The organism is Sphingomonas sp. GM_Shp_2 (genome assembly GCF_026540875.1).
In the GTDB taxonomy this organism is placed as follows: Bacteria; Pseudomonadota; Alphaproteobacteria; order Sphingomonadales; family Sphingomonadaceae; genus Sphingomonas; species Sphingomonas carotinifaciens.
This window is the reverse complement of the sequence record NZ_JALNUQ010000021.1, coordinates 1-55,325: the sequence shown is the minus strand read 5'-3', so window position 1 is coordinate 55,325 and position 55,325 is coordinate 1. Positions and strand designations below refer to the sequence as shown.

At 67.5% G+C, this 55,325-nt stretch carries 53 protein-coding genes and 1 tRNA gene; 28 read left to right on the top strand and 26 right to left on the bottom strand.

Annotated elements, in window-relative coordinates; translation table 11 throughout:
- The coding region (locus tag OXR08_RS09505) for a family 43 glycosylhydrolase (protein WP_267349447.1) at positions 1-986 on the bottom strand (986 nt) is incomplete at its 3' end.
- A gap of 191 nt (positions 987-1,177) precedes the next feature.
- Between OXR08_RS09505 and OXR08_RS09500 the strand changes: the two genes are divergently transcribed.
- Positions 1,178-3,871, top strand: a complete 2,694-nt coding sequence (locus OXR08_RS09500; RefSeq protein WP_267349446.1) for a DUF5695 domain-containing protein — start codon at positions 1,178-1,180, stop codon at positions 3,869-3,871.
- Between the two features lie 137 nt (positions 3,872-4,008).
- Here OXR08_RS09500 and tsf read toward each other — a convergent pair whose 3' ends face one another.
- Positions 4,009-4,944, bottom strand: a complete 936-nt coding sequence (tsf, locus tag OXR08_RS09495; RefSeq protein ID WP_112382610.1) for a translation elongation factor Ts — start codon at positions 4,942-4,944, stop codon at positions 4,009-4,011.
- Positions 4,945-5,034: 90 nt separating this feature from the next.
- On the bottom strand, positions 5,035-5,853 hold the full coding sequence (rpsB, locus tag OXR08_RS09490; protein ID WP_149681778.1) for a 30S ribosomal protein S2: 819 nt from the start codon (positions 5,851-5,853) through the stop codon (positions 5,035-5,037).
- Positions 5,854-6,029: 176 nt separating this feature from the next.
- Between rpsB and OXR08_RS09485 the strand changes: the two genes are divergently transcribed.
- Positions 6,030-6,419, top strand: a complete 390-nt coding sequence (locus OXR08_RS09485; RefSeq protein ID WP_267349445.1) for a hypothetical protein — start codon at positions 6,030-6,032, stop codon at positions 6,417-6,419.
- Here OXR08_RS09485 and OXR08_RS09480 read toward each other — a convergent pair.
- Together OXR08_RS09480 and OXR08_RS09475 are read right to left on the bottom strand one after the other, a co-directional pair.
- The gene (locus OXR08_RS09480) at positions 6,355-7,167 is read right to left on the bottom strand and encodes a phosphatidylcholine/phosphatidylserine synthase (protein WP_267349444.1); all 813 of its coding nucleotides are present in this window, start codon (positions 7,165-7,167) and stop codon (positions 6,355-6,357) included. The two genes, OXR08_RS09485 and OXR08_RS09480, sit on opposite strands and share 65 nt — an antisense overlap.
- A complete protein-coding gene (locus OXR08_RS09475) occupies positions 7,167-7,889 on the bottom strand; it encodes a phosphatidylserine decarboxylase (protein ID WP_267349443.1) in 723 nt (240 codons plus the stop codon). The genes OXR08_RS09480 and OXR08_RS09475 overlap by 1 nt, the downstream gene beginning before the upstream one ends.
- A 136-nt stretch (positions 7,890-8,025) precedes the next feature.
- Here OXR08_RS09475 and OXR08_RS09470 point away from each other — a divergent pair, with 136 nt between their 5' ends.
- Positions 8,026-9,246 carry an NADP-dependent isocitrate dehydrogenase gene (locus OXR08_RS09470; protein ID WP_267349442.1) on the top strand — a complete coding sequence of 407 codons (1,221 nt, stop codon included), beginning with the start codon at positions 8,026-8,028 and terminating at the stop codon, positions 9,244-9,246.
- 58 nt (positions 9,247-9,304) lie between these two features.
- Here the strand turns inward: OXR08_RS09470 and OXR08_RS09465 are convergent, their stop codons facing one another.
- Positions 9,305-9,745, bottom strand: coding sequence for a cytochrome C (locus tag OXR08_RS09465; protein ID WP_267349441.1), 441 nt, complete (start codon positions 9,743-9,745; stop codon positions 9,305-9,307).
- Positions 9,746-9,870: 125 nt separating this feature from the next.
- Here OXR08_RS09465 and OXR08_RS09460 point away from each other — a divergent pair, with 125 nt between their 5' ends.
- Positions 9,871-11,646 carry a cation:proton antiporter gene (locus OXR08_RS09460; RefSeq protein ID WP_112382615.1) on the top strand — a complete coding sequence of 592 codons (1,776 nt, stop codon included), beginning with the start codon at positions 9,871-9,873 and terminating at the stop codon, positions 11,644-11,646.
- 42 nt (positions 11,647-11,688) lie between these two features.
- Here the strand turns inward: OXR08_RS09460 and OXR08_RS09455 are convergent, their stop codons facing one another.
- From OXR08_RS09455 to OXR08_RS09435, 5 genes are read right to left on the bottom strand one after another with little or no spacing between them, the layout of a single operon-like run.
- A complete protein-coding gene (locus tag OXR08_RS09455; RefSeq protein WP_267349440.1) occupies positions 11,689-14,334 on the bottom strand; it encodes a valine--tRNA ligase in 2,646 nt (881 codons plus the stop codon).
- Between the two features lie 41 nt (positions 14,335-14,375).
- Positions 14,376-15,989: a histidine kinase famiy protein gene (locus OXR08_RS09450; protein ID WP_267349439.1), complete on the bottom strand. Its 1,614-nt coding sequence runs from the start codon at positions 15,987-15,989 to the stop codon at positions 14,376-14,378.
- Between the two features lie 33 nt (positions 15,990-16,022).
- A complete protein-coding gene (locus OXR08_RS09445) occupies positions 16,023-16,610 on the bottom strand; it encodes a DUF2497 domain-containing protein (protein ID WP_267349438.1) in 588 nt (195 codons plus the stop codon).
- Positions 16,611-16,635: 25 nt separating this feature from the next.
- Complete coding sequence (locus OXR08_RS09440; RefSeq protein ID WP_267349437.1) at positions 16,636-18,156, bottom strand: TolC family outer membrane protein; 1,521 nt, start codon at positions 18,154-18,156, stop codon at positions 16,636-16,638.
- Between the two features lie 8 nt (positions 18,157-18,164).
- On the bottom strand, positions 18,165-18,857 hold the full coding sequence (locus OXR08_RS09435; protein WP_267349453.1) for a protein-L-isoaspartate O-methyltransferase: 693 nt from the start codon (positions 18,855-18,857) through the stop codon (positions 18,165-18,167).
- A 192-nt stretch (positions 18,858-19,049) separates the two neighbouring features.
- Between OXR08_RS09435 and OXR08_RS09430 the strand changes: the two genes are divergently transcribed.
- From OXR08_RS09430 to paoC, 4 genes are all read left to right on the top strand, one after another.
- Positions 19,050-19,123: transfer RNA gene (locus OXR08_RS09430), tRNA-Cys, on the top strand.
- A 265-nt stretch (positions 19,124-19,388) separates the two neighbouring features.
- The gene (paoA, locus tag OXR08_RS09425) at positions 19,389-20,021 is read left to right on the top strand and encodes an aldehyde dehydrogenase iron-sulfur subunit PaoA (protein WP_267349436.1); all 633 of its coding nucleotides are present in this window, start codon (positions 19,389-19,391) and stop codon (positions 20,019-20,021) included.
- Entirely contained in the window at positions 20,018-20,977 is a 960-nt protein-coding gene (locus tag OXR08_RS09420) for a xanthine dehydrogenase family protein subunit M (RefSeq protein ID WP_267349435.1), read from the top strand. Before paoA ends, OXR08_RS09420 begins: the two co-directional genes overlap by 4 nt.
- On the top strand, positions 20,974-23,193 hold the full coding sequence (gene paoC / locus OXR08_RS09415) for an aldehyde oxidoreductase molybdenum-binding subunit PaoC (RefSeq protein WP_112384006.1): 2,220 nt from the start codon (positions 20,974-20,976) through the stop codon (positions 23,191-23,193). Before OXR08_RS09420 ends, paoC begins: the two co-directional genes overlap by 4 nt.
- On the opposite strand, the gene OXR08_RS09410 is transcribed toward paoC, so the two are convergent.
- A complete protein-coding gene (locus OXR08_RS09410; RefSeq protein ID WP_112384005.1) occupies positions 23,150-23,617 on the bottom strand; it encodes a (deoxy)nucleoside triphosphate pyrophosphohydrolase in 468 nt (155 codons plus the stop codon). The two genes, paoC and OXR08_RS09410, sit on opposite strands and share 44 nt — an antisense overlap.
- Before the next feature lie 32 nt (positions 23,618-23,649).
- On the opposite strand from OXR08_RS09410, the gene OXR08_RS09405 reads away from it, so the two are divergent.
- Positions 23,650-23,853, top strand: a complete 204-nt coding sequence (locus OXR08_RS09405) for a Flp family type IVb pilin (protein WP_267349434.1) — start codon at positions 23,650-23,652, stop codon at positions 23,851-23,853.
- 113 nt (positions 23,854-23,966) lie between these two features.
- Positions 23,967-24,137: a Flp family type IVb pilin gene (locus OXR08_RS09400; protein WP_112384023.1), complete on the top strand. Its 171-nt coding sequence runs from the start codon at positions 23,967-23,969 to the stop codon at positions 24,135-24,137.
- Positions 24,138-24,218: 81 nt separating this feature from the next.
- Here OXR08_RS09400 and OXR08_RS09395 read toward each other — a convergent pair whose 3' ends face one another.
- Genes OXR08_RS09395 through OXR08_RS09380 form a run of 4 tightly spaced genes read right to left on the bottom strand, consistent with a single transcriptional unit; the run spans position 24,219 to position 28,022 of the window.
- Positions 24,219-25,166, bottom strand: a complete 948-nt coding sequence (locus tag OXR08_RS09395; protein WP_267349433.1) for an acetyl-CoA carboxylase carboxyltransferase subunit alpha — start codon at positions 25,164-25,166, stop codon at positions 24,219-24,221.
- A gap of 51 nt (positions 25,167-25,217) precedes the next feature.
- Positions 25,218-26,123: a tyrosine recombinase gene (locus tag OXR08_RS09390; protein ID WP_267349432.1), complete on the bottom strand. Its 906-nt coding sequence runs from the start codon at positions 26,121-26,123 to the stop codon at positions 25,218-25,220.
- Positions 26,120-27,904, bottom strand: a complete 1,785-nt coding sequence (locus tag OXR08_RS09385) for a hypothetical protein (RefSeq protein ID WP_276589419.1) — start codon at positions 27,902-27,904, stop codon at positions 26,120-26,122. The genes OXR08_RS09390 and OXR08_RS09385 overlap by 4 nt, the downstream gene beginning before the upstream one ends.
- Positions 27,888-28,022 (bottom strand): hypothetical protein, encoded by a 135-nt coding sequence (locus OXR08_RS09380; protein ID WP_260173116.1) that lies wholly within the window; start codon positions 28,020-28,022, stop codon positions 27,888-27,890. Before OXR08_RS09380 ends, OXR08_RS09385 begins: the two co-directional genes overlap by 17 nt.
- Before the next feature lie 80 nt (positions 28,023-28,102).
- Here OXR08_RS09380 and OXR08_RS09375 point away from each other — a divergent pair, with 80 nt between their 5' ends.
- From OXR08_RS09375 to OXR08_RS09365, 3 genes are read left to right on the top strand one after another with little or no spacing between them, the layout of a single operon-like run.
- Complete coding sequence (locus OXR08_RS09375; RefSeq protein WP_112384000.1) at positions 28,103-28,645, top strand: shikimate kinase; 543 nt, start codon at positions 28,103-28,105, stop codon at positions 28,643-28,645.
- A complete protein-coding gene (aroB, locus tag OXR08_RS09370; protein ID WP_267349431.1) occupies positions 28,642-29,742 on the top strand; it encodes a 3-dehydroquinate synthase in 1,101 nt (366 codons plus the stop codon). The genes OXR08_RS09375 and aroB overlap by 4 nt, the downstream gene beginning before the upstream one ends.
- Complete coding sequence (locus OXR08_RS09365) at positions 29,742-29,882, top strand: DUF2256 domain-containing protein (RefSeq protein WP_267349430.1); 141 nt, start codon at positions 29,742-29,744, stop codon at positions 29,880-29,882. The genes aroB and OXR08_RS09365 overlap by 1 nt, the downstream gene beginning before the upstream one ends.
- 3 nt (positions 29,883-29,885) lie before the next feature.
- Here the strand turns inward: OXR08_RS09365 and OXR08_RS09360 are convergent, their stop codons facing one another.
- Genes OXR08_RS09360 through OXR08_RS09350 form a run of 3 tightly spaced genes read right to left on the bottom strand, consistent with a single transcriptional unit; the run spans position 29,886 to position 33,421 of the window.
- Positions 29,886-31,100 carry a cyclopropane-fatty-acyl-phospholipid synthase family protein gene (locus OXR08_RS09360; RefSeq protein ID WP_267349429.1) on the bottom strand — a complete coding sequence of 405 codons (1,215 nt, stop codon included), beginning with the start codon at positions 31,098-31,100 and terminating at the stop codon, positions 29,886-29,888.
- A gap of 39 nt (positions 31,101-31,139) precedes the next feature.
- The gene (locus tag OXR08_RS09355) at positions 31,140-32,504 is read right to left on the bottom strand and encodes a deoxyribodipyrimidine photo-lyase (protein WP_267349428.1); all 1,365 of its coding nucleotides are present in this window, start codon (positions 32,502-32,504) and stop codon (positions 31,140-31,142) included.
- Complete coding sequence (locus OXR08_RS09350) at positions 32,501-33,421, bottom strand: histone deacetylase (RefSeq protein ID WP_267349427.1); 921 nt, start codon at positions 33,419-33,421, stop codon at positions 32,501-32,503. Before OXR08_RS09350 ends, OXR08_RS09355 begins: the two co-directional genes overlap by 4 nt.
- Before the next feature lie 41 nt (positions 33,422-33,462).
- Here OXR08_RS09350 and OXR08_RS09345 point away from each other — a divergent pair, with 41 nt between their 5' ends.
- The 10 genes from OXR08_RS09345 (at position 33,463) to OXR08_RS09300 (ending at position 43,521) form a co-directional block, all read left to right on the top strand.
- A complete protein-coding gene (locus OXR08_RS09345; protein WP_267349426.1) occupies positions 33,463-34,440 on the top strand; it encodes an alpha/beta hydrolase in 978 nt (325 codons plus the stop codon).
- 5 nt (positions 34,441-34,445) lie between these two features.
- A complete protein-coding gene (locus OXR08_RS09340) occupies positions 34,446-34,961 on the top strand; it encodes an RNA pyrophosphohydrolase (protein ID WP_267349425.1) in 516 nt (171 codons plus the stop codon).
- A gap of 11 nt (positions 34,962-34,972) precedes the next feature.
- Positions 34,973-35,875, top strand: coding sequence for a DUF481 domain-containing protein (locus OXR08_RS09335; RefSeq protein WP_235903924.1), 903 nt, complete (start codon positions 34,973-34,975; stop codon positions 35,873-35,875).
- 27 nt (positions 35,876-35,902) lie between these two features.
- The gene (locus tag OXR08_RS09330) at positions 35,903-37,114 is read left to right on the top strand and encodes a hydrolase (RefSeq protein WP_267349424.1); all 1,212 of its coding nucleotides are present in this window, start codon (positions 35,903-35,905) and stop codon (positions 37,112-37,114) included.
- Positions 37,111-38,127 carry an arginine N-succinyltransferase gene (locus tag OXR08_RS09325; RefSeq protein ID WP_267349423.1) on the top strand — a complete coding sequence of 339 codons (1,017 nt, stop codon included), beginning with the start codon at positions 37,111-37,113 and terminating at the stop codon, positions 38,125-38,127. Before OXR08_RS09330 ends, OXR08_RS09325 begins: the two co-directional genes overlap by 4 nt.
- A 5-nt stretch (positions 38,128-38,132) precedes the next feature.
- Complete coding sequence (locus OXR08_RS09320; RefSeq protein WP_267349451.1) at positions 38,133-39,380, top strand: N-succinylarginine dihydrolase; 1,248 nt, start codon at positions 38,133-38,135, stop codon at positions 39,378-39,380.
- 281 nt (positions 39,381-39,661) lie between these two features.
- Positions 39,662-39,901, top strand: a complete 240-nt coding sequence (locus OXR08_RS09315; RefSeq protein ID WP_112383991.1) for a hypothetical protein — start codon at positions 39,662-39,664, stop codon at positions 39,899-39,901.
- 1 nt (position 39,902) lies between these two features.
- Entirely contained in the window at positions 39,903-40,847 is a 945-nt protein-coding gene (gene cysD, locus OXR08_RS09310) for a sulfate adenylyltransferase subunit CysD (protein ID WP_267349450.1), read from the top strand.
- 8 nt (positions 40,848-40,855) lie between these two features.
- Positions 40,856-42,787, top strand: a complete 1,932-nt coding sequence (cysN, locus tag OXR08_RS09305; protein ID WP_267349449.1) for a sulfate adenylyltransferase subunit CysN — start codon at positions 40,856-40,858, stop codon at positions 42,785-42,787.
- Complete coding sequence (locus OXR08_RS09300; protein ID WP_267349422.1) at positions 42,784-43,521, top strand: 3'(2'),5'-bisphosphate nucleotidase CysQ; 738 nt, start codon at positions 42,784-42,786, stop codon at positions 43,519-43,521. The genes cysN and OXR08_RS09300 overlap by 4 nt, the downstream gene beginning before the upstream one ends.
- Positions 43,522-43,525: 4 nt before the next feature.
- Here the strand turns inward: OXR08_RS09300 and OXR08_RS09295 are convergent, their stop codons facing one another.
- From OXR08_RS09295 to OXR08_RS09265, 7 genes are read right to left on the bottom strand one after another with little or no spacing between them, the layout of a single operon-like run.
- Positions 43,526-44,518 (bottom strand): UDP-glucuronic acid decarboxylase family protein, encoded by a 993-nt coding sequence (locus OXR08_RS09295; protein ID WP_149681804.1) that lies wholly within the window; start codon positions 44,516-44,518, stop codon positions 43,526-43,528.
- A 25-nt stretch (positions 44,519-44,543) separates the two neighbouring features.
- Entirely contained in the window at positions 44,544-45,623 is a 1,080-nt protein-coding gene (locus tag OXR08_RS09290; protein WP_267349421.1) for a glycosyltransferase, read from the bottom strand.
- Positions 45,620-46,708 carry a glycosyltransferase gene (locus OXR08_RS09285; RefSeq protein ID WP_267349420.1) on the bottom strand — a complete coding sequence of 363 codons (1,089 nt, stop codon included), beginning with the start codon at positions 46,706-46,708 and terminating at the stop codon, positions 45,620-45,622. The genes OXR08_RS09290 and OXR08_RS09285 overlap by 4 nt, the downstream gene beginning before the upstream one ends.
- Positions 46,705-47,817, bottom strand: coding sequence for a glycosyltransferase (locus tag OXR08_RS09280; RefSeq protein ID WP_267349419.1), 1,113 nt, complete (start codon positions 47,815-47,817; stop codon positions 46,705-46,707). The genes OXR08_RS09285 and OXR08_RS09280 overlap by 4 nt, the downstream gene beginning before the upstream one ends.
- The gene (locus OXR08_RS09275; RefSeq protein ID WP_267349448.1) at positions 47,814-48,914 is read right to left on the bottom strand and encodes a glycosyltransferase family 4 protein; all 1,101 of its coding nucleotides are present in this window, start codon (positions 48,912-48,914) and stop codon (positions 47,814-47,816) included. The genes OXR08_RS09280 and OXR08_RS09275 overlap by 4 nt, the downstream gene beginning before the upstream one ends.
- Before the next feature lie 2 nt (positions 48,915-48,916).
- Positions 48,917-49,984 (bottom strand): NAD-dependent epimerase/dehydratase family protein, encoded by a 1,068-nt coding sequence (locus OXR08_RS09270; RefSeq protein WP_267349418.1) that lies wholly within the window; start codon positions 49,982-49,984, stop codon positions 48,917-48,919.
- The gene (locus OXR08_RS09265; RefSeq protein WP_267349417.1) at positions 49,981-51,096 is read right to left on the bottom strand and encodes an SDR family NAD(P)-dependent oxidoreductase; all 1,116 of its coding nucleotides are present in this window, start codon (positions 51,094-51,096) and stop codon (positions 49,981-49,983) included. Before OXR08_RS09265 ends, OXR08_RS09270 begins: the two co-directional genes overlap by 4 nt.
- Before the next feature lie 210 nt (positions 51,097-51,306).
- Between OXR08_RS09265 and OXR08_RS09260 the strand changes: the two genes are divergently transcribed.
- The 5 genes from OXR08_RS09260 to OXR08_RS09240 all read left to right on the top strand — a co-directional run.
- Positions 51,307-51,903: a histidine phosphatase family protein gene (locus OXR08_RS09260; protein WP_267349416.1), complete on the top strand. Its 597-nt coding sequence runs from the start codon at positions 51,307-51,309 to the stop codon at positions 51,901-51,903.
- Positions 51,903-52,700, top strand: a complete 798-nt coding sequence (locus tag OXR08_RS09255; RefSeq protein ID WP_267349415.1) for a TIGR04290 family methyltransferase — start codon at positions 51,903-51,905, stop codon at positions 52,698-52,700. Before OXR08_RS09260 ends, OXR08_RS09255 begins: the two co-directional genes overlap by 1 nt.
- Positions 52,697-53,617, top strand: coding sequence for a glycosyl hydrolase (locus tag OXR08_RS09250; protein ID WP_112383979.1), 921 nt, complete (start codon positions 52,697-52,699; stop codon positions 53,615-53,617). The genes OXR08_RS09255 and OXR08_RS09250 overlap by 4 nt, the downstream gene beginning before the upstream one ends.
- Before the next feature lie 152 nt (positions 53,618-53,769).
- A complete protein-coding gene (locus OXR08_RS09245; RefSeq protein ID WP_267349414.1) occupies positions 53,770-55,020 on the top strand; it encodes an Nramp family divalent metal transporter in 1,251 nt (416 codons plus the stop codon).
- Positions 55,017-55,325, top strand: a 309-nt coding sequence (locus OXR08_RS09240; RefSeq protein WP_267349413.1) for an alcohol dehydrogenase catalytic domain-containing protein, incomplete at its 3' end; no start/stop codon positions are given. The genes OXR08_RS09245 and OXR08_RS09240, both read left to right, overlap by 4 nt.

The window sequence follows — 55,325 nt, the reverse complement described above, 5'->3', positions numbered from 1 at the left end:
GCCGGCGTCACGCTGTCGTCCCATTCCAGACGGTCGATCGCGACCGAGCGGCGGAAATGCCCGCCGCCCTTTGCGTCCGCGGTGTGGTAGGTGATGTACCACTTTCCCTTGAATTCGACCGCCCCCGCATGCGACGTGGTGGACGATACCGGCTTCAGCACGACCCCGCGATAGGTCCACGGGCCCAGCGGCGACGTGGCCGTGCCATAGGCCTGGCACGCATGGTATAGTGCTGGCGTGCACGGGCTGTCCGGTCCGGCGTTGTTGCCGGCGTAAAGCATATAATACACGCCCGTGCGCTTCATGATCCACGGCGCCTCGAAAAAGCCCGTCAGCCCCTCGATCACCTGCTCCGGCCCCTTGGCGCTTACCATGTCCGACGCCAGCTCCATCCCCCGCAACCGCCCGAACGTCCCCCAATAGATGAACACCCGCCCATCCTCATCCACCAGCACCGTCGGATCGATATTCTGGATGTCGTTGTTCTCCGGCACGCGCTGCGAGATGATCGGCCCCGCAGGATGCGCATCCTTCCATGGACCGCGGGGACTGTCCGATACGGCGACACCGATCGCGAACCGGTCCCGGGCGTCGCTGTTCCGCTCCTCGACGGGCGCGTAGAAGTAGAAGCGGCCGTTCCTGGCCTTCACGATCTGCCCGGCATAAGCGCGGCCCGGCGACGCCCAGGCGAACAGGCGCTCCGGCCGCGCGATGCCGGGATCATGGCGCCACCGACGCGACGCCGGATCCTGCGTGGATAAAAGCTGCCACTCGTTCATGATGAAGTCGTTCACCCCGTCGGGGGCCTCATCGCGCCCTGCCAGGATGTACAACGTATCGCCGTCGACCACAGGGGCGGGATCGGTCGTGTAATACTGTCCGTCTGCAAGGATCGGATTACCCGCAGACTGCACCGCTTGCACGCCAACCGCAGGCCCCGTCAGCAGCAATGCCGGCGCCGTCGCCAACCATCCGATCGACTTCATCACTATCTCCCGTTGCCGGTATCTTCCTCCAACTGCAATCGAATGACAATATACCGTATAACAATGATTGAAAGTTGTGCCGCGGGCCGATACGCTTCAGCGAACGGGCGCATTCCGGCGCCTTTCCGTCTCTCGCAGCTTCCTCAACGAGGTCCGTCATGCCGCTCCTTCGTCCTGCCATAGTGTTCGCCTTGACGTTGGGCACGGCTGCCTCCGCCTTGATTGCGCAGGATGGACCGAAAACGGCCGTTCACCCGGTCGCGACGACCGAATACAGCGTCGGCCCGTTCCGCCTGGCGCTGCGCCGGGACACGCAGACGCTGGCACGCCTGTCTCCTGCGGGTGAGCCGGGCTTCAGCTTCGTACCCACCTCGCGCGAAGCGGAACGAAGCGGCGATGGCTATAATCATCTCGGCGATCTCAACCTTCGCCTGCGTACCCCCGGCGGCACGTGGCGCGACTTCGCCTCCGCGCATGAACGCCGCCCGATCCGGCCCCTTCCCAGCGGCGGCACGATCATCGCCGCGGCCGACATCACCGCCAGCATGGGCGAAGGTGCCCCGGTCCGGGTCGAGCGCTATTGGCGCAACGAAGACGGGCGCCTTGCGCTCGCCTTTCGCATCACCAATACCACCGCGACACCGGTCGAGATCGGCGCGCTGGGCATGCCCATGGTGTTCGACAACATCATCACCGATCGCAACCTGGAACAGGCCCATGCGCAGGCCAGCTTCGTCGATCCCTATATCGGGCGCGATGCCGGCTATCTTCAGGTGACGCGCCTGAACGGGCTTGGTCCCGCGCTGCTCGTCCTGCCGGCCAAGAACACGCCGCTGGAAGCCTATGTCCCGCTGAAGAACCCGGGCGAAGCCGAGGACGGATCGATCTTCACCGATCGCAGCCCGCGCGGACAGACCTCGGAGGGCTTCTACGACTGGACGGTACATTCCGCCGGCTATGTCGAGCGTGAATGGAAAAAGGCGGGCGAACAGTGGAACGCCCCCACCGCCCGCACGCTTTCGCCGGGTGAAACGCTGGAAGTCGGCGTACGCTTCGCCCAGTCTCCATCGATCCGTGCGATCGAACCGACGTTGATCGCCAACAACCGCCCCGTCGCGGTCGGCCTGCCCGGCTATGTCGTTCCTACCGATCAGGATGCGGCGCTGTTCGTTCGCGCGCCGGCCGCGATCACCTCGATCGAGAGCTATCCCGCAGGCAGGGTTACGGCGAAGCCCGCCGGCACGGTGAAGGGCTGGACGCGGCTCGCGCTGCGCGGCAGCCAATGGGGGCCTGCGCGGCTGACGATCGGCTATGCCGACGGCACGAAGCAGACGGTCAGCTACTTCATCACCAAGCCGCTCGATCAGGCGATGGCGGACCTGGGGCGCTTTTCGACGAACCAGCAATGGTATGAGGGCAAGGGCGATCCCTTTGGCCGCAGCCCCGCCATCCTGACCTATGACAACGAAAGCAAGGCGATCGTGGATGTCGAACCACGCGTCTGGATCGCGGGGATGAGCGACGAGGGCGGCGGCGGCAGCTGGGTCGCGGCGACGATGAAGCAACTCGATCATCCCGACCCGCAGGAGGTCGCCAAGATCGAACGGCTGGTGGATGAAACCGTGCATGGCCGCCTGCAGGTGGTCAGCGGGCCACAGGCCGGTGGCGTGAAGAAGAGCCTCTTCTATTACGATCCGGTCAAGTTCCCCACGCTCTACACCGGCGATCCGGAGAAGTGGAAAAGCTGGACGTCGTGGAAGGAGAAGGACGCCAATGATCTTGGACGTGCCTACAACTACCCCCATGTCGCGATCGGCTATTGGGTGCTGTATCGCATCGCCCGCAATCATCCCGGCATGGTCACCCGGCACGATTGGCGCTGGTATCTGGACCGGGCGTATGAAACCTCGGTAGCGATGACGCGCGCGCATTATGCCGAGTTCGGCCTGATGGAAGGCGACGTCTTTCTCGACATCCTGAAGGACCTGAAGCGCGAAGGCATGACCGCAAAGGCCGCCGACATGGAGCGGCTGATGAAGGCGCGGGCCGATCACTGGCGCACGTTGCAATATCCGTTCGGATCGGAAATGGCCTGGGATTCGACCGGCCAGCCGGAAGTCTATGCCTGGATGCGCTATTTCGGTTTCCAGCCACAGGCGGACGTCACGCGCGAAGTGATCCTGGGATATGATCCGACGGTGCCCAGCTGGGGGTATAACGGCAATGCCCGCCGCTACTGGGATTTCCTGTATGGCGGCAAATATCCGCGTATCGAACGACAGATCCATCACTACGGATCGGCGCTGAACGCGGTACCCCTGTTCGATGCCTATCGCCAGAATCCGGCCGATCTGCACCTGTTGCGGGTCGCCTATGGCGGCATGATGGGCGGCATCACCAATATCGACCAGCAGGGCTTCTCGTCCGCCGCTTTCCATGCCTGGCCGGACATGATGAAATGGGACCCGTATAGCGGTGACTATGGCATGGGATATTATGGCCATGCCCTGACCGCGGCGACCTATCTGGTCGATCATCCGACCTTTGGCTGGGTCGGCTTCGGTGGGAGCGTGGTCGAAAACGCCGGCACGGTGACGATCGTCCCGAAGGACGGTGCACGCACCCGCTTGTTCGTCGCGCCCGTTGGTCAATGGATCACCCTGGAGGCCGGGCGGATCGCCGAGGCGCGTTACGTGCCGAACACCGGCCGGATCACCCTGACGCTGGATCCGGCGGCACCGAATACGCCAGCCGCGCGGCTATTCGTCGAAGGAACGATGGCGGGTGCCAAGACCTATGTCCTGAACAACGCCAAGATGGAGCGAGGTGGCTACACCGTGCCGCTCGGCCATGGCGCCACAAGCATCGAACTGACCCGGCCATGATCCGGTGCCCTCCCCCGGCCGGGGGAGGGCTTCGCATCACTGTTCCAAGCCCAACAGAAAAGACGCCGTGCATCGCTGCACGGCGTCTTTGTCCTGTCGCCAGGTCCCCGGACGTTCCCGCCCGGGGAAAAGCGGGTTCAGGCCTTCTGCGGAACGCCCGAAGCCGCCGCCACTTCGGCGGCGAAGTCGGATGCTTCCTTCTCGATACCTTCGCCGAGCTGGAAGCGGACATAGTCCTTCAGCACGATCTCGGCCCCGGCATCCTTGCCAGCCTTGGCAACGACGTCGCTGATCTTGGTCTTGCCGTCCATCACGAACAGCTGGCTGACCAGCGCATGCTCCTTGCGGTACTTGGCGATCGAGCCTTCCACCATCTTGGCGATGATGTCGGCGGGCTTGCCGCTCTCGCTGGCCTTTTCGGTCGCGATCGCGCGCTCGCGCTCGATCTCGGCCTCGTCCAGATCGCCTTCGTTCAGCGCCTTCGGGAAAGCGGCCGCGATGTGCATCGCAAGCTGCTTGCCCAGGCCCTGCAGCACCTCGTCGGACGCTTCGGACTCGAGCGCGACCAGCACGCCGATCTTGCCCAGGCCCGGCGATGCCGCGTTGTGGACGTAGGACACGACCGCGCCCTTCGACACTTCGAGGCGCTTGGCGCGGCGGATCGCCTGGTTCTCGCCAATCGTCGCGATGTTGTTGGTCAGCGTTTCCTCGACCGTCGTACCCGACGGCATCGCGGCGCCCTTGATCGCGTCCAGATCGTCACCGGTGTTGAGCGCGATCTGCGTCAGCTCGCGGACGAACGACTGGAACTGATCGTTCTTGGCGACGAAGTCGGTCTCGGAGTTGACCTCGATCGCGGCACCCTTGGTGCCGGCGGTCGCAACGCCGACCAAGCCCTCGGCCGCCGTGCGGCTGGACTTCTTGGCGGCCGCGGCCAGGCCCTTGGTGCGCAGCCAGTCCATTGCGGCGTCCATGTCGCCGCTGGTCTCGTTCAGCGCCTTCTTGCAGTCCATCATGCCGGCGCCGCTCTTTTCGCGCAGCTCCTTGACCATCGCTGCCGTGATCTCAGCCATGTTCCGTAATCCTCTTTGATCGTTCGATATGGTTGCGGGCGAGACGGGGCGTCGCCGCCCTATCCCGCCCGCATGACGTCTTGACGACGATTAGGCGTCGATCTGGCGCTCGGCCTCGGCGCCAGCGCCCTCGACGTTCGCCGCGGCGGGCTCTTCGACGCTCAGCGCTTCCTCGACGGGCGGCTCGGCCATGGCACCGACATCGGCGCCGCTGCGGCGCTGCTGCTCCTGGCCGCCGCGGGTCGCGGCGATCGCCACGGCCTCGCAATACAGGCGGATCGCACGGCTCGCGTCGTCATTGGCGGGCACCGGGAAGGCGATGCCGTCCGGCGACACGTTCGAATCGAGGATGGCAACGACCGGAATACCCAGCGTGTTGGCTTCCTTGATCGCCAGCTCTTCCTTGTTCGCGTCGATCACGAACATCACGTCGGGCACGCCGCCCATGTCGCGGATGCCGCCCAGCGACAGTTCCAGCTTGTCACGCTCACGGGTGAGCTGCAGAACTTCCTTCTTGGTCAGGCCCGCGGTGTTGCCCGAAAGCTGCTCTTCCAGCGACTTGAGACGCTTGATCGAGTTCGAGATCGTCTTCCAGTTGGTGAGCATGCCGCCCAGCCAGCGGTGGTTGACGAAATGCTGGTTCGAGCGGCGCGCCGCATCGGCAACCGCTTCCTGCGCCTGGCGCTTGGTGCCGACGAACAGCACCTTGCCGCCGCCGGCGACCGACGAGCTGATGAACTCCAGCGCGCGCGCGAAAAGCGGCACGGTCTGCGAGAGGTCGAGGATATGGACGCCGTTGCGGTCGCCGAAGATGTAGGGCTTCATCTTCGGGTTCCAGCGGTGGGTCTGGTGGCCGAAGTGCGCGCCGGTCTCGACGAGCTGCTGCATGGTGACGACAGGTGCCGCCATAGTGAAATTCCTTTCCGGTTTGTCCTCTGGAAAGCGGATGACGCGTCAGCCTAAGGCCTGCGCACCGGTATGTGATGCTTCCCATGCGGTGTTGAGGCGCGCGCCTTACCGCATCGGGCGGCATTCTGCAATCCGCGGAAAAACAGGTTGACCGCTGGAACGAATGTGGAACATACATGGACCACATAGAGGACACGGAGCGATTCGTCGCGTTTCACATGCGAAACGTCTTGAAATCGGTGCAACTCACCGATTCAGCCCCGGAACCTGTCCACTATGCGTCTGTTGATCGAGACGTTCGATTGAGCGTCGGACCGGAGGGCATCATGGTTACAGTGCTGAGTGTCTTGGTATTCGTGGGTGCCCTGGTCACTGCCGTGTCGGTGATCGCCATGATGGTCGCCCCCCAGTGGCGGCGCATTCTGCATCTTGCGTCCGGCCATGTCGAACCAGCGTTCACGCCGCTGAGCCAGCTGGTGGTGGCCGAACGCCGGATTGCCGTCAGGCGCTGGTCGTCGATGTCGCCGGCTTATGTTCCGGTGCGCCAGTCGCGCGCTGCCGCCTGACCCGACCGTAATTCACCATGCTGAACGGGATGCTGGCAAGATAGGCGACGCAGATCAGCGTGAGCGTGTGCCACGGCACAGACACCAGCGCCCCACCGAGCAGGACGACCAGCGCCAGCGCTTCGAAACGCACCGTACGGCGTAGGCGGAACGATCCCCACGAAAAGGTGGCGACGCTTGATACCATCAGCATCGCGATGAACGCGACCCAGGGGCCGACCAGATAGGGCGAGGCGAACAGCGTCTCGCCGGTCCAGAACCACAGATACATGGGCAGCATGGCAAGCCCCGCTCCGGCGGGTGCCGGAATGCCGGTCAGGAAGCCGGCCGACTTGTGCGGCTGCTCCACTTCGTCAATCGCGGCATTGAACCGCGCCAGTCGGAGAGCGCAGAACACCGCGAGCAGCAAGGCGCAGATCCATCCGATCCGCGGGGCGCTGGACAGCGACCAGAGGTAGAGGATCAGCGCTGGTGCGACGCCGAACGAAATGGCGTCCGACAGCGAGTCCAGCTCCGCCCCGAACCGGCTTTCACCGTGAAGCAGGCGAGCGATGCGCCCGTCCAGCCCGTCCAGAACGCCGGCGATCATGATCATCGCAACCGCGCTCTGCCATTCTCCGCCAATGGCGAAGCGGACGCCCGACAGACCGGAACAGAGGGCGAGCGCCGTTACCGCATTGGGGGCGACCGCCCGCAATGGCAGTCCGCGTGGCGCACGGCGCAGCCGGGACCGGCGCGGCAGCGCCATTACTGCGCGACGCCCGTAACGGGTCGTCCGCCGACGCGGCCGAGCACCGTTTCCCCGGCGATCGAACGCTGTCCCAGCGTCACCTGCGGCATCACGTCATCGGGCAGATACACGTCGACGCGGCTGCCGAAGCGGATCAGGCCGATGCGCTGGCCGGCCGCGACCATGTCTCCGGGCTTTACGAACCCGACGATCCGGCGCGCGACCAGCCCCGCGATCTGGGTGAAGCCGATCTTGCGACCGTCCCGGCCCTCGACCACGAAATGCTGTCGTTCGTTTTCGTCGGATGCCTTGTCAAGGTCGGCGTTGAGGAACTTGCCGGAGATATAGACGACCTGGCGGATCGTGCCTGCGACCGGGGTGCGGTTGATGTGGACATCGAACACCGACATGAAGATCGACACCCGCATCATCGGCGCGGTGCCCAGCTCCCCGGTCAGCTCGCGCGGAATGGGTACGCGCTGGATCATGGTGATGAGGCCGTCGGCAGGTGCGACGATCAGGTCGTCGCCCTGCGGCGTGGTGCGGATCGGATCGCGAAAGAACGCGGCCACCCAGATGCACAGGCCGATGAACGGCCAGAACAGGATCTTGGTGACAAGCGTGGCGAGCAGCGTAAGGCCGCCGGCGATCAGGACGTATTTGCGCCCTTCCGGATGGACGGCGGGGAAGCGCCACTTGACCGTGGTCGTGGCGACAGGGGGCTTTTCAAGCGAAGGCATCGCACCAGTCTACCGGTGGCGGACGCACGACACAATGTTTTCGGTACGCGACGGCCCGTGGTCCCTGCCCCCGGTTGATCCGGCCGCCCCCCTCCCCTAGACGCATGCCCAAACCACCCCTGCCAAGGAAGTGAAGATGGCCAAGATCAAGGTGAAAACGCCCGTCGTGGAGATCGACGGCGACGAGATGACGCGGATCATCTGGGAATGGATCCGCGAGCGCCTTATCAAGCCGTATCTGGACATCGACCTGGAATATTACGACCTGGGCATCCAGAAGCGTGACGAGACGGACGACCAGATCACCGTCCAGTCGGCCAAGGCGATCCAGAAGTACGGCGTCGGCGTGAAGTGCGCGACGATCACCCCCGACGAGCAGCGCGTCGAGGAGTTCGGCCTGAAGAAGATGTGGCGCTCGCCCAACGGCACGATCCGCAACATCCTGGGCGGCGTCGTCTTCCGCGAACCGATCGTCATCAAGAACGTACCCCGCCTGATCCCCGGCTGGACCCACCCGATCGTCGTCGGCCGCCACGCCTTTGGCGACCAGTACAAGGCCACCGACTTCAAGGTGCCCGGCAAGGGCAAGCTGACCATGAAGTGGGAAGGCGAGAATGGCGAGACGATCGAGGAGGAGGTGTTCGACTTCCCCGCGGCCGGCGTCGCGATGGGCATGTACAATCTCGACGAATCGATCCGCGACTTTGCGCGCGCATCGATGAACTACGGGCTGGGTCGCGGCTGGCCGGTGTACCTGTCGACGAAGAACACGATCCTGAAGGCCTATGACGGCCGCTTCAAGGACATCTTCGAGGAAGTGTACGCCGCCGAGTTCAAGGACCAGTTCCAGGCCGCGGGCATCGAGTATCAGCACCGCCTGATCGACGACATGGTCGCCTCCGCGCTGAAGTGGCATGGCGAGTTCGTCTGGGCGTGCAAGAACTATGACGGCGACGTGCAGTCGGATCAGGTGGCGCAGGGCTTCGGCTCGCTGGGCCTGATGACCTCGGTGCTGATGACGCCGGACGGCCAGACGATCGAGGCCGAGGCCGCGCATGGCACCGTCACCCGCCACTATCGCCAGCATCAGCAGGGCAAGGCGACGTCGACCAACCCGATCGCGTCGATCTTCGCCTGGACCGGCGGCCTGAAGTTCCGTGGCAAGTTCGACGGTACGCCGGACGTGACGCGCTTCGCCGAGACGCTGGAGCAGGTCTGCATCAAGACCGTCGAGAACGGCCATATGACCAAGGATCTGGCGATCCTTATCGGCCCGGATCAGCCCTGGATGACCACCGAACAGTTCTTCGAGCAGATCCGTTCCAACCTGGAAGCCGAGATGGGCAACTGGGCCTGAGCTGAACGACCGGAAAGCGGGCCCCGGCTATAACCGGGGTCCGTTTCCCTGAGTGAGGCTATTTCCCTTCCGCCTCCAGATACCGGATCACGTCGGCACGATCGAGCGGATCGGCAAGCCCGGCGAAGCTCATCCGCGTACCCGGCGCAAAACGCTGCGGATCGGTAAGCCAGCGATCCATCGTCACCCTGTCCCAACGCCCGCCGACACGCGACAGCGCCACCGTATAGCCGAACCGATCGCTGCCGCCCGCAACCGGCTTGCCCATGATCGCATGCAGGTTCGGCCCTGCACGGTCCAGTTGCCCCTGCCCGATCGTGTGACAGGCCAGGCATTGGCCGAACACGCGCCGGCCATTACCGGGATCGGCGACCCGCATCAGCGCATCGAGTGACGGGTTGGGCCCCGCCGATGCCAGCCGCCTGGCGTGGTCATCATCACCGCAACCCGCCAGCGCCAACAGGATCGTCACGGGCAGCGCCCACCAGCATATCGTCATGCCGCGCCAGATAGGGTCCCGCCCGCCCCCCGCGCAGTGGACAGTTCGTCCCATCGGGCGACCGGGCGCCCGGTTTGTACAAAACATACCTGACAAGGGGGACATGGGCTGGTTAAGCTGCGGCCATGGCACTTCGGCTCGACAATCACGGCTTCAGCGACGCGCTCGTCATCCTTGGTGCGGCAGGCATCGTCATCCCGGCCTTTGCCCGTTTCCGGGTCAGCCCGGTGATCGGCTTCATCCTGGTCGGCCTGCTGGTCGGCCCGGCCGGGCTCGGCTCGCTCGTGCCCGACGCCTCCTGGCTTTACTATGTGACCATTTCCGACCCGGAATCGATCGAGCCTTTCGCCGAGTTCGGCATCATCCTGCTGCTGTTCTCGATCGGACTGGAATTGTCGTTCCGGCGCTTATGGTCGATGCGGCGGCTGGTGTTCGGCACCGGCGTGACCGAACTGCTCGGCTCCGCCTTTCTGATCGGCCTGGCGCTGCATCTGCTGGGGCAAAGCTGGGGCGGCGCGATCGGACTGGGGCTGGCCTTGGCGCTCTCGTCCACCGCACTGGTGCTGCCGCTGGTGGGCACGACCAGTCCGGTCGGGCGCGGCGCGTTCGCGATGCTGTTGTTCGAGGATCTGGCGCTGGTCCCCATCATCTTCGCGCTTGGTGCGATGGCGCCGACCGCCAGCGAGGAAGGCTGGGTAGGCATCGCCGGCGTCGCCCTGCGTGGTGGCCTGACCGTGGTCGCGATGTATCTGGGTGGACGCATCGTCCTGCCGCGCCTGTTCGCACAGGCCGCGCGTACCAAAAGCCCGGAGCTGTTCCTGGCCGCGTCGCTGCTGGTGGTGATCGTCGCCAGCGTCGCGACCACCGCGGCCGGATTGTCGCCGATTGTCGGTGCGCTGCTCGCCGGCCTGCTGATCGCGGAAACCGAGTATCATTCCGAGGTTGAGGTGATGACCGCCCCGTTCAAGGGGCTGGCGCTCGGCGTCTTCCTTATCACCGTGGGCATGAGCCTGGACCTGCGCCTGATCGCCAAGAACTGGCCGTCGCTGCTCGCCGCCGTCGTCGGCGTCGTCGCGGTGAAGGCGATCGTCACCTATCTGCTGCTGCGCGTCGCCCATGCCCGGCGCGGCACCGCGGCGGAAACCGGCCTGCTGATGGGCAGCCCGTCGGAGACCACGTTGATCGTGCTGGGAACGGCGGCACAGGCGCAGTTGATCCAGCCGTCGACCGCCGCCTTCTGGCAGACCGTCACCGCGATCGGCCTGACGCTGACCCCGCTCCTCGCCAAGGCCGGGCGTATCGCCTCGCGCCGGATCGAGCAGGCCGGAGAAGGCCCGCCGATCCCCGAGGTGGAGACGGAAGGTCCCGGCGCGGTCGTCATCGGTTTCGGCCGGGTCGGCAAGCTGGTGTCGGACATGCTGACCGCGCACGGCCAGCGTTATCTGGCGGTTGAGGCGAACATCGACGCCGTGACCGAGGCGCGGCGGGCCGGCTATCCGGTGCTGTTCGGCGATGTCGCGCGGCCGGAACTGGTCGACCGGCTGAACCTGGCGCAGGCGCGCGCGCTGATCCTGACCATGGACGATCCGGTGCTGACCGTCCGGCTGGCGCGGCGTATCCGGCAGGCGGTGCCGGCCCTGCCGATCATCGCGCGGGCGCGCGATGCCAGCCATGCCGCCGAACTCTACCGTGCGGGCGTTACCGATGCGGTGCCCGAAACGCTGGAAAGCTCGCTACAACTCTCGGAGGCGGTGCTGGTTGATCTGGGCGTCGCGATGGGCCCGGTGATCGCCTCGATCCACGAAAAACGCGACGAACTTCGCCAGACGATCCGGCGCGAGGCGCAATTGACCCGCGAACCGCGCATCCGCCGGATCAAGCGGCTGAGCGAAACCGGCTGATCGCGGGCGGGGACGGCGCCAGGTGCCGCCCCGCTCCCCGCCTTACCCCAACCGGCCTAGCGCCGCGTGCAGCCGGGCCGCTTCCGCCATCTTGTCGGCATGATCGGCCCGCGCCTTTTCCACCGCCTCGGGCTTGGCGCGCTCGACGAAGCTGGCATTGCCCAGCCGCGCGCCCAGTGCATCGCGCTCCTTCTCGGCCGCGGCGATCGCCTTGGTCAGACGGGCGCGCTCCGCATCCAGATCGATCACGCCTTTCAGCGGCAGGATGAACGTCGCCTCGTCCACCACCACCTGGGCGGCCCCGCCGCTGGCGGCGTCACCCTCGGCGCGGTCGACGCGGGCCAGCCGCGCCAGCACCGATGCCTGCCGGTCGAGGCGTGCCAGCGTATCGTCATGCGCATCGCGGACGTGCAGCGGCAGGCGTGCGCCGGGCGGCACGTTCAGTTCGGTGCGCGCGGCGCGAATGTCGCCGACCAGCCGGATCAGCCAGTCGATCTCGCGCTCCGCCTCCGGATCGAGCGCGCGGGCATCCGCCATCGGCCATTGGGCGACGATCAGGTCATGATCGCGCGGCCCCATTGCGTGCCACAATTCCTCGGTGATGAACGGCATGAACGGGTGGAGCAGCACCAGGATCTGGTCGAGTACCCAGCCGGCGACTGCGCGAGTTTCTTCGCCACCGGCCTCGCCGCCTTGCAGCACCGGCTTGATCAGTTCCAGATACCAGTCGCAGAAACGGCTCCAGACGAACTGGTAGATCGCGTTGGCCGCGCCGTCGAACCGGTAATCGGCCAGCGCCAGGTCCACCGCCTGCACCGTCTTCACCGTCTCGGCGATGATCCACTTGTTCACCGCCAGCGTGGCGGCCGGCGCATCCAGCGTCGCGGAGGCACCGATGCCATTGGCCTGTGCGAAGCGGGCCGCGTTCCACAGCTTGGTCGCGAAGTTGCGATACCCCTCGACGCGGCGCTCATCCATCTTGATGTCGCGGCCCTGGCTTTCCATCGCCGCCATGAAGAAGCGCAGCGCATCGGCGCCATATTGGTCGATCAGGCCGAGCGGATCGACCGTGTTGCCCTTCGACTTCGACATCTTCGAGCCGTCGGCGGCGCGGACCAGCCCGTGCAGGTAGAGCGTGCGGAACGGCACGTCCTTCATGAACTGCATGCCCTGCATCATCATCCGGGCATCCCAGAAGAACAGGATGTCGAAGCCGGAGACGAGGACGTCATTGGGATAGCGACCACCCAGCGTCGGATCCGCCGCGTCGGGCCAGCCGAGCGTCGCGAACGGCCACAATGCGGAGGAGAACCAGGTGTCCAGCACGTCCGGATCGCGGGTCAGCACCACGCCGGCGCCGGCCTGTGCCTGCGCCTCTTGCTCGGTTTCGGCGACGAAGGCGCGGCCATCCTCGGCGAACCATGCGGGGATCTGGTGGCCCCACCAAAGCTGGCGGCTGACGCACCAGGGCTGGATATTCTCCATCCAGTTGAAGAAGGTCTTCTCCCAGCTTGCCGGCACCAGCTTGATCGCGCCCGATCGCACCGCCTCGATCGCCGGCTGGGCCAGCGTCTTGGCATCGACATACCATTGGTCGGTCAGCCACGGCTCGATCACCACGCCCGATCGGTCGCCATAGGGCGTCTGGATAACCCGGTCCTCGACCCGCTCCAGCACGACCGCCTCTTCCAGCAGCGCGATCACCGCCTGGCGCGCCTCGAACCGATCGAGCCCGATCAGCGCTTCGGGCACCAGCCCGTCCGCGGTCTGGCAGATGCGCGCCTTCGCATCGAGCATGTTGAGCATGTCGCGCGCCTCGATCCCGGCGCGGCGGCCGACCTCGAAATCGTTGAAGTCGTGGCCCGGCGTGATCTTCACCGCGCCCGAGCCCAGTTCGGGGTCGGCATGCTCGTCGGCGACGATCGGGATCAGGCGGCCGGTGATCGGCAGGCGCACTTGCGCACCGATCAGCGCGGTGTAGCGCGGATCGTCCGGATTTACCGCCACCGCCATGTCGGCCAGCATCGTCTCCGGCCGCGTCGTCGCCACCGAGATCGTGCCGCTGCCATCGGCCAGCGGATAGGTCAGGTGCCAGAACTTGCCCTGCACCTCGCGCGTCTCGACCTCCAGGTCGCTGATCGCGGTGCCAAGTCCGGCATCCCAGTTCACCAGCCGCTTGTCGCGGTAGAGCAGTCCCTGACGGTGCAGTTCGACGAACACCTTCAGCACGGCCCTGGAGAAGCCCTCGTCCATGGTGAAGCGCTCGTTCGCCCAGTCCATCGAGCAGCCCAGCCGGCGAAGCTGGCGCGTGATCTGGCCGCCCGACTCCGCCTTCCAGTCCCAGATCCGGGCGACGAAATCATCGCGACCAAGGTCGGTGCGCTTCACGCCCTGCTGCGCCAGGTTGCGCTCGACCACCATCTGGGTCGCAATGCCGGCATGATCGGTACCGACCACCCACAGCGCGTCCTTGCCCTTCAACCGGGCGTGGCGCGTCAGGATGTCCTGCAGCGTATTGTCCAGCGCGTGGCCGATATGCAGGCTGCCCGTGACGTTGGGCGGCGGGTTGACGATCGTCCACGGCTCGGCATGCGGGCGCTCGGGACGGAACAGCCCCTCCTGCTCCCAATGGGCATACCAGCGGGCCTCGATGGCGGCGGGGTCGAAGGTCTTGGGCAGTTCGGTCATGCCCCTGCCCTTAATCGGCGTCGCGGCCGGGCGCTAGACCATCAGGTACGCGCGCCCGGCTTGTCGAGGACGGCGCGGATGCGCTCGTTCAATTCCCCGCGACGATAGGGCTTGCGGATCAGCTCGTAGGAGCGCGAACCCTCGTCGATCGCCTCATCGGCAAAACCCGTGGTCAGCAGGATCGCAGTGCGCGGGTAATCGCGCTTCACCGCCTGCGCCAGACCGACGCCGTTCATGCCGCCGGGCATCAATATGTCGGTGAACAGCAACTGGAAATTGGCGTCGCGCGCCAGCACGTCCAGCGCCTCGCGCGCGTTGTGGGCAAGGACCACGTCATAGCCCAGGTCCTGAAGCATGGCACGGCCCAGCTCGCCCACCTCCTCCTGGTCCTCCACCATCAACACGCGCTCCACGCCGTGGGCGGCGGGCTTGGACAGGGCCGGGTTCGGTCGCCGCTCGGTCGCACCGCTGGCGCGGGGAAAATAGAGCGAGAACAGCGCACCGCCATCGTCGCTGGTCCCCACCGTCGCCAGCCCGCCGGACTGGCGCATGAAGCCATAGACCATCGCCAGGCCAAGGCCGGTGCCCTTGCCCATGTCCTTGGTGGTGAAGAACGGGTCGAAGATCTTGTCCGCGATCGCCGGATCGACGCCGGGGCCGTTGTCCGCGACGGTTACCTGTACATATTCGCCGGCATCCAGCTTCAGCGCGGCGCCCCCCTCGCCATCGGCATCTTCCGGCAGGAGGACGTTGCGCGTGGCGATGGTGATGCGCCCGCCGTCGTCGTCCACCGCGTCGCGCGCGTTGCCGACGATGTTGAGCAGCGCCATCTCGGCCTGCACCGGATCGATCCGGCAATTCCACAGATTGTCCGCCAGCTGCCGCCGCAGCGCGACCGCATCCCCCACCGTCCGGTCCAGGATCGGGCGGAAATCGGTGACCAGCGAGTTGAAGTTGAGCAATCGGTCGCGCAGTTCCTGCTTGCGCGCAAAGGCCAGCAATTGCTGGGTCAGCGTCGCACCGCGACTGGCCGCCCCCGAAATTGCCTCGACGGCACGCCGCGACGCCCGGTCACCATCGGCAACCCGCGCTTCCAATATGTCGACATAGCCCAGGATGACCTGGAGCAGGTTGTTGAAGTCGTGCGCGATGCCGCCGGTCAGCTTGCCGACCGCCTCCATCTTCTGCGCCTCGTGCAGCGCATCCTCCGCTTCGCGCCGCCGCGAAATGTCGAGCTGGCTGCCGAAGAAATAGACGAGTTCCCCGTCATCGTCATAGACCGGCGACACGAACAGCGCATTCCAGAAGGTCGATCCGTTCTTCCGGTAGTTCAGGATCTCGACCGCGACTTCCTCGCGCGTGTGGATCGCGGTGCGCACCTGATCGACGACGCTGCGGTCGGTTTCCGGTCCCTGGAGAAAGCGGCAGTTGCTCCCGACGATTTCCGCCTGGGTATAGCCGGTCATGAAGGTGAAAGCGTCGTTGCAGAAGATGATCGGATTGTCCGGCTGATGCGGATCGGTGACGATCATCGGCATCCGCGTCGCCTTCACGGCCGCAAAGAAGATGTCGCTGCTGCCCTCCTGCTGGGCTTCGGCCTTGCGGTCACGCGGTGGCGGCGTGTGCGGCGTCTCGCCACCCTCGTGGTCAGGCATCGATAGTATCCGACGGAACCGATAGTTGCCGGATCAATGCCCTTCGCCGGTAATGCGGGCGATCTCCCGCGCCACCATGCTTTCTACCATGTTCGGCAGATTGGCATCCAGCCACTCGCGCAGCATGGGACGCAGCATCTCGCGCACCAGTCCCTCCAGCGTTCCGTCGCTCCCGGCCTCCGGCTTGACCATCAGACGGGTCAGCGCCTCCAGCGAGCCACGGCTCGCCTCGGCGACACGGGGGGATACGATCGGATCGGCGGCCGGTTCGGGCTGGGGTGCAGGTGCAGGTGCAGGTGCAGGTGCAGGTGCAGGTGCAGGTGCAGGTGCAGGTGCAGGCGCGGCGGCACGCGGCGCGGGCTTGCTGAGCAGTGGCGAAGCGGCAGGGGGCGCGGCGGGCACAGGCGGCGGAACCGGCATGGGGTCGCTCAACTCCAGCACCTCGCCTGCATCGTCCTCATCCTCGTCATCGGCATCGTCCAGTGAGGGATGCAGCATCGGCGGCGGCATGGTGCGCGCAGGGCGGCGCGGGCGGCCCGGTGCATCCCCTTCTTCCGCGATGATCCGCTTAATGGAAGACAGGATCTCCTCCATCGACGGTTCCGCGCTGATATCCCCCATGACAGCAATCACCCCGGTTGACGTCCTATTGTCTGTTCGGCGATTCCGCACCTGTGGTTAAAGCCGGGCTTCTGTCAACCGGTCGATCGACCGTGCTGTCCAGAGGACGGGTGACGACCGCGGTCTGCGCCGGCGTATTCGCGGTGGAGACGGCGACCGGCATAGGCTCGCCGTCCCCGCCCCAGTCGTTGATCCGGTTGCGGACGCGGCGGTAATTGACCACCGGATCGTACAGCACGCCACCGTCGAGCCCCAGGTCGCGGGCCTCGGCATTGCCCATCGCCGCCAAGAGCGCGAAGCCCGCGACATAGGCGTCGCGCCGGGCGGTGACGAGCTGCACCTGGCTGTTGAGCAGTTCCTGCTCGGCGTTCAGGATTTCGATCACGGTGCGGGTGCCGACGCTGTTCTCGGCACGAACACCCTCCAGCGACAGTGTGTTCGCACTGACCGCGGCCTCCGACGAAGCGATCACCTGACGCGAGGCCTGCCACTGGGCATAGGCGGACCGCGCCTGCGCGATCACCTGCCGCTCGGTCGCGGTGACATTCTCGATGGCCTGGGCGCGCAGCGCCTCCGCCTGGCGGACCTGCGCGGCCGGGCGCCCGCCCTGGAACAGCGGCACGTTCAACTGCAGGCCGGCGTTCACATTCTTGCCCGATCCCGGAATGCCGGCGCGAACCGCCTGATCGGTCAGCGAATCGAGATAGTTGAAGTAGGACCCGCTGGTCACCGCATTCAGCCGCGGCAGGCGGTTGGCCCGCGCTACGCCGATATCGAACCGCGTCGCATCGGCATTGCGACGCGCGGCCAGCAGTTGCGGATTGCTTTCCAGCGCGACCGACACGGCCGTGGACGGTGCATCGGGCAAGTTTGGCAGCGACGGCGGCTGTTCCAGCCGGTCGGGCGGCGAGCCGACGACGTTGATATAATCCTCTCGGCTGGCGATGAGCTGCGCCTCCGCCGATTGCAGCTGCGCGCGCGCCTGAGCCAGTCGTGCCTCCGACTGGGCGACGTCGGTGCGGGTCAGGTCGCCCACCTCGAACCGGTCGCGACTCGCGCGCAGGTTCGTCTCCAGCACCCGGACATTCTGGGTGTTCAGCCCGACCACTGCCTCGTCGCGAATCACGTTCATGTACGCGCTGACGACGGAGGTGAAGATCTGCGCCTCGGTGCCGCGCAGGGTCGCCCTACCGGCATCGACGCGGGTTTCCGCCGCGCGCAGCCCGTTCTTGACCGCGCCACCCTGATAGATCGGCACGGAAAGCTGGACGTTGGCCACGCCCTGTCGGGTCGGATTTACGAAATTGTTGTTCGCCTGGACCACGAACTCGGTCAACTGCCCCGTCGCATTCACCGTCGGCAGCGCCCCCGCCCGAGCGATCGGGACATTCTCGTCCGTGGCACGCTGTTGCGCCCGCTGCCCCGTGATCGTGGGATTGCCCTGATAGGCCTTCAGCAGTGCCTCCCGCAGCGTATCGGCCGACGCCGGCACGCACGGAACGATGGCTGCGCCGATCAGCAGCAGGCGGACGGGGCGGAGGCGCATGGTTTCGCCTAGAACCGGAAGGAGCGCGGACGCTCGAAACCGGGCAGCACGGTGCAGTCCACATCGGCAAAGGGCTGCAACCCGAAACCGCCTTCGGTGCGTCGGCCGGTAGCCAGGCGGCTGACGCCGTTTTCGATCAGCCCGGTCGCGATCCGCCCACCGACGCGTACCTGCCCGATCAATGCGGCCGGCACCTCTTCGACGGCGCCGTCGATCAGCAGCACGTCATAGGGCGCGTCCGCGGCATGACCCTCGGGCAGCGGCCCCTCGACCACGCGGACGTTGCCATATCCGGCAAGAGCCGCGCGGGCATCCTGTGCCAGCGCCGGATGGCTTTCGACCGCCACCACTTCGGCGACGATTCCGGACAGCAGGGCCGCGGTATAGCCGCCAGCCGCACCGATCAGCAGCACGCGGTCGCCGCGCTCCAGATAGGCCTCGGTCAGCAATCGGCCGGTGGCCATCGGCAGGTTGATGCTGCGGCCATGGCCGATGTTGATCAGGCTGTCGCGATAGGCGAGCGAGCGCGCGTCGGCAGGCAGGAACGCCTCACGCGGGACCTGCGTCATCGCGGCGACGACACGGGTGTCGTTCACCGCATTGGTGCGCAGCTGGCTGGCCACCATCGCGTGGCGCATCGCCTCGTAAGTCGTGGAGCCAGCGGCGTTTCCGGCCGCGCTGGTGATCCCGGATTCCGTCATCGTGGTCGTCATGGCCATCCCTGTCGCACAACTGTTGTAGCTGCGCAATACACTAGTTCAACTGATGCGGCTTGTATCGCGCCCGCAGGACGAGGCCAAGCGGACCGTGACGATGCCATGGCATCCCCGACATGCAGAAATCATCGGCTGCGGCTTGACCCGTTTCAAAAAACCTACCAAAGGCCCGCCTCCGGCCCGATGGCGGAGTGGTGACGCAGAGGACTGCAAATCCTTGCACCCGGGTTCGATTCCCGGTCGGGCCTCCACTTCCATGATGATCTGCCCGCGCGGCGCGCGGGCGCTGTATCCCGGCAGATACAATGCGCAGCACCGTGTGATCCAACGGGCTGCTGGCATCGCCGGTTTCATGAAGAAAATTGTTGGTGCGTTTCTGGACGGTTGGCAGGGCCGACGGCTCCCGATACGCATTTTCGCAGGTTATGCTTGCGATCCGGCGTGCACGCCCTTCCCGCCTGATATCACGGGCGATCCATCACCGGCCCGCCTCGATGGGCCAAGGAGCTAGATGACATGGACACTTCCGGCGAACGCGCGATTTCACGGCGCGGGATGCTGGTCGGCAGTGCCGCCTCGGCCGCGTTGACCGCGGTGCCGGCGGACGCGCAGACCCCGCCCCCCGCGGCCCAGCCCAGCATGATGACCGTGGCGATGGAGGTGAACGGCAAGCGCCGCGAGTTGCAGGTCGATACCCGCACGACGTTGCTCGACGCACTGCGCGAGCATTGGCGCCTGACCGGCACCAAGAAGGGGTGCGACCATGGCCAGTGCGGCGCCTGCACGGTGATCGCGGACGGCAAACGGATCAACGCCTGCCTGTCGCTGGCGGTGCAGCATCAGGGCGACCGCATCACCACCATCGAGGGGCTGGGCCAGCCCGGCGACCTGCACCCGATGCAGGCGGCCTTCGTCAAGCATGACGGCTATCAATGCGGCTATTGCACGCCGGGCCAGATCTGTTCGGCGGTGGCGGTGCTGGACGAGATCAGGGCCGGCGTCCCCAGCCATGTGACCGGCGACATCACGGCCGCCTCGCCGATGACGACGACCGAGATGCGCGAACGGATGAGCGGCAATCTGTGCCGCTGCGGCGCCTATTCCAACATCGCCGAGGCGATGGCCGAAGTCGCGGGAGCGAACGCATGAAGCCCTTCAGCTATGAACGCGCCCGTACGCCCGCAGAGGCGGCGGCCGCGGTGGCGCAGCGGCCGGGCGCCAAGTTCCTGGCAGGCGGCACCAACCTCCTCGACCTGATGAAGCTGGAGATCGAGGCGCCGACCCATCTGGTCGACGTGCAGGACCTGAAGCTGGACCGGATCGAGGAAACGCCGGAGGGCGGCCTGCGCATCGGCGCCTTCGTGTCGAACACCGCGCTGGCCGCCGACATGCACGTGCGCCGCGATTACGCCGTGCTGTCCCGCGCGATCGTGGCGGGCGCAAGCGGCCAGTTGCGCAACAAGGCGACCACCGCGGGCAATCTGCTCCAGCGCACCCGATGCCCCTATTTCTACGACACCAACCAGGCCTGCAACAAGCGTCGGCCGGGTTCGGGATGCGCGGCGATCGGTGGCTATTCGCGGCAATTGGCGGTGGTGGGCAGCAGCGATGCCTGCATCGCGACCTATCCCGGCGACATGGCGGTCGCGATGCGCGTGCTGGACGCACAGGTGGAGACGGTGAACGCCGCCGGTGCGACGCGGACGATCCCGATCGACGCGTTCCACCGCCTGCCCGGCAACACCCCGCATGTCGAAAACGCGCTGCAACCCGGCGAGCTGATCACCGCGGTCACCCTGCCCCGTCCGCTGGGCGGCTACCATGCCTATCAGAAGGTGCGCGACCGCGCCTCCTATGCCTTTGCGCTCGTCTCGGTGGCAGCGGTCATCCAGAAGGACGGCACCGGGCGCGTCGCGATCGGCGGCGTGGCGCACAAGCCGTGGCGGGTGGAGGCGGCCGAGGCGGCGATGCCGCAAGGTTCGCGGGCGGTGTCCGCCCGCCTGATGGCCGGGGCCCGCCCGACCCGCGACAATGCCTTCAAGGTTCCCCTAGTGGAACGCACGCTGGCCCTTGTCCTCGACGAAGCCAAGGAGGCGCGCGCATGAAGTACGAACAGCCAGCCGGCACCAACGTGCTCGACCGGATGACGATCGTCGGGAAACCGACCGACCGGATCGACGGCCCGCGCAAGACCACCGGCACCGCACCCTATGCCTATGAACGCCACGATGTCGCGCCCGGCGCGGCCTATGGCTATGTCGTCGGTGCAGGCATCGCCAAGGGGCGCGTGACCGCGATCGACACCGCCGCTGCCAAGGCCGCCCCCGGCGTCATTGCCGTGATCAGCACGCTCGACATGCCCAAGCTGCCGCTCAGCCGGATGAACACCGCGTCGCTGTTCGGCGGGCCGGTGGTGGAGCATTATCATCAGGCGATCGCGCTGGTGGTGGCCGACACGTTCGAGCAGGCGCGCGCCGCCGCGGGCCTGCTGCGCATCGACTATGCACGCACCAAAGGTCGGTTCGACCTGAAGGAAGCCGCGCCGACCGCCCCCTATACGGGCGGCGACAGCGGGGAAGGATCGGGCGCGCCGCCGATCGACCGCGTCGGCAATTTCGACCGCGCCTTTGCCGCGGCACCGGTAAAGCTCGACGCCGCCTACACCACGCCCGACGAAAGCCATGCGATGATGGAGCCGCACGCCTCCATCGCGGCGTGGCAGGACGGCAAGCTGACGGTGTGGACGTCGAACCAGATGATCGCCTGGGGCAAGCGCTCGCTCGCCACCACGCTGGGTCTGGACCCGGCGGATGTGCGGATCGATTCGCCCTTCATCGGGGGCGGCTTCGGCGGCAAGCTGTTCATCCGCGCCGACATCGTGCTCGCGGCACTGGGTGCGAAGGCGGCGGGTCGCCCGGTCAAGGTCGCGCTGACCCGGCCGATCATGGCGAACAACACCACGCACCGCCCCGCCACCATCCAGCGCATCCGCCTGGGCTGCACCCGTGACGGCACGATCACGGCCATCGCGCATGAAAGCACCAGCGGCAACCTGCCCAAGGGCGATCCGGAAACCGCGGTCGCGCAGACCAAGCTGCTATATGCCGGCAAGAACCGGATGACCGCGCTGCGCCTGGCCGTGCTCGACCTGCCGGAGGGCAATGCGATGCGCGCCCCCGGCGAGGCGCCGGGCATGATGGCGCTGGAAATCGCCATGGACGAGATGGCGGAAAAGCTGGGCATGGACCCGGTCGCCTTTCGCGTGAAGAACGACACGCAGGTCGATCCCGAGGACCCGAAACGTCGCTTTTCGCAGCGCCAACTGGTCCGCTGCCTGGAAATGGGTGCGGAACGCTTTGGCTGGTCCGCGCGCAATCCGAAGCCGGCACAGGTGCGCGACGGCCGCTGGCTGGTCGGCATGGGCATGGCCGCCGGTTTCCGCAACAGCCCCACCCAGAAGTCGGCGGCACGCGTCGGCATCGATCGCAAGGGCGTGGTGACCGTCGCCACCGACATGACCGACATCGGCACCGGCAGCTACACGATCATCGCGCAAACCGCCGCGGAAGCGATGGGCGTGCCGCTGGACAAGGTGGTCGTGCTGCTCGGCGATTCGGACTTCCCCGCCTCCGCCGGTTCGGGCGGCCAGTGGGGCGCGGCGAACAGCACTTCCGGAGTCTATGCCGCATGCATGAACCTGCGCGCCAGCATCGCGCAGCGGCTGGGCTATGACGGCCCCGACGTCACCTTTGCCGATGGCGAGGTCCGCTCGGGCAATCGCCGTGCGAAGCTGGGCGACGCAGCGGGCCGCGACGGCCTCTCGGCGGATGGCCAGATCGAATATGGCGATCTCGACAAGCAGTACCAACTATCGACGTTCGCCGGACATTTCGTCGAAGCGGGGGTGGATGCCTATACCGGCGAGGTGCGGGTGCGCCGGATGCTGGCGGTGTGTGCCGCGGGCCGGATCATCAATCCCAAGTCGGCGCGCAGCCAGGTGATCGGTGCCATGACGATGGGGGTCGGCGCGGCCCTGATGGAGGAGCTGGCGGTCGACACCCGCTTCGGCTTCTTCGTGAACCACGATCTGGCCAGCTACGAGGTCCCCGTCCATGCCGACATTCCGCATCAGGAGGTGATCTTCCTGGACGAAGCGGATGCCTATGCCTCGCCGATCAAGGCCAAGGGCGTGGGCGAACTGGGCCTGTGCGGCGTCGGCGCGGCTATCGCCAACGCGGTCTACAACGCCACCGGCGTACGTATCCGCGATTATCCGATCACGCTGGAGAAGCATCTGGCAAAGCTGCCGCCGATCGCCTGATCCCGGCGGCATCCCAGGCCAGACAGGCGGCAAGCTGGCGGACCAGGGGCGGGTCCGCCGGCGGCATCGGCAGGCTGGCCATGTCGGCCGGCCGCTCCCAGCGAAGCGCGGTCGCGGCATGCGGCCGTGCCTCGCCCTGCCATTCGCGCACGACATACAGCATCAACAGCAGGTGCCGGTCGGGCAACACTTCGGTCGCAAACCCGGCCGGCGTCAGTGCGTCCGACGCGACCGATATCTCCAGCTCCTCCGCCAGTTCGCGAATCAGTGCCGCCTCGGGCGATTCGCCGCGCTCCACCTTGCCGCCCGGAAACTCCCACAACCCCGCCAGCGGCTTGCCCGCGGGGCGTTGCTGGAGCAGCACGCGACCGGCGGAATCGACCAGAGCTGCGGCAACTACCGGAAAAATCACCCGTTCGTTCATTCTTAAGCCCTTACGGATAAGCCGTTTTCTCGATGAAGCTGCGAATCGCGAAGCTGTTGCGCCCGCGGGTGCCCCTTGCCGACCTTTGGCATCAGTCGCGTGGCGCGACCGCCATCGAATACGGCCTGATCCTGGCGCTCGTCTTCCTGGTCATCATCGTCGGCGTCGGCCAGACGGCCGACAGCACCATCGGCATCTGGAATCGCGTCAGCTCCCGCATCGTCAACGCCCGCTAAATCCGGCGTGTTTACCCTTTCTTCAAAGGGATAAGGGTAAAACATCGTCGCTGCTCCGGTGTGATGTCCGGTTCAGCCGGGTGATTGACGCTTTGGAAAGCATGGAGACCGGAATGCAGACGATCCGCAAGATTCTCAAGAACAACAAGGGCGCGACGGCCATCGAATATGGCCTGATCGCAGCCCTCATCGCGGTTGCCGCGATCGCCACGATGACGACGCTGGGCAGCAACCTGAACAAGACGTTCTCGAACGTCTCGTCCAACATCAACAAGGCCGGCTAAGCCGATCTTGCTCTGACAAGCAAAGGGGCGGCGGAACGATGGTTCCGCCGCCCCTTTTTGCTTGGCCTGCGATGAACTGGGTTACAGCCGGCCCATCGCCAGGAACTTGGCGGAACGCGCCCGCTTCAACTCCGCCGCGCTCAATCCGTCAAGATCGCCCAGCGCACCCGATAGCGCATCGCCGAGCGCGCCGATCGCCGCACCCCGGTCGCGGTGCGCGCCGCCCACCGGCTCGGCGACGATCGTGTCGATGACGCCCAGCGCCTTCAGGTCCTGTGCGGTCATCTTCATCGCCTCGGCCGCCTCCGGCGCCTTGTCGGCGGTGCGCCACAGGATCGATGCGCAACCCTCCGGGCTGATCACCGAATAGACCGCATGCTCGAACATCAGCACCCGGTTGCCCGCCGCCAGCGCGACCGCGCCGCCCGAGCCGCCTTCGCCGACGATCGCCGACACCACGGGGACACCTGCCGCCAGGCATGCCTCGGTCGAACGCGCAATCGCCTCCGCCTGGCCGCGTTCCTCGGCCTGGATGCCGGGAAACGCGCCGGACGTATCGACCAAAGTCACGATCGGCAGGCCGAATCGATCGGCCAGTTCGACCAGCCGGATCGCCTTGCGATACCCTTCCGGCTTGCCCATCCCGAAATTGTGGCGAAGGCGCGTGGCGGTATCCTCGCCCTTTTCATGGCCGAGCACCATGACGCGGCGACCGCGGAATGTGGCGAAGCCGCCCAGGATCGCCTGATCGTCGGCAAAGGCGCGGTCGCCGGCCAGCGGCACGAACTCGTCGAACAGCGCCGCGACATAATGCTTGAAGTGCGGCCGTTCGGGATGGCGGGCCACCTGCGTCTTCTGCCACGGCGTCAGCTTGGCAAAGGTATCGCGCAACAGCTTGTCGGATTTGGTCTGCAAACGGGCGATCTCGGCTGCGATGTCCACCGTCCCGTCGGCAGCGGTTTCCCGCAGCTCGTCGATCCGGTTCTGCAGCTCGGCGATCGGTTTCTCGAAGTCGAGGAAGCTAGGCATTCCGCGCGCCTACGGTGCACGGGCCGGAAAATCAACGAGGGCGCACCCGCCTCAGGCGTCGCGCGCGGCCAAATCGGCCAGCGGGTGACGCGTATTCACCAGTTCGACCAGTCGCGCGGCATCGACATGGGTGTAGATTTCGGTGGTGGCGATGTCCGCATGCCCCAGCATCGCCTGCAAGGCGCGCAGGTCCGCGCCCCCCTCCAGCAGATGGGTAGCGAACGCGTGACGCAGGATGTGCGGGCTGACCCGGTCGGGTGGCACCCCCGCTTCCGCCGCCAGCGCCTTCAGCAGCTGGTACAACCGGATCCGGGTCAGATGCCCCTTGCCGCTGGGGAACAGCCAGGCGCGGTCGGTGGCGACATGCGCGCGCCACGCCGCCACCGCCGCGCGCGCCCGGTCCGATATCGGCACCATGCGCTCCCGACCGCCCTTGCCGCGCAGGATCAGGAACGGCCGGTCGGGATGAACCGCCCCGCGGGGCAGCGCGACCAGCTCGCTGGCACGCAGGCCCGATCCGTAGAGCAGCTCCACCAGCGCGGACAGGCGCAGATCATTGGCGGCGGGGTGCGCCACCGCCAGCCGCTCGGCAATGGCGGCGAACAGGCGATCGACATCGGCGTGGCTCAACACCTTGGGCAGCGCGCGCCGCGTGCCCGGCCGTGGCAACGCGGTGCCGGGATCGTCCGCCCGGTGCCCTTCCTCGTGCAGAAACGCGAAGAAACGACGCAAGGCGGAGGATTTGCGGGCCACGCTGGCATGCGACAGGTCGCGCCATTCATGGGTCAGCGTCGCGATCGCATCCGCATCGGCCCGTGCCAATCCGCCGTCCAGCACCTGCGATGCCAGAGACAGGTCGCTGCGATAGGCCGCGACGGTGTTCGCCGCCGCCCCCGTCTCCGCCGCCATCATCTCCAGGAACCGGTCGATCAGCGCGCGGTCCGCAGGGCCGGTCACGTCCGGGCGATCGCCTCGGCCGCGATCATCCGTGCCTCGCCATCGAAGCCGACGGCGCGCAGCGCACTGATGATGCGGTACAGCGCCTGTGGCGGCACCCCGCGCCAGTCGCCGGTCTGCATGCCGATCGCGGCCAGCAGCACCACCATGCCGGGCTGGTCGCGCTCCACCGCGCGGTCCAGTGCGCGGGTCCAGCTATTCTGCGCACCGATTCGCACGTCCAGCGCCTGCGCGGCACGCTCGGCATCCTCGGCGCTCATCCGGCCGAGGCCGGCAAGGCCGGCGAACAGCATCTGCTGCTTGCGGCGCGAATCGCCGCCGCTGCCGCCATAGACGGCCATGTCGTCATAGCTGATGCTGGACTGCGCATCGGGATCGGCCAGCAGGATCATCGCCCAGGCGTCGCCACCTGCCGTCACCGCACTGCGCCACCGCGCCGCGCTGCGATCCAGCCCCGCCGACAGCATCGACGCGACCAGCCGGTCGCCCTCCTCGCTCTCGGCGACCACCGGCAGACGCGCCGCCGCCCGCGCGGTCAGCACCAGCCGGTCATAGCGTGTCCGCGGCTCGCTGCCCCAGATCTGGCGCAGCGCCGCCAGCCGTCCACCCGCATCGCCGGCCGTGTAGGCGGTGCGCAGATCGTTCGCGACGGCACTGGCGGCACCGGGGGCCGAATCATCGTCCGCGACACTGCCGTACAGATCGACCAGCGCGACATTGGAGAACACGCCCTGCGCCGCGGCACGCTCCGCCAGCGGCAGTCGCTCGGCCAGCGGCACCATCGGGGATTGCGCCAGCCAGAGCCGCGCCTGCGGCCCGACACCGTCCAGCATCTCGTCCGGGATGGCCACGCCGGTCGCGTTCGCCAGGCCGAAGCGCCAGACGGTCAGGCGGTCGACGCCGCCCCATTCGATGGTCACCGCGCGCCGGCTGTTTGCGCCGGCGCCGATCACCTTTTCCGCCAGCTTGCGGTCGATATCCTCGCCCAGCCGACGTCGGCGAACGACCCGCATCGCAGCCGTCGCCTCGGCCGACTGACCCTCCAGCCCGGCGCACATCGCCTGCGCCACCGTCCAGCCGCCCTCCCGCGTCACCGCCGCGCCCCCCGCCGCCAACGGACACAGCCCCGCCGCATCCCCCGTCGCCAGCATCGCGTTCATCGCAACCTGATACAATTTGGGCGTGTAGTTCGCAGTGTCGACGCCCTGCACCACGGCGCGAGCCGGGGCCGATTCGCCCATGCGCAACAACAGCCAGGCACGCTCCGCGGCGAAATCGGCGCCGTTCACGGCATCGGGCGTGACCAGACGCGCCGCCAGCGTGCGCCGCAACAGGATCGACATCCAGCGCGACGGGAGCGGTGCGCTCAGGCGCCGCATCAACTGTTCGGCAAAGCGCCCATTGGCCGTGGCGAATGCCGCGGCGTCCACCCCGCCCTCGCGCATGCCCGCCGGCCCGATCAGATCCAGCGAGCGGCGAGCATAGCCCGGCATCTCATATTGGGCGGCAATGGCCGGATCGACGGGGCTGGGCGTGGGCGACGGCGTCGGGCTGGGGGTGTCCACCGGCAGCGGCTGCACCACCGCGCCGGGCGGATCGGGCCGCGCGACCGACGGCGGCGGAAGCGATCCTGCCGGTGCCGGTGCCGGGGTCGGGCTTGGCGCCGGATCGCCGAAGCCGGGTGGAAGCAGCGATTCGGGCCGATCCTGCGCCGAGGCGAGCGCAGCCGCGCTCACCAGCCCCAACGTCAGGAATACCGCGCGCTTACTGGAGATTGGCAAGCGAGACCGCCTTCTCGACCTGGGTCGTCGGCCGTTCGGTGGCGCGACCGCCCAGCAGCGCCATGCCACCCACGACCACGACCACGATGACGACAAGCGAGATGACCAGGCGGGACATGGGACGCAAACCTTGGCTATGAAGCAATGTTGCCCGGCGGATGTTGCCGGGCGCGGTCCCGCTGTATAGCGCAGGCGGCGATGTTGCAAAGCCACAACCCCGCCCCCGCCTCATGGGACGGCCAGCCGATCGTGCTGGTCGGGCTGATGGGCGTGGGCAAGTCCACCGTCGGCCGCCGTCTGGCCGCCCGCCTGCGCGTTCCCTTTGTCGATGCCGACCACGAGATCGAGGCGGCGGCGGGCATGACCATCGCCGACATGTTCGAAAAATTCGGCGAGGCGCATTTTCGCGACGGCGAGCGGCGGGTGATCGCGCGGCTGGTCGATGGCCGCCCGAAGGTGATCGCCACCGGCGGCGGTGCCTTCATCAACGACGAGACGCGCGCGCTGATCCTGGAACAGGCGACCGCCATCTGGCTGACCGCCAACACCGACGTGCTGGTCGAACGAGTGCGCAAGCGCGATACCCGCCCGCTGCTGCGCGGTCGCGATCCGCGCCAGGTGCTCGCCGACCTCGCCGCCAAGCGGAACCCGATCTACGCGCTCGCCCCCATCCACGTATCCAGCCACCGCGGCCCCCATGAGGCCACGGTCGCCGCCATCCTGAAGGCCATCGGACGATGAAGACCGTCACCGTCGCGCTCGGCGCGCGCAGCTATCCGATCCATATCGAGGCGGGCCTGCTGGCGCGCGCCGCGGAATATCTGGCGCCGCTGGCGCGCGGTCGCACGATGGCGATCGTCACCGACGAGAATGTGCGCCCGCACCTCGCCACCCTGCGGGCCGCCCTGACCGCGGCAGGTGTTGCCAACGAGGCGATCGTGCTGCCGCCGGGGGAGAAGACGAAGAGCTGGCCGATCCTGGAGCAGCTTTGCGACCGCCTGCTCGAACTCGGCGTCGAACGGCAGGATCATGTCGTGGCCCTTGGTGGCGGAGTGATCGGTGATCTGGTTGGCTTCGCCTGCGCGATCCTGAAGCGCGGATGCCGCTTCGTACAAATCCCGACGACGCTTTTGGCGCAGGTCGATTCGTCGGTGGGCGGCAAGACCGCGATCAACACGCGCGCGGGCAAGAACCTGATCGGCGCGTTCCACCAGCCCGCCATGGTGCTGATCGATCCGGACGTGTTGGACACGTTGGGGTTGCGCGAGGTGCGGGCCGGGTATGGGGAGGTGGTGAAGTATGGGTTGATAGACGACTTTGCGTTCTTTGAATGGTGCGAGGGGCATGCCGGGGCGCTGTTTGCGGGAGAGGCCGAGGCGCGGGTTCATGCGATCGCGCATGCGGTGGCGGCCAAGGCGCGCATCGTCGCGGCGGACGAGCATGAGACGGCGGGGATCAGGGCGCTGCTGAACCTGGGGCATACCTTCGGGCATGCGCTGGAGGCGGAGGCCGGGTTCTCCGACCGGTTGCTGCATGGTGAGGGGGTGGCGGCGGGGTGTGCGCTAGCCTTTCGCTATTCGGCGCGGCTGGGGCTGTGTTCGGGGCAGGAGGCGACGCGGGTGGCGGCGCACATGCGCGCCAGCGGCCTGCCGGACGGGCTGGCCGCAGCCGGGATCGCAGCCTCGGGAGAGGCGTTGGTCGCGCATATGCGGCACGACAAGAAGATGAATGCGGGCACCCTGCCCTTCCTGCTGGCGCGCGGGATCGGCCAGACCTTTCTCGACAAGACGGTCGATCTGGCCGACGTCGCCGCGTTTCTGGACGAAGAGCCGCGCTGATGCCGAACGGCGTCGCCAAGCGGGACCTGCCCACCAAGCTCTGTGCCGCCTGCGGGCGGCCGTTCACCTGGCGCAAGAAATGGGCGCGCGACTGGGACCAGGTCGTCTATTGCTCGGACCGCTGCCGCAAGGCGCGGTAGCGCTCAGCGCTTCACCAAGGTCACCTGCGCGACATCGATGCCGCCGCCGCGGAAACCGCCCTCGCAATACATCAGATAATAGCGCCACAGCGCGACGAACCGCGCGTCGAAACGGGCCGGCAATCGCCCCTCCGCCACCGCCACATCGAAGCGTTCGCGCCAGAGACGCAGCGTTTCGGCATAGTCGAGGCCGAAGGCATGGGGCGCGTCCCAGTGCAGCCCGCGCGCCTGTGCGAGCTGGCGGAAGCGGGATTCGGAAAGAAGCATGCCGCCGGGAAAGACGTAGCGCTGGATGAAGTCGACGCTGTCCGCATAGGCGGGAAACACGTCGTCGGCGATGGTGATATACTGGATCGCGGCGCGCCCACCGGGCTTCAGGCGCGATGCGATCATATCGAGATAGGCGGGCCAATAATCCTGGCCGACCGCCTCCACCATCTCGATGCTGGCGATGGCGTCATAGGTGCCGGTGGCGTCGCGATAGTCGGTCAGCGAGACGGAAACGCCGGGCAGGCCGCGGGCATCGACCACCGCCTTCTGCTCGGTGGACAGCGTCAGGCAATGAACGCCGACGCCGGCACCTGCCGCAAGCGCGGCGAACGAGCCCCAGCCGCAGCCGACCTCCAGGATGGTATCGCCCGGTTTCGCACCCGTGCGGTCCAGCACCGCGCGCAGCTTGGCGTCCTGCGCCGCCTCCAGCGACTGGCCAGGCGCGGTGAACAGCGCGCTGGAATAGGTGAGGCCGGGATCGAGCCATTCGCGGTAGAAGTCGTTGCCCAGATCATAATGGGCAGCGATGTTGCGGCGCGATCCGGCGCGGTCATTGCGGCGGAAACGGTGGCCGAGCCGCGCCAGCACCTTCACCACGCCGCCGGCGCGCGCCGCATCGCCCAGCGTCACGCGGTTGCGCATGAACAGGTCGAACAAGGGGACCGGATCGGGGCTGGACCAGTCGCCTGCCGCCCATCCCTCGTACCAGCCCACCGACCCGCCGGTCGCCAGCCGGACGAGCGCGCGCCAGCGGTGCACGGCGACGATCGCCACGGGGCCGGGCGCGCGGCCGCCGAGCAGACGCTGCGTGCCATCGGGCAGGCTCGCCTCGATCGCGCCCGCCGCCAGCCCGCGGTCGATGCGGTCGAGCAGCCGGTGGAAGATGGGCGCGACCATCCGACTCGACGTGCTGCCGCCCTGCCCCACCATCGCCACGGTTTCGTTCATGGCGCGCCCCATGCACGGCGAACGCGCGGGTGAAAAGGGTCAGCCGCGCATCGCCTTCGCCGCGGCCAATGCCCGTTCGCGTCCCTCGCGGTGGCCGATGATCCTGTGCGGATAGGCCCGGGGGCGCGCGGTGTCGTCGGGATCGTGGATCTGCGCGTCGGACAGGTCGGCGAGTTCGGGCACCCAGCGGCGGATATAATCGCCCGCGTCGAATTTCTCCGACTGGCCGAGCGGCGCCATGATCCGGCCGAACATGTTGGCATCGATGCCGGTCCCGGCGATCCACTGCCAGTTGACCGAATTGTTGCCGTAATCGGCATCAACCAGACAGTCCCAATACCAGCGTTCGCCCTCGCGCCAGTCGATCAGCAGGTGCTTCACCAGAAAGGATGCCGCGATCATCCGCACCCGGTTGTGCATCCAGCCGCTGGTCCAGAGCTGGCGCATGCCGGCATCGACGATCGGATAGCCGGTGCGGCCGCGCTGCCACGCCCGCAGATCACGCTGCGCCGCCGCGCCTTTGCGCCACGGCAACCGGTCAAAGGCGTCGCGGCCGTTTTCATCGGCATAGCGGGGCAGCGCCATCACCACCCCGTCGGTGAAATCGCGCCAGGCGAGTTCCTTGCGGAATTTTTCCGCGTCGCGCTGCCCCTCGATCGCATGCCACACGGCGCGCGGCGATATCTCGCCGTGATGGAGATGCGGCGACAGGCGCGAGGTGCCTTCCTCCGCCGGCAGGTTGCGGTCCCGCTCATAGCCCGCGACGCGGTCGACAAAATCGGCGAAGCGTTCGCGGGCCTGCGCCTCGCCCGGATGCCATTCCTCGCCGAAACCGGTCGACCAGTCGGGTCCGGTCGGGAGCAGCGCCCAATCGGCAAGCGCATCGCTATCCGGCCAGCGATCCGGTGCCAGGATCGCCTCGGGCGCCTCCCATGGCGCCTCCGGCGGCAGATGCGCCTGCAACGCGCGCCAGAAAGCCGAGTAGATGCGGAACGGCTTGCCCGACCCCGTCGTCACCGCCTCGGGCGGGGCGAGATGGTTGCCGTCATGCAGGCACAGCCGCTCGCCCAGATCGGCCTCGGCGGCCCGCCACCAGGGCTCGTAGTGGCGGATGGCATGGATCGCACCGGCGCCGCTTTCCTCGGCCAGTTGCGCCAGCACCTTCGCCGCGGGGCCGCGGCGCAGCAGCAGCCGCGAGCCTCGGCTCTCCAGATCGCCGGCGAGCGCATGGAGGCTGTGGTGCAGCCACCAGCGCTGCGCGCCGCCGATCCGCCAGTCGCCGGGTGCATCGTCATCCAGCACATAGACCGGGATGACCGGCCCGGCATCGGCGGCGGCGCACAAGGCGGGCTGGTCGTGCAGGCGCAGATCCTGACGAAACCAGAGGATCGAGGGCTGGGTCATGACGGGGTTCCGGTACGAATGGGGGCAAAGGCGGTGCCGAGCGTCAGGATGGCATCGACATGGCGCCGGGCGATGGCGAGCGCATCGTCGCCGTAACCGCCGCCGACCGTACTTGCGAGCGGCACGCCACGCCGGATGGCGAGGTCGGCGATCAGCCGCTCGCGCCGGGCAAGACCGTCCAGGCTGAGCGACAAGCGGCCGAGCCGGTCGCCGACAAAGGGATCGACACCGGCCTGATAGAGGATCAGGTCGGGCGCGACATCGTCGAGAAAGGGCGCAAGGGTGGTCGCCAGCGTGTCGAGATAGCCATCGTCATCGACGCCGTCGGGCAGGCCGACATCCAGCGTCGAGCGCGCCTTGCGGACGGGAAAGTTCTTTTCGGCATGGATCGAATAGGTCGCGATATCGCTTCGGCCGGCGGTGAGCGCGGCGGTGCCGTCGCCCTGATGCACGTCGCAATCGACGATCGCGATGCGCGCGACGGTACCTTCCTCCACCAGCCGGACGGCGGCGAGCGCAAGGTCGTTGAACACACAATATCCCGCCCCCGTCGCCGCCAGCGCATGGTGGCTGCCCCCCGCGGTATTGGCGGCAAAACCGTGCAACAGCGCCAGATGCGCGGCGACCCAGGTGCCGGCGGGCACCATCTGCGCGCGGAGCGCGACGGGGGGCGTGACGGGGAAGCCGATGCGACGGGTCTTTTCGGGCGGCACCCGCGCCTCCAGCACCTCCGCGACATAATCGGGGTCGTGCACCGCCTCCAGCCAGTGGCGCGGCATCGCCTCCGGCTGGTGCCAGGCAATACGTGTGCCCTCCTCCAGCAGCAGGTCGCGGATCAGGCCGTTCTTGCCCCAGCGATAGGTGGAGCGGGCGGGCGCGGGCGAGACATAGGCGGGGTGATGGACGACATGGATCATGATCTCTAGACAGCCCCTGCCACGTCGCTTCGAGGAACCGCATGTCCGATCAGCCTTTCGTCCGACCTGACGTTCGCCAGTTCCTAACCTATCTCAACGCGCTACCCGGCCCGCGGATGCACGAAATGGAAACGGCGGCGGCGCGCTCGCTGTTTCTGGCGTCGAACGACGTGGCCGAACTGCCGGTGGGCGAACTGGCGGTGATCCGCGACGTCGCGATCCCCGGCCCCGCCGGCACCATCCCGGCGCGGCTGTTCGACACGGTGGAGGCGCGCGTGCCCGGCCCGGTCATCGTCTTCTATCATGGCGGCGGCTTCGTCATCGGGGACCTCGACACGCACGCATCCTTTTGCGCGGCGCTGGCGCGGGGCACCGGGTTGCCGGTGGTGTCGGTCGGCTACCGCCTCGCGCCCGAGCATCGGTGGCCGGCGGCGCCCGACGATGCGGAGGCGGCGGCGCGCTGGGTGGCGAACAACCCCGCCGAACTGGGCATCGCCGCGACCGCGCTCATCCTGTGCGGCGACAGCGCGGGCGGCACGCTGACCATCACCACCGCGATCGCGTTGCGGGACGATCCGGCGGCGGTGCCGGTGATCGTGCAGGCACCGATCTATCCGGCAACAGATCTGACCACGCGTTATCCCTCCTTCGCGGCATTCGGCGAAGGTTATCTGTTGTCGCGCGATTCGCTGCGCTGGTTCGCGGATGCCTATGCCGCCGACATCCATCATGCCCGCGCCTCGCCGATGACCGCCGACCTGACCGGCCTGCCCCCGGCAGTGATCGTCACCGCCAGCCTGGACCCGATCCGCGATCAGGGCCGCGCCTATGCCGCGGCGCTTGCCAGGGCCGGCGTGCCGGTGGTGTTCCGCGAGGCGGTGGGCACCGTCCACGGCTTCATCACGCTGCGCCGTGCCATCCCCTCCGCCGTCGGCGATGTCGCCGGCTTCATCCTTGCGCTGAAGGCTGTCGTCACCGAAGCCGAAGCGGCGCGCGTTTCCATCCAGGCTGCCGGATGATCCCCATGACCGACCTTCCCTATCGCCCCTGTGCGGGCGTGATGCTGATGAACCGTGACGGCCGGGTGTTCGTCGGCCAGCGGCTCGATTCGACGCTGGAGGCGTGGCAGATGCCGCAGGGCGGGATCGATCCGGGCGAGGACGGCTACGCCGCGGCGGTGCGCGAACTGTTCGAGGAAACCGGCGTCGTCGCCGATCATGTCGAACTGGTCGCGGAGGCACCGGGCGAATTCTTCTACGACCTGCCCGACGAGCTGATCGGCAAGGTCTGGAAAGGCAAGTGGCGCGGGCAGCGGCAGCGCTGGTTCCTGTTCCGCTTCCTAGGGAATGACGGGGATATCGACATCCGTACCGCCCACCCGGAATTCCGCACCTGGCGCTGGGCCGATCCGGCCGACCTGCCGGCGATGATCGTGCCGTTCAAAAAGGCGCTGTACGAACAGGTGCTGGCCGCGTTCGCGCCTTATCTCGGCGCAACCCTGGGCAACGACGCCGTTTCCGCCGCGACGCAACAACCGTAAGGGCGATCGTCGTGCGTTTCCTGTTCCTCCTTGCCGCTGCTCCGTTTCTGCTCGCCAATACCGGCGATCCCGATCCGGCGCTGATCCCGCCGGCCGTGAAGGCGATGCTGGATGCTGCCGTGGCGTCGGGCAACGAGAATGATATCTCGACCATCGTCCGCTATGCGCTGAACGCCTCGCCGGAGGCGGCCGACGCGATCAATGCGGTGGTGGAGGCATGGCGCGACGAAAAGAGCGCCAGCAAGACGCGCACCGTGCGCGAGGCGGGGGTGTTCGACCTGTGGCGCGGCCGGGCCGAGCTGGGCGGCTATGCGACGACCGGCAACACCGACAATCTGGGCGTAACCGCGATCATCGACCTGACGCGCGAAGGGCTGCAATGGCGGCACAAAGTGTATCTGCAGGCCGACTATCAGGAAGCCAGCAACGTCACCAACCGCGAACATTATCTGGCGCGGTACGAGCCCAACTACAAGCTGAACGCCGACATCTACGTCTATGGCTCCGCCCTGTACGAGAGCGACAAGTTCCTGGGCTATTTCAACCGTTATTCGGGATCGGCGGGGGCCGGCTACAGCGTGATCCGCGGGCGGCGGGTGACGCTGGACCTGGAACTGGGGCCGGCGTTCCGGCACACCGAATTCACCGACGACACGATCGAAAGCAGCCTGGCGGCGCGCGGCAACGTGAATTTCGGGTGGAAGCTGACCAATGCGATCAGCCTGAACCAGACGACATCAGCCTATCTCCAGGAATTCAACAGCACGGTATCGAGCGTGACCGGGCTCAACGCGCGGCTGCTCGGGCCCTTGTCGGCGCAGATGTCGTACACGGTGCAGTATGAAAGCCAGCCGCCGGTCGGCCGGCGCACCACCGACACCACCACCCGCGCGTCGCTCGTCTATAGCTTCTGAGGGTTCGCTTGGGCTAGGCTCCCCCGCATGGAGGGGATGACCAACGACGAGCGCGCCGCGATCGACCGGATCGACGCCGGCGCGATGCTGGCCCAAGTCGAGGACTGGTCCGCGATCAACAGCGGGACGGGCAATCTGGCCGGGCTGGCGACGGTGGCGGGGCGGCTGGCGGATGCCTTTGCCGTGCTGCCGGGCGCAGTGTCGCTGATCGACCCGGCACCGGTCGAGCGGGTGGGCGCGGACGGGGTACCCGCGCCCCTGGCGCATGGCCGCCACCTGGCTCTGACCGTACGGCCCGACGCGCCGGTGCAGATGCTGTTCACCGGGCACATGGACACCGTCTATCCCGTCGACCATCCGTTCCAGGCGCTGCGCTGGATGGAGGATGGCACGCTGAACGGCCCCGGCGTGGCCGACATGAAGGGCGGGCTGGCGGTGATGCTAGCGGCGCTGCGGGCGGTGGAGGCGTCCCCTGCGGCGGCGCGGCTCGGCTATGCGGTGGTCATCAATTCGGACGAGGAAACCGGGTCGGCGTCGTCCGCGCCCCTGCTGGCGGAGGCGGCGCGCGGCAAGGTGGCGGCGCTGACCTACGAACCCGCGCTGCCCGACGGAACGCTGGCAGGCGCGCGGGGCGGCACGGGCAATTTCACGATCGTGGTGCGCGGGCGGGCCGCGCATGCCGGGCGCAACCCGCGCGACGGGCGCAACGCCGTCGTCGCGGCGGCGGCGATTGCGGTGGAACTGGCCGCGCTGATGGCGGACGACCTGAGCGTGAACCCGGCGCGGATCGCAGGCGGCGGGCCGAACAACGTGGTGCCCGATCTTGCCATGCTGCACGTCAATTTCCGCCCCGCCTCTGCCGCGGCGATCGCGCGGACGGATGCGGCGATGCGCGGGATCGCCGATGCCGTCGCGCAGGCGCATGATGTCGCCGTGTCGGTGCATGGCAGCTTCAACCGGCCGCCCAAGCCGATCGATGCGGGCGCCGCCGCGCTGTTCGAGCGGGTCCGGCGGGCGGGCGCGGACATGGGACTGTCGATCGGCTGGCGGGCGACGGGCGGGGTGTGCGACGGCAACAACATCGCGGCGGCCGGCGTGCCGGTGGTCGACACGATGGGCGTGCGCGGCGGGGCGATCCATTCGGCGGACGAGTTCCTGATTCCCGACAGCCTGGCCGAACGCGCCGCGCTGTCCGCACTCACCATCTTGCGCACCATCGGCTTGGGGGGCCGCCAATGACGTTTCGTATCCGCGCCGCGCGCGACGCCGACCTGCAACATCTTTATGAAATGGCCAAGCTGACCGGGGGCGGCTTCACCAACCTGCCGCCCGATCGCCGGGCGCTGGTCGCCAAGCTGGAGCGCAGCCACGCGGCCTTTGCACGCACCGCCGGCGCCCTGGACGACGAATTGTTCGTGCTGATGCTGGAAAACGCCGATACCGGCGAGGTGCGCGGCACCTGCCAGATCTTTACCCAGGTGGGGCAGCGGCATCCCTTCTACAGCTACCGCCTCGGCACGCTGACCCAGCACAGCCGCGAGTTGCAGCGGACCTTTCGCGCCGAAATGCTGTCGCTGACCACCGATCTGGAGGGTGCGAGCGAGGTGGGCGGGCTGTTCCTGCACCCCGGCGAGCGGGCCGGCGGCCTCGGCCTGTTGCTGGCGCGCAGCCGCTATCTGTTCGTGCGCCAGCACCGGGCACGCTTTGCCGACCGCATCCTGGCGGAGCTGCGCGGCGTGATCGACGAGGCGGGGGGATCGCCCTTCTGGGACGGGCTGGCCGGCCGCTTCTTCGGCATGAATTTTCAGGATGCCGACCAGTTCAATGCGATCAACGGCCACCAGTTCATCGCCGACCTGATGCCCAAGCATCCGATCTACACCGCGATGCTGACCGAGACCGCGCGCGCCGCGATCGGCCTGCCTCACCCCTCCGGCCGGGCCGCGATGCGGATGCTGGAGAATGAAGGGTTCGCCTATGAGAATTACGTCGACATCTTCGATGGCGGGCCGACGATGACGGCGCGAACCGACCAGGTGCGTTCGATCCGCGAGGCGGCCGACGACCGCGTCATATCGGTGGACCGCGGCGGCGGGGCGGAAGCACTGGTGGCGACCGGCGTGCTGGGCGATTTCCGCTGCGCCTTCGGCCATATCCGGCACGAGGATGGCGGGATCATCCTGTCCGAGGATTGCGCCCGCGCGCTGGATGTCGGGGCGGGCGACAACGTGGTGCATGTGGGGCGGTGGTGAGCGCGATGCTGCGAGAGATCAACTTCGACGGAATCGTCGGCCCGAGCCATAATTATGCAGGGCTCAGCCACGGCAATCTGGCCGCGACCCGCAATGCCGGCCAATCGTCGCACCCGCGCGCCGCCGCGTTGCAGGGCATCGCCAAGATGCGCGCCAATCTGGACCTGGGACTGGTGCAGGGCGTGCTGCTGCCCCACCGGCGGCCGGATCATGACTGGCTGGCACGGCTTTCGACCAGCTATGCCGAGGCACCGGCCCACCTGAAGGCGCAGGCGCTGTCCGCGTCGGCGATGTGGGCGGCGAATGCGGCGACGGTCTCGCCTGCGCCAGACACGGCGGACGGTCGCTGCCACCTGAGCGTCGCCAATCTGGTGACGATGCCGCACCGCAGTCATGAATGGTCCGAAACGCTGGCGCAGCTGCGCGTCGCCTTTGCCGACCCGGCCTTTGCGGTGCATGGCCCCGTGCCGCCCCCCTTCGGTGACGAGGGCGCGGCCAACCATATGCGGCTGTGCGCGGATCATGGCGCGCCCGGTGTCGAGGTGTTCGTCTATGGACGCAGCGGCGGGCGTTTCCCCGCGCGCCAGCACCGCGAGGCATGCGAGGCGGTGGCGCGCGCGCACGGGCTCGACCCCGCACGCACGCTGTTCGTGGAACAGTCCGAGGTCGCGATCGCGGCCGGCGCCTTTCACAACGACGTGGTGGCGGTGGCCAATGGCCGGGTGCTGTTCGCGCACGAACAGGCCTTTGCCGATCGCGACGGTTTCTACGCCGACCTCCGCCGGTTGCTGCCGGAGGTCGAGATCGTCGAGGTGCCGGCGGCGCGCGTGTCGCTGGAGGATGCCATCGCTTCCTATCTGTTCAACGCGCAGCTCGTGACGCTGCCCTCGGGCGAGCAGGCGCTGGTGCTGCCGGGCGAGGCGCGCGCGACACCCAGTGTCTGGCGTTGGCTGGAGGATCATGTCGCGGGCAACGGCCCGATCCGCCGGCTGGAGGTGGTGGATGTGCGCGAATCGATGGCGAATGGCGGCGGCCCTGCCTGCCTTCGCCTGCGCGTCGTCGCCGATCCCGCGACGGTTGATCCGCGCTTTCTGGTCGATCATGCGCGGCTCGATCGTATCGCTGCGGTGGTCGAAGCCTATTGGCCGGAGACGATCGCGCCGGGGGATATTGCCGACCCGGCGTTGATTGTAGCGATCGAAGCCGCCCGCGCGGCGCTGCTGGAAGTACTCGACCTGCCGCCGCACTGGTGATCAACGTCTAGCGAATGAAGTCTTCACCCCTACCCGTTCGTGTCGAGTAGAGATCGAGTGGCTCCGCAGGTGCGTATCGAGGGCTCGTATCGAGACATTGTTGTACGCGGCAACCTGTCTCTCGATACACCGTCTCGATACGCGGCTTTGCCGCTACTCGACGGCTACTCGAGATGAACGGGATTTCAGGGTCCGCTGACACCATCAGGCCATAGCGATTCCCATTCCGGGACGGGGTGCGCGGTTGCGCCGCTTCGGCCACGGGTGTCTAACCTTTACCCATGTGGCACCGGATCGTCAGGCTCTTCACGATCAAGAGCAAGTTCGAGGCGTTCCTCATCATCTACGGCCTGGCCGTGGGTGCGTGTCAGCGCGGCGTCGTGTATCTGGATCAATATCCCGGCTGGCCTGGCAAGATGATGTTCGCGGTCTGCCCGATCGCCGTCTTCATGGCAGGCGCGCGCATTCTCGACTCGATCGAACGCGAGCAGGCGGACGGCGACGACTTGGGCGCGTGTTAGGATAAGTTGGTCGCACCATGCGCCAGAGACATTATCTGGCGTGGAGATGACCCGTCTCACCCATCTCCAGCGCCTGGAAGCCGAAAGCATCCACATCCTGCGCGAAGTCGTCGCCGAGGCCGAGCGCCCGGTGATGCTCTATTCCGTTGGCAAGGATTCGGCGGTGATGCTGCATCTGGCCAAGAAGGCGTTCTTCCCGGCGCGTCCGCCCTTCCCGCTGCTGCATGTCGATACGACGTGGAAATTCCGCGCGATGTACGACCTGCGCGACAGGGCGGCGGCGGATGCGGGCATGGAGTTGATCGTCCATCGCAACCCGGAGGCAGAGGCGCAGGGCATCAATCCGTTCGACCATGGCAGCCGGCATACCGACATGTGGAAGACCGAGGGGCTGAAGCAGGCGCTGACGCTTCACGGCTTCGACGCGGCATTCGGCGGCGCCCGCCGCGACGAGGAGAAGAGCCGGGCCAAGGAGCGCATCTTTTCGTTCCGCTCGGCCTCGCACGGCTGGGACCCCAAGGCGCAGCGGCCCGAGCTCTGGCGGCTCTACAATACGCGCAAGCACAAGGGTGAGAGCATCCGCGTCTTCCCGCTGTCCAACTGGACCGAGCTGGACATCTGGCAATATATCCTGGCGGAGAATATCGAGATCGTGCCGCTTTACTTCGCCGCGCCCCGCCCGACCGTGGAGCGCGACGGCATGCTGCTGATGGTGGATGACGACCGCTTTCGCTTGCGCCCCGGCGAGGTGCCGGTGGACCGCTCGATCCGCTTCCGCACGCTCGGCTGTTATCCGCTGACGGGTGCCGTCGAGAGCGAGGCGGCGACGCTGCCCGCGATCATCCAGGAGATGCTGCTGACCACGACCAGCGAACGCCAGGGCCGCGCGATCGACCATGATCAGGCGGCGAGCATGGAGAAGAAGAAGCGCGAGGGGTATTTCTGATGGCCAGCATGGCAGAGCTTGCGCCCCGCGGCGTCTATGAGCCCGACGCGCTGATCGCATCCGACATCGCGGCCTATCTGGAGGGGCATGCGAACAAGTCGATGCTGCGCTTCATCACCTGCGGGTCGGTGGACGATGGCAAGTCGACGCTGATCGGGCGGCTGCTCTACGATTCCAAGACGATCTTCGAGGATCAGTTGAACCAGTTGGAGGCGGACTCGCGCCGGCTGGGGACGCAGGGGCAGAATATCGACTTCGCGCTGCTCGTCGACGGCCTTGCCGCCGAGCGCGAGCAGGGCATCACCATCGATGTCGCCTACCGCTTCTTCGCGACGGAGAAGCGCAAGTTCATCGTCGCGGATACCCCCGGCCACGAACAATATACGCGCAACATGGTGACGGGGGCCTCCACCGCCGACTGCGCGGTGATCCTGATCGATGCGCGAAAAGGCGTGCTGACCCAGACGCGGCGGCACAGTTACCTGGCGCATCTGGTCGGCATTCGCGAGATCGTGCTGGCGGTGAACAAGATGGATCTGGTCGGCAACGACCAGGCGGTGTTCGACGCGATCGTCGCGGACTATGCCGCGTTCGCGCAGGCGATCGGGATCGAGCATTTCCGCGCCATTCCGCTGTCCGGGCTGACCGGTGCGAACGTCACCAGCCGCTCGGACACCATGCCCTGGTATGACGGCCCGGCACTGCTGCCGCATCTGGAGAGCATCGACGTCGATGCCGACCGCGCGGGGCTGCGCCCCTTCCGCATGCCGGTTCAATGGGTGAACCGGCCCGATCTCGACTTTCGCGGTTTTGCCGGGCTGATCGCGGGCGGACGGATATCGGTCGGCGATCCGGTGCGGATCGTGCCGTCGGGCCGCAGTTCCAAGGTCGCGCGGATCGTCACCTTCGAGGGGGATCGGCCGAGCGCGATCGCCGGCGAGGCGGTGACACTGGTGCTGGCCGACGAGGTGGACTGCTCGCGCGGGGACGTGATCGCCGCCGCGTCCGCGCCGCCGGAGGTGGCGGACCAGTTGCTCGCGACGATCGTGTGGATGGCGGATACCGAAATGGTGCCCGGCCGCGGATATTGGCTCAAGCTGGGCACGCAACTGGTCAACGCGGTCGTGCAGCCGCCGCGCCATGTGGTGGACGTGAACACCCAGGCCGAATTGTCGGCAACGACGCTCAGCCTGAACGATATCGGCGTGGCGGAGGTCTATGCCGACCGGCCGATCGTGTTCGAACCCTATGCCAAGGGCAGCGACCTTGGCGGCTTCATCCTGATCGACCGCGCGACCAATGCGACGGTGGCGGCGGGCATGATCGCCGAGCCGCTGCGCCGCGCACAGAACGTCCATTGGCAGTCGATCGACGTGACGCGCGAGGCGCATGCGCGCCAAAAGGGGCAGACGCCGCGTGTCCTGTGGTTCACCGGCCTGTCGGGATCGGGCAAGTCGACCATCGCCAATCTGGTCGAGAAGCGGCTGCACGCCATGGGGCGGCACACCTTCCTGCTGGACGGCGACAATATCCGCCACGGGCTGAACCGCGACCTGGATTTCAGCGAGGCGGGGCGGATCGAGAATATCCGCCGCGTCGGCGAGGTCGCCAAGCTGATGGCGGATGCCGGGCTGATCGTGTTGACCGCGTTCATCTCGCCCTTTGCCGCCGAGCGCGACATGGTGCGGCGGATGCTGCCCGAGGGCGAGTTCGTCGAGATCTTCGTGGATACGCCGCTGGACGTGGCGGAGGACCGCGACGTGAAGGGCCTCTACGCCAAGGCGCGGGCCGGTGAGATCGCCGACTTTACCGGTATCTCCAGCCCCTATGAGCGTCCGGCCCGGCCCGAACTGCGCATCGACACGGTGCGCGAGACGCCGGAAGCGGCGGCCGAGCGGATCGTCGAGCATCTGCTGGGCGTGTGGACCTACGACCTGTGACCGATGCGGAGCTTGCACGCGCGGTGGCGCTGGAGGCGGGGGCGTTGCTGGCGCGCATCCGCGACGCCGGCGACTGTTCCGGCAAGGCGCTGGGCGACCGCGGCGACCATGATGCGAACCTGCTGATCCTCGACCGGCTGCGCGCCGCCCGGCCGGACGACTTCATCCTGTCCGAGGAGTCGGTGGACGACCGTGCGCGCTGCGCGGCGCGGCGGGTGTGGATCGTCGACCCGCTGGACGGCACGCGCGAATATGCCAGCGGATCGGACGAATGGGCGGTGCATATCGGGCTGGCGATCGACGGCCGCCCGGCGGTGGGTGCCGTCGCGGTGCCGGCACTGGCCCGCGTGTTCGCGACCGACGATATGGCGGCGCCCCCGCCCCCTCTGCCCGATCGGTTGCGGGTGGTGGTCAGCCGCTCCCGCGCGCCGGAAATCGCGCGCGGCGTCGGCGAGGCGCTTGGCGCGACGATGATCGCGATGGGGTCGGCCGGTGCCAAGGCGATGGCGGTGGTCGACGGGCGCGCCGACATCTACCTGCATGACGGCGGGCAATATGAATGGGACAATTGCGCGCCCGCCGCGGTGGCGATGGCCGCCGGGCTGCACGCGTCGCGCATCGACGGCAGCCCGCTCGTCTATAATTGCGAGAACACGCTGCTGCCCGACCTGCTGATCTGCCGGCCGGAACTGGCGGAGCGGGTGCTGGCCGCGATCCGCGCAGGCCGGGGCTGAGGCTCTACGCCGCCACCCGTTGCGGCACGCGGCCCAGTTCCTCGGCGAACCACGCACAGGTCTTGGCAAGACCGTCGGCCAGCGGCACGCGCGGTTCCCAGCCGAGCAGCGCCTTTGCCCGGTCGATGTTCGGGCGGCGGCGGCGGGGATCGTCCTGGGGGAGCGGGGTATAGACCAGCCGGTTGGTGCTGCCCGTCATCGCCACCACCTTCTCCGCCAGGTCCGACACGGTCAGCTCGTTGGGGTTGCCCAGATTGACCGGCTCCAGCCCGTCGATCTCGCTTTCCATCAGGCGGATCAGCGCGTCGACCATGTCGGACACATAGCAGAAGCTGCGCGTCTGCGTGCCGTCGCCGTGAATGGTGATGTCGCGGTTCGACAGCGCCTGGCAGATCAGGTTGGAGACGACGCGGCCATCATCGGGATGCATCTGCGGGCCATAGGTGTTGAAGATGCGCGCGACGCGGACCTGGGCACGCTTCATGCGCGCATAGTCGAAGGTCAGCGCCTCGGCGGCGCGCTTGCCCTCGTCATAGCAGGCGCGGGGGCCGGTGCAGTTCACCCAGCCGCGATAACCCTCCACCTGCGGATGCACCTCCGGGTCGCCGTACACTTCGGACGTGGAGGTGAGCAGGAAGCGCGCACCCGTCTGCTCGGCGAGACGCAACAGATGGTTGGTGCCCATCACGTTGGTCAGCATCGTGTGTTCGGGATCGACCTGATATTGCGGCGGCGAGGCGGCACAGGCCAGATTGTAGATGCGCACGATGCGGCCCGCTTCGCGCAGCACCGCCTCGGGCAGCGGATCGACGATGTCGCCTTGCACGAAGGTGAAGCCCGGCCGCCCTTCCAGCAGACGCAGGTTGGAGGGGCGCGCGGTCTGCAGATTGTCGAGGACGATCACCTGCCGCCCCTCGTCCAACAATCGCGCGGTCAGGTGCGAGCCGATGAACCCCGCGCCGCCCGCGATCAGGATCACCTCCTCCGATGCTGCCATTGCCTCTTCCTTTCCATGGTCATCGTCACGCGACCTGCGGTTCGCGTGCGGCCGCTGTTGCGGCATGTTCCAGATATGCTTCGAGTTCGGCCGCGCGGTGGCGCGCGGTATGCTGGGCCAGCACGCGGGCCTGTGCGGCACGCCCCATCGCCCCGGCATCTCCGCCGGACAGCGCCGCCACCACCGCCTCGGTCCCGTCCGCCAGGATGATTTCCGATTGCGGTACGAAAAGCTGGTCCAGCCCCTCCCAGATGTCGGAAATGATCGGCGTGGCGCAGGCCGCGGCTTCGAACAGGCGCACCGAGGGCGACCAGCCGCGCGCGATCATGTCGCCGCGCGTCACGTTCAGCGTGAAGCGCGAGGCGGAGTAGAAGGCGGCATGGTCGGCAGGCGGGCAATGCTCGATCCGCTCGACATTGGCCGGCCAGTCGATGTCGGCGGGATATTGCGGCCCGGCAACGACGAAGCGGCGATCGGGCATGCGCCGCGCCGGCTCCAGCAACAGCCGCTCCAGCGTCGGTTGGCGATCGGGGCTGTAGGTGCCGAGATAGGAGAGGTCCCAGCGCGGGGCCACCTCCAGCGGTCGATAGGCATCCTCGTCCACCGAACAGAACAGCGCGCGCGCGGCCGGCGAGCCATATTGCCGCTCCAGATGGTCCAGCGTCGGCCCACCGGTGAACGACAGATACAGGTCGTAGCCGGGGATCACCGCCGGCGAGAGATATTCGAAGTCGCCGCGTTCCAGCTTGGCGAGCGTCACGGGCGTGTCGATGTCGTAAAAGGCGGTGACGCCGCGCGCAAGTTCCTCCACCAGCAGCCCGACCTCGACGCCTTGCGGCACATAGGAGCCGACGATCACCGCATCGGCCTCGGCGATCGCCTCGCCCCAGCGGCTGCGCAGTTCGTCCAGGTCGGCGTAAAAGGCCAGTTCGCAATAATCGGGATCGGTGCAGTCGCGCTGGCTGGCATACCAGGGCACATCGCGTTCCAGGAACAGGATATCGTGCCCGCGCGCGGCAAATGCCTTCAACAGCGCGCGAAAGGTGGTGGCGTGGCCATTGCCCCAGGACGAGGACAGCGAGAGGCCGAGGACGACGAGCCTCATGCCGGCACAGCCTGCCGGGCGAGATGGTCGCGGAACAGCGCGTCCACCTGTACCGCGCGCAGTTCATAGGTATGTTCGGCCAGCACCCGCGCCTTCGCCGCCTGCCCGATCGCCTGCGCCCGCTCGGTGGTCAGCGCCGCCAGATGATCCGCCACGTCCTGCCCGTCGCGCGCGACCAGCACTTCGCGGTCGGGGGTCAGGAACTGTTCGATCCCTTCCCACGCATCGGTGATCAGGCAGGCCGCCGCGCCCGCCGCCTCGAACACGCGGGTGGCGGGCGAGAAGCCGATATGCGCCATCGAGTCGCGGGCGACGTTCAACACCGCGCGCGGCGTGCAATTGAAGGCGTTGTGCTCGGCGGTGTAGACATGGCCGCGGTGGCGGACATTGCCGGGCATCTGCTTCGTTTCCCAACCATTGCCGCCGATCAGGAACTGGCGATCGGCAAGGCGGGCGGCGGGCTTCAGGAAGAATTCCTCCACCCGCGCCTCGCGGTCGGGCAGGCGATTGCCCAGAAAGGCGAGATCGCAGGCAAAGCGCGGATCGGGCGCGACCGGATGATGCGTCTCCGGGTCCAGTGCATTGTAGACGGGGATGCACCGTTTCGCGCCGAAGCCGGTATAGGCGTCCACCACCGGCGGCCCGCCGCCATAGGTCAGCACCATGTCCAGATCGGGAAGTGCGGCAAGCACGGGGTGCGACGCGTCGCCGCGCATCTCGTCCAGCGTCGCGGCGGCATCGACATCCCAGAAGATCTTGAGCGCATGGGGCCCGGCATTGGCGATGATGCCTTCCAGCAGTTCGCGGTCGAACACGCCGACGCCGTTCGCCTTCACCACGATGTCGGCGCCCCGCGCCTCCGCCAGCACGTCGCGCAGCGCCTCCGGGGTGGCGGGATAGACGACCGACCGGGCGTAGGAGGGCGGATCGATGTCGCGGTGCTTCTGCCGGTCGAACGCGTCGGGCTCGTAAAAGGTGATGTCCCAGCCGTGGCGGGCGAGCGCGCTCAATATGCCGCGATAATAGGTGGCGGCACCGTTCCAGTAGGAGGAAACGAGGCTGGAGCCGTAAAAGGCGATCTTCATGCGGCGGTCCTCTGGGGCGCGGGCGCGTGCAACTGGCGCGCGATGGCGAGCAGTTCGTCGACGCGGTGTGCGCAGGTGTGGCGGGCGCGGATCGTCTCCAGCCCGGCGGCGACCAGCGCGGCGCGCAGATCGGCGTCTTCGGCCAATGCCCGCAGGTGCCGGGTCATCGCGGCGCCATCGGCCGCGACGAGATAGTCGGTGCCGGGCCGGAACAGGCTTTCGGCATCCTCCCATGGTGCGGAGACGAGCGGGATGCCGCAGGCCAGCGCCTCGAACACGCGGATGGTGGGAATGCCGGGCAGGATCGTCGCATAATAACGGCGCGGCACGTGAACCGTGGCAAGCGCGCGGGCAAAGATGTCGGGCGCGCCGGCATTGGGCGCCCAGCCGTGATAGCGGGCACCATGCGCGGCCAGCATTGCTCTGGCTTCGTCAGGGTAGCGGACACCGTAGATATCGAGCGGCAGCCCGGCTTCGGCGGCGGGCCGGAACAGGAAGCTTTCCAGTTCGCGCGTCCGCTCGCCATCGCCCCAATTGCCGATCCAGACGAGGCCGGACCACGCGCCGTCCTCGGCCGGCGGGTGGAAGCGGCGGGTGTCGGCCGCCTCATGCCAGGTCCATACCCGGCCCTCCCAGCCCCAGCCGCGATAAACCTCAGACAGCGTTTCGCCGAACGCCAGCACACCGTCATAGCCCGACAGGTCGAAGGCGGTCATCTCGTCCGGGGCACTGACCGCGCGGTGATGCGTGTCGTGGAACAGCAGGCGGAACGAACCGCCCCGCCTGCGCACGTCGCCGATCGCCGCGACCAGTGCCGGCTCGTTCCATTCATGGACGATGACCAGATCCGCCCCGTCGACCAGCGGCTCCAGCGCGATCTCGGGCGCGATGCTCTGGGAGGACAGTTCCGGATAATGGCGGCGATAGGGCTCCAGCCCCGCCTCGCCCGCATCGGCCAGCAGGTTGGTCAGGCTCCAGGGGTTGATCGGCTCATAGACGCGCACGTCATGCCCGCGCGCGATCAGGTCGCTCAGCACGCCGCGCAGGAAATGGGCGTTGCCGTGGTTCCAGCAGGATTGCAGGCTGTGGGTGAAATAGACGATCTTCATGCGGCGACCTTGGTGGAGGGCTTGGCCGCGCCGAGCAGGCCGGCATAGATGGAGGCCATGGCACCGGCCATCGCATCGGGGGTGTAGCGAGCGGCCCGGATGCGGGCGGCCTCCCCCATATGCTGGCGCAGCGCCTGGTCGGCGATGACGCGGCCGATCGCGGCGGCAAAGCCATCGGCATCGTCCGGGTCCACGAACAGCGCGGCGCCCGTCCACAATTCCCGAAACGTGTCGATCCCCGACAGCACCAGCGCGCAGCCCGCCGCCGCCGCCTCCAGCACCGACAGGCCGAACGGCTCGAAGCTGGCCGACGAGACGAAGATCGGCCGGCGTGCCAGTTGCGCGGCCAGATCGGGGGTGGAAAGCGTGCCGAGCGACCGGGCGTGCCGGAGCCGGATCGTCTCGCCATGCGGGGCGATCAGCGGGCCGGCAGCGAGCATCGGCCAGGCGATGCGCCCCGCCGCCTCGTCGAGCAGGCGGACACGCTTCACCTGATCCCATAGCCGCCCGGCGGTCAGCACATGATCGGCCTGGGCGAGCCCCGTAGGCACGGGCAGCGCGGCGCGGCCGTTATGCACGGTCAGCGGCGGCGTCGGCAGCCGGTGGCAGCGGGCGACGATCGCGGCATAGCTGGCACTGGGCGCGACCACCGCGTCGGCGCGCATCAGTCCGGCGCGCACCAGCCGCGCTTGCCAGGCAAAGGCGCGGTCGGGCTGGGTGCCGTGCGCGGCATCCCACCAGGTCGCGACGCAGCCATGAATGACCGCGACGACCGGCACGGAATAGCTGGTCTCGGCCGCAAGGCAGGGTTGGTTGAGGTGGACCAGGCCCACCCCCTCGCGCTCAGCCAGGGCGCGGATCGCCTCGCCCGCCGCCTGGACCGGGCCGGGCTCGTCGCACAGCCAGTCGAGCGGCAGGCCGGTTTCGACCAGCGTCAGTCCCGGCACGGCCGCCGCCTCGCCCCGCTGCGCCGCCGTCGCCGGCGGGCCCAGCGTCGCCAGCACCGTCTCGATCCCGTGCGGCACCAGCGAGGCGGCCAGATCGGTCGCATATTGCCAGACCCCACCGACCGCGTCGGCGGTCATCAGGATGCGCATGGTCACGACGCCAGCGCCGTCATGTCGCCGACCGGCAGGTTCAAGCGGCGCTCGCTCGCCAGCCAGCGCGCCAGGTTCGCCACGCCCTCGCGCCACGGCACCTTCGCGCCCAGCCCCAGGGCCGCTTCCGCCTTGCGCGTGTCGGCGACGAAGTAACGCTGGTCGCCCGCGCGCCAGTCCGCATAGTCGATCGCCACGTCCTGCCCGATCAGCGTGCCGATATAGGCGAGCAGGGTACGCAGGCTGACCGCATTGTCCACGCCGCCGCCCAGGTTGAACACCTGCCCCGACACCCGGTCGATATTGGCCCAGGCCCGCACATAGGCATCGACCGCATTCGACACGTCGAGGATGTCGCGCACCTGCTGCCCGTCGCCATAAAGCGTGATCGGCCGCCCTTCGAGCGCGCGGATCAGGAAATGGGCGACCCATCCCTGATCCTCGGTCCCCATCTGGCGGTGGCCATAGATGCAGCTCATCCGCAGCACCGCGGTCGGCACGCCGTAGCTGCGCGCATAATCCAGCACATATTGGTCGGCCGCGCCCTTGGAACAGCCATAGGGCGTGTGGAAGTCGAGCGGCCGGTCCTCGCCGATGCCATGGTCGCGGATTGCGGCGTCGACCGGCGCATAGCCATTGTCGCTCGCGGCGAAATCCAGGTCGGCCAGATCGCCGTAAACCTTGTTGGTCGACGCAAAGATCAGCGGCGTCGCATCGCCCCGCTTGCGCAGCATCTCCAGCAGCGACAGCGTGGCCGCGATGTTGATCGTGAAGTCGTCCACCGGATCGACCAGGCTGGTGGTCACCGCCACTTGCGCTGCCAGATGGAACACCGCCTTGGCGTCGGCGGCGGCATCGGCGAGCGCGTCCTGCTCGCGAATGTCGGCGATCCGCGCCTCGATCCGGTCGCCATGCCGGCTCTGCAACCAGTGCAGATTCTGCTCGACCCCGGCGCGGGCCAGCGCGTCATAGACGCGGACGCGGTACCCCTCGCCCGCCAGCCGGTCCGCGAGGTTCGAACCGATAAAGCCAGCGCCGCCCGTGATCAGGATGGGCCGGTCGTCGCTCACGCCACCAGCCCCCGCTTCTCCAGTTCGGCGCGCATCGTCGCCACCTTGTCCTCGGCGGTCTGCTCGGCCACCCACTCCGCCAGTTCGGCCAGTCCTTGCGTGAAATCCTGCGTCGCGCGGAAATCCAGCTTCTCGGCGGCCAGACCGGTGTCGCAGAAACAGTGGCGTATGTCGCCGATCCGCGCCTTGCCCACGACCTCGGGGGTCAGGTCGTTCTTGCCCATCGCGCGGGCCAGTTCGGTCGCCACTTCGGTGACGGAGCGGTCATGCCCCGATCCGATGTTGAACGTGCCGCCGACCGCCTGGGGCAGCGTCAGCGAGTCGGCAAAGGCGCGCGCCACGTCCGACACATGGACGAAATCGCGGCGCTGCTCGCCATCCTCGAAGATCATCGGCTGCTGGCCATTGAGCAGGCGCGAGGCGAAGATCGCCAGCACGCCGGTATAGGGGTTCGACAGCGCCTGACCGGGGCCATAGACGTTGAACAGGCGCAGGCACACGCCCTCGATGCCATAGGGCGCGGCCATGATGTGGGTGGTGCGCTCCTGCACATATTTGTTGAGCGCGTAGATCGAGGCGAGGTTCGGGCGCTTCCATTCGGGCGTCGCCACCGGCGACAGCGGCCGCCCCTGCGCATCGACCGGCTCCCAGTTGGACAAACCGTCGCGCAGGCCCCGGCGCTCGGCATCCTCGACCAGATTGCCGTCCGCATCGCGGTACAGCCCCTCGCCATAGATCGACATGGACGAGGCGGTGACGACGCGGCGCACCGGCTTGTCGATCAGCTTCTCGAACAGCACTGCGGTGCCGACATCGTTGGTCGAGGTATAGCGCTCCACCTCGTACATCGACTGGCCGACGCCCACTTCGGCGGCGAGGTGGACGACGCTGTCCACCCCGTCCAGCGCGCGCGACACGGCATCGCCGTCGCGCACGTCGCCGCGGATCAGCTCGACCTCGTCGTTCAGCAGCGGGGGGCGATCCACCTGCCCGTGCACCTGCTCGATCAGGCTGTCGAGAACGCGGACCCGGTTGCCGCGGGCGAGCAGTTCATCGGCAACGAAGCGGCCGATAAAGCCGGCGCCGCCGGTGACGAGAACCGTCTCGCTCATGCCGGAAACTTGATCTGTGTTGTTGACGAAAAGCGGATTGTCGCGGCCACTCGGGTCATTCGGTTCAACACCCCCTCATCACAATGCTTTCGGTAGTGGAACGAAGCTTCTTCTTCTTTGTTCCTAACCTATTGAGAAGCTATCTTCTTAACAATTGTTAAGTCGCTGCCATTCCTGGTGCGGCGATACAGGGGGCGGGGAAGCGTACATTTGACCGCAACGATCCTTTTCATCCGCCATGCCGCGCACGCCCATCTGGATGTACGTCTTTCGGGACGCCTGCCGGGCGTACCCTTGAGCGAGGCCGGCATGGCGCAGGCGGCCGCCTTGGGGGCGGCGCTGGTCGGTCAGGGGATCACCCGCGTCGAATGCAGCCCCCTGACCCGCACCTGCCAGACGGCGCAGGCGATCGCGGACGCGTGCGGTCTTCCGGCGCCGACCATGGTCGATGCGCTGGTCGAGATCGACATGGGCGAGTGGACAGGGGCTGCATTCGGCACCCTGCACGGCCCCGCCTGGGATGCATGGAACAACCGGCGCGGCACGGCGCGAATCCCTGGTGGCGAGACGATGGCGGAGGCGCAGGCGCGCATCGTTGGCCATCTCGAACGGCTGGCGCGCGACGCCGATGGGCAGGTGATCGCGCTGGTCAGCCATAGCGACATGATCCGCGCCGGCGTCGCGCATGTGCTGGGCCTGTCGCTCGACAATCTCCTGCGCTTCGACATCGCCCCGGCCAGCGTCTCGCGCGCCGTTGTCGGCGACTGGGGTGCCAAATTGCTGAGCCTGAACGAGAGGATGTGCTGATGGCGACGATCGCCGACAAGGCTTTGCGTGAACAGGTGGCCGCGCTGGGGCCGTGGTTCCACAATATCGATCTGGGCGGTGGGCTGTGGACCGCGCCCGATCATTTCCTGGGCAATTACCCGGGCTTCAAGTTCGACCGCTTCGCCCACGCCCTGCCCGCCGACCTGACCGGCAAATCGGTGCTCGATATCGGCTGCAATGCCGGCTTTTATTCTGTCGAGATGAAGCGGCGCGGTGCCGACCGGGTGCTGGGGATCGACAGCGACGAGCGCTATCTGGCGCAGGCGCGGCTGGCGAGCCGGGCGCTGGGGTTCGAGGGTGTCGAGTTCCGTAACCTGTCCGTCTACGATGTCGGTGCGCTTGGTGAACGGTTCGACCTCGTGATCTTCATGGGCGTGCTCTACCACCTGCGCCACCCGCTGCTCGCGCTGGACCTGATCCGGGAGCATGTCGCGGGCGACATGCTGCTGTTCCAAACGATGCAGCAGGGGTCGCGCGACGCCTATGACGCACCGGCCGACCATCCCTTTCACAAGCCGGGCACGCACCAGCCGCCCGACTTCTTCGACGATGCCGCCTATCCGAAGATGCATTTCATCGAGCGTGCCTTCGCCAATGACTGGACCAACTGGTGGGCACCGAACCGCGCCTGTTCGGAGGCGATGCTGCGCGCCGCGGGGTTCCGGATCGAGGCGCATCCGGAGAACGAGGTCTATCTCTGCCGCGTCAGCGATATACCCTATGCCGAATACGGCCCTGCCGCCGTCTATCCGAACAAGGGGGAGGAAACACGATGATCGAAGCCGCGATGATCTGGAACGAGCCGAACAACAAGTCGCATTGGGACCCGGAACTCGATCCCGACTGGGCGATCTTCGCCGATACGGTCGCGCGTGCCGGCAATGCGATCCACGCGATCAACCCGGCGATCACCCGTGTGCTGGGCGGCATGTCCCCCATCGATCCGGCCTGGGTACGCCGCATGGAAGGGCACGGCGCGCTGGACGCGGTCGATGTCGTCGCGGTGCACGGATTTCCGCTCGACTGGAACCTGTGGTCGATCCACGAATGGCCGGCCAAGGTCGCCGAGATCGAGGCGGTGACGCACAAGCCCGTCTGGGTCACCGAAGTCGGCGTCGGCTCCTTCGGGGCGGAGGAGGTGCAGGTGTTCGGTTTGCGTCGCACCGCCGAGCTGCTGCTCGGCCGCGTGCCGCGCGTCTTCTGGTATTCGCTCTTCGACCTGCCGATGGAATGGGGCGCCACCACCCGCCACCGCGAGGCGGAAGGGTCCAGCTATTACCGTCACTTCTACATGGGGCTTATCCGCCCGGACGGTACGCCGAAGCCCGCCTTGGAGGATTATGCCAAGGTGGCGGGCGAGATGGGGCTGATGCAGTGGTTCCATTTCGAGGACCCCCGGCTGGACGATGCCGTCGCCTGGATGAAGCGGCTGGGCACGAAGAAGCTGCGCACCGGGCTGAGCTGGGCGGACAGCTTCCGGCCCAACGCGACCGACTGGTTCGACCGCCAGATGGAGGCGCTGGCCGATTTCGACGTCACCGTCACCTTCTGCTTCACGCCCGAGCATCTGGGCGTCGCGCCGCATCATACCAGCCCAGCGCGCGAGCCGCAGGCCTTTGCCGATTTCTGCGCATGGATGATCGACCGCTACGCACCGGCATCGACCAGCGTACCTGCGGTGGCGGCGGAATGAAGATCGGGCACGCGCCTGGTATCAAGCAATTGTAATCCGATGTTATTTTGCTTCGCATGGCACGGTGTCATCGCGCTGCTGCAACCGGTGCCGGCACCCGCCGCACCCGGTCATGCAGGAGCGACGATGACCCATGAAGCGAGGCGTGCCTGATGGCGCGCAATCCCCTGCGCGTGCTTGGCACCGGCATCATCACCGGGGCGGCGGACGACGATCCTTCCGCGATCGGCACCTATGCCACCGCCGGCGCACGGTTCGGCCTGGGCTTTCTGTGGATCGCCCCCGTGCTGCTGCCGATGATGTATGTCGTCGTCTATGTCTCGGCCAAGCTGGGCCGCGTTTATGGCAAGGGACTGTTCGCCGCGGTGCGCGACCGGTTTCCGCGCTGGGTGCTGTATCCGCTCGTCGCCTGCGCGTTCACCGGCAATGTCATCGAGGCGGCGGCCAATCTTGGCGGGATCGGCGCGGCGCTGGCGCTGCTCGTTCCCGTGCCCGTTCCCGCCATCGTGGTGGGCGCGGCGGCGATCATCGTCGCCTTTCAGATCTTCGGCAGCTACGATCTGCTGCGCACCATCTTCCGCTGGCTGGCGCTTGCCCTGTTCGCCTATGTCGCGGCCGCGATCATGGCCCGGCCCGACTGGGGGGCGGTGCTGCGCGCCACGGTGATGCCACGGGTGACGATGGATGCCGAGTTCCTGGCGATGGTCGTCGCGTGCATCGGCACCTCCCTGTCCGCCTATATCTACACCTGGCAGTCCAACCAGGAGGTGGAGGAGCAGATCGCCGAGGGCAGGACGCGCTGGTGCCAGCGTTTCGGTGCCAGCCGCGGGGAACTGGAACGCACCCGCCGCGACGTCATCATCGGCATGCTCTTCTCCAACGTCATCCTCTACTTCATCATCCTGTCGACCGGTGCGACGCTCCACCCCGCCGGCCAGACCGAGATCGAAAGCGCCGCACAGGCCGCCTCCGCGCTGGAGCCGCTGGCGGGTCCGGCCGCCAAATGGCTGTTCGCCGCCGGTGTGGTCGGCGTCGGTTTCCTCGCGGTGCCCGTGATGTCGACCGGCGCCGCCTATGATCTGGTACAGGGGGTCGGGCGCGAGGGGCATCTGAACGCAAAGGTCGGCGAGGCGAAGCTGTTCTACGCGGTCATCGTGCTGGTCACGATCGTCGCGGTGGCGCTCAACTTTCTCGGCTTCAATCCGATGCGGGCCCTGGTGTGGTCGGGGATCGTGCAGGGCTTTTCGGTGCCGCCGCTACTGTGTGCGATGATGATCATGACCGGCGACCGGCGGATGATGGGCGCGCGGCGCAACGGCTGGCTGACCACCATGCTCGGCTGGATCACGGTGCTGGTCACCTTTGCCGCGGCGATCTCCCTGATCGTCGCCTGGGCTTCATGATAACAAACGACAAGGAACAGATGGTGAGCGAGACGATGCAGGCCGCGATACTGGCCGCACCCGAACGGTTCGAGATGGTGGAGGTGGCCCGCCCCGAACCCGGACCCGGCGAGGTGCGCATCCGGCTGGAGGGCTGCGGCGTCTGCGCCTCGAACGTCGAGCCATGGGCCGGACAGCCCTGGTCCAGCTTCCCCGGCGAGGCGGGTGGCATGGGGCATGAGGGCTGGGGCATCGTCGATGCGGTCGGCCCGGGCGTGTCGGGCGTGCGCCCCGGCGACCGCGTCGCCACCTTGTCCTGCCACAGC

Excerpts from the sequence above, each read along its gene's own strand:
- OXR08_RS09355 (WP_267349428.1), bottom strand. The coding sequence starts at position 32,504 with ATGACCCAGCCCTCGATCCTCTGGTTTCGTCAGGATCTGCGCCTGCAC.
- OXR08_RS09380 (WP_260173116.1), bottom strand. The coding sequence starts at position 28,022 with ATGTCCCGCCTGGTCATCTCGCTTGTCGTCATCGTGGTCGTGGTCGTG.
- OXR08_RS09250 (WP_112383979.1), top strand. The coding sequence starts at position 52,697 with ATGATCGAAGCCGCGATGATCTGGAACGAGCCGAACAACAAGTCGCAT.
- OXR08_RS09340 (WP_267349425.1), top strand. The coding sequence starts at position 34,446 with ATGACCGACCTTCCCTATCGCCCCTGTGCGGGCGTGATGCTGATGAAC.
- OXR08_RS09460 (WP_112382615.1), top strand. The coding sequence starts at position 9,871 with ATGGCACTTCGGCTCGACAATCACGGCTTCAGCGACGCGCTCGTCATC.
- cysN (WP_267349449.1), top strand. The coding sequence starts at position 40,856 with ATGGCAGAGCTTGCGCCCCGCGGCGTCTATGAGCCCGACGCGCTGATC.
- OXR08_RS09395 (WP_267349433.1), bottom strand. The coding sequence starts at position 25,166 with ATGCCTAGCTTCCTCGACTTCGAGAAACCGATCGCCGAGCTGCAGAAC.
- OXR08_RS09290 (WP_267349421.1), bottom strand. The coding sequence starts at position 45,623 with ATGAGGCTCGTCGTCCTCGGCCTCTCGCTGTCCTCGTCCTGGGGCAAT.
- OXR08_RS09475 (WP_267349443.1), bottom strand. The coding sequence starts at position 7,889 with ATGCCTTCGCTTGAAAAGCCCCCTGTCGCCACGACCACGGTCAAGTGG.
- OXR08_RS09265 (WP_267349417.1), bottom strand. The coding sequence starts at position 51,096 with ATGAGCGAGACGGTTCTCGTCACCGGCGGCGCCGGCTTTATCGGCCGC.
- OXR08_RS09285 (WP_267349420.1), bottom strand. The coding sequence starts at position 46,708 with ATGAAGATCGCCTTTTACGGCTCCAGCCTCGTTTCCTCCTACTGGAAC.
- OXR08_RS09245 (WP_267349414.1), top strand. The coding sequence starts at position 53,770 with ATGGCGCGCAATCCCCTGCGCGTGCTTGGCACCGGCATCATCACCGGG.
- OXR08_RS09410 (WP_112384005.1), bottom strand. The coding sequence starts at position 23,617 with ATGAACGAACGGGTGATTTTTCCGGTAGTTGCCGCAGCTCTGGTCGAT.
- OXR08_RS09455 (WP_267349440.1), bottom strand. The coding sequence starts at position 14,334 with ATGACCGAACTGCCCAAGACCTTCGACCCCGCCGCCATCGAGGCCCGC.
- OXR08_RS09280 (WP_267349419.1), bottom strand. The coding sequence starts at position 47,817 with ATGAAGATCGTCTATTTCACCCACAGCCTGCAATCCTGCTGGAACCAC.
- OXR08_RS09450 (WP_267349439.1), bottom strand. The coding sequence starts at position 15,989 with ATGCCTGACCACGAGGGTGGCGAGACGCCGCACACGCCGCCACCGCGT.
- OXR08_RS09435 (WP_267349453.1), bottom strand. The coding sequence starts at position 18,857 with ATGACGGAATCCGGGATCACCAGCGCGGCCGGAAACGCCGCTGGCTCC.
- OXR08_RS09480 (WP_267349444.1), bottom strand. The coding sequence starts at position 7,167 with ATGGCGCTGCCGCGCCGGTCCCGGCTGCGCCGTGCGCCACGCGGACTG.
- OXR08_RS09400 (WP_112384023.1), top strand. The coding sequence starts at position 23,967 with ATGCAGACGATCCGCAAGATTCTCAAGAACAACAAGGGCGCGACGGCC.
- rpsB (WP_149681778.1), bottom strand. The coding sequence starts at position 5,853 with ATGGCGGCACCTGTCGTCACCATGCAGCAGCTCGTCGAGACCGGCGCG.
- OXR08_RS09320 (WP_267349451.1), top strand. The coding sequence starts at position 38,133 with ATGCTGCGAGAGATCAACTTCGACGGAATCGTCGGCCCGAGCCATAAT.
- OXR08_RS09345 (WP_267349426.1), top strand. The coding sequence starts at position 33,463 with ATGTCCGATCAGCCTTTCGTCCGACCTGACGTTCGCCAGTTCCTAACC.
- OXR08_RS09375 (WP_112384000.1), top strand. The coding sequence starts at position 28,103 with ATGTTGCAAAGCCACAACCCCGCCCCCGCCTCATGGGACGGCCAGCCG.
- OXR08_RS09350 (WP_267349427.1), bottom strand. The coding sequence starts at position 33,421 with ATGATCCATGTCGTCCATCACCCCGCCTATGTCTCGCCCGCGCCCGCC.
- aroB (WP_267349431.1), top strand. The coding sequence starts at position 28,642 with ATGAAGACCGTCACCGTCGCGCTCGGCGCGCGCAGCTATCCGATCCAT.
- OXR08_RS09405 (WP_267349434.1), top strand. The coding sequence starts at position 23,650 with ATGAAGCTGCGAATCGCGAAGCTGTTGCGCCCGCGGGTGCCCCTTGCC.
- OXR08_RS09295 (WP_149681804.1), bottom strand. The coding sequence starts at position 44,518 with ATGGCAGCATCGGAGGAGGTGATCCTGATCGCGGGCGGCGCGGGGTTC.
- OXR08_RS09315 (WP_112383991.1), top strand. The coding sequence starts at position 39,662 with ATGTGGCACCGGATCGTCAGGCTCTTCACGATCAAGAGCAAGTTCGAG.
- paoC (WP_112384006.1), top strand. The coding sequence starts at position 20,974 with ATGAAGTACGAACAGCCAGCCGGCACCAACGTGCTCGACCGGATGACG.
- OXR08_RS09255 (WP_267349415.1), top strand. The coding sequence starts at position 51,903 with ATGGCGACGATCGCCGACAAGGCTTTGCGTGAACAGGTGGCCGCGCTG.
- OXR08_RS09330 (WP_267349424.1), top strand. The coding sequence starts at position 35,903 with ATGGAGGGGATGACCAACGACGAGCGCGCCGCGATCGACCGGATCGAC.
- OXR08_RS09470 (WP_267349442.1), top strand. The coding sequence starts at position 8,026 with ATGGCCAAGATCAAGGTGAAAACGCCCGTCGTGGAGATCGACGGCGAC.
- OXR08_RS09275 (WP_267349448.1), bottom strand. The coding sequence starts at position 48,914 with ATGCGCATCCTGATGACCGCCGACGCGGTCGGTGGGGTCTGGCAATAT.
- OXR08_RS09485 (WP_267349445.1), top strand. The coding sequence starts at position 6,030 with ATGGACCACATAGAGGACACGGAGCGATTCGTCGCGTTTCACATGCGA.
- tsf (WP_112382610.1), bottom strand. The coding sequence starts at position 4,944 with ATGGCTGAGATCACGGCAGCGATGGTCAAGGAGCTGCGCGAAAAGAGC.
- OXR08_RS09465 (WP_267349441.1), bottom strand. The coding sequence starts at position 9,745 with ATGACGATATGCTGGTGGGCGCTGCCCGTGACGATCCTGTTGGCGCTG.
- OXR08_RS09325 (WP_267349423.1), top strand. The coding sequence starts at position 37,111 with ATGACGTTTCGTATCCGCGCCGCGCGCGACGCCGACCTGCAACATCTT.
- OXR08_RS09445 (WP_267349438.1), bottom strand. The coding sequence starts at position 16,610 with ATGGGGGATATCAGCGCGGAACCGTCGATGGAGGAGATCCTGTCTTCC.
- paoA (WP_267349436.1), top strand. The coding sequence starts at position 19,389 with ATGGACACTTCCGGCGAACGCGCGATTTCACGGCGCGGGATGCTGGTC.
- OXR08_RS09365 (WP_267349430.1), top strand. The coding sequence starts at position 29,742 with ATGCCGAACGGCGTCGCCAAGCGGGACCTGCCCACCAAGCTCTGTGCC.
- OXR08_RS09420 (WP_267349435.1), top strand. The coding sequence starts at position 20,018 with ATGAAGCCCTTCAGCTATGAACGCGCCCGTACGCCCGCAGAGGCGGCG.
- OXR08_RS09440 (WP_267349437.1), bottom strand. The coding sequence starts at position 18,156 with ATGCGCCTCCGCCCCGTCCGCCTGCTGCTGATCGGCGCAGCCATCGTT.
- OXR08_RS09360 (WP_267349429.1), bottom strand. The coding sequence starts at position 31,100 with ATGAACGAAACCGTGGCGATGGTGGGGCAGGGCGGCAGCACGTCGAGT.